Source organism: Kocuria himachalensis (assembly GCF_054784195.1).
The window spans coordinates 220,799-267,246 of record NZ_BAAGPL010000019.1 but is presented as its reverse complement, the minus strand read 5'-3'; the positions used below and the strand labels follow the sequence as shown (position 1 = coordinate 267,246).

The following is a 46,448-nucleotide window of genomic DNA, read 5'->3' as shown; positions in this document are numbered from 1 at the left end:
CCGTCGCCCGCCACCTCGCGGTTGTCGGGGAGCAGTGATCCACCGGGATCGGTGATCCGGGGGCAGTGACCCGGGGGCAGTGATCCGGGGGAGCGGTCATTCGGGGGAGCGGTAGCGGGCGGCGAGCTCGCTGCGCGAGCGGATCCCCAGCTTCCCGTAGATGCGCGTCAGGTGGTACTGGACGGTCTTCTCCGCGAGGAACAGGGCCCGCGCGGTCTCCTTGTTGGTGGCCCCGCCCGACACGAGCTCGGCCACGGCCTGCTCCTGGGCGGTGAGCTGCACGGCGGTGCGGCCCACGGCGGCGAGCACCGGGTCGGAGGGGTCGGGCAGGTTCCCGACGTCGAGCCCGGTCGCCTTGAGCTCGCGGTCGCAGCGCTCCACGTAGGTGGCGGCGCCCAGCGAGTCGTAGAGGTCCCGCGCGGTCCGCAGCACGGTGGACGCCAGGCGCCGCTTGCCCGCACGGCGCATGCTCTGCCCGAAGGCGAAGCTGATCCGGGCGCGCAGGTACGGGCGGTTGAGCCCGCCCAGGTGGCCCAGGGCCGCCTCGAAGTGCTCCCGCGCCGTGTCCGGATCCCCCTGCGCGGCGAGGATCCGCCCCCGGGCCCAGGACGTGCGGGCCTCGTCGGAGGGGATCCGCCGCTCGCGGCGCACGCGCTCGAACGCGGTGAGGAAGGCGTCCGCGTCCTCGAGCCGGTCGGTCATGACGAGGGCGTTGACGTAGGTGTCCTGCCACGGCCAGAAGGAGACCCGCTCGTCGGTCCACGGATCGATGTCCGTGAGCGGCTGCAGCACCCCCAGCGCGCTCTCGTAGTCGGCGCGGGCCTCGTGGAAGCGGGCCCGCGCGAGGCTGGCCGGGACCTGCATGGCCCGGTAGGTGCCCGGCTGCACGGCGGCCTGGGAGACGTAGTGGCGGGCCCGGTCCCAGTCCCCGCGCATCGACCACAGCTCCGCGGCGGTCCAGTACAGGAGCGGGCGGATGAGCGGCATCTGCGCGGTCTCGAGGCGCACCGAGGCGCGGGAGACCGTGGCCGCCGCGGCGTCCCAGTCGCCCAGCACCAGCTGGGTGCGGGCCAGCCAGGCCTCCGCCCACAGGGAGATCCGCAGGGACCCGCCCCGGTGCTCGGTGGGGACGGCCGCCTGGAAGCTGACGAGCGCCGTCTCGACGTCGTCGGCGCGCAGGGCGAGCCACCCGGCGCCCATCTGGACGCGCTGCTTCTGGGCGTTCTCCGCCGCGTGCTCGAAGGCCCGCTCGTAGGACGCCTCGGCCTCCCGCACCCGGCCCTGGGCGAAGAGGCCCAGGCCGTAGATCGCCTCGGACTCGATGTGGGCGGGGGCGCCGGGAGCGGTGAGGGACATCGCGGTCTCCGCCCACCGGGTGATGACGGGCCCGTCCCAAGAGGCCACGCCGTGCAGCACGAAGCGCTGGGCGATCTGCGCGGCGGCCGCGGGGTCCCGCTGCCGGTTGCTCGTGCGCCACGCCATCTCGAGCTGGGTCTGCGCGCTGCGGTTCTGCCCCGACACCGTGGAGAGGTAGCCGAGCACCGAGGAGCGCAGGGGGGAGGACGGCATGGCGTCCACGGCGTCCGCCCACATGCCGGCCTGGGCGATGTTGCCCGAGCCGACGAGGGCGTCCACGGCCCGGAGGAGGCGCTCGTTGCGGGCTCGCGTGTCCGCGGAGAGCCGGGACGCCGAGAGCAGGGCCGTGGCGACGTCCTGCCAGGCTCCCACCATCGCCTGCCGCCCGGCGAAGGCCTCGAGCTCCACGGCCAGCGCCTCGTCGGGCCCCGGGGTGGCGGACACGCGGTGGCCGAGCCGCTCGCCCTCCTCGTGCACGGCGGTCGCGGAGCGCCGGTGGAGCTCGATCCGCCGGCTCGGCACGATCAGCCCGTAGACGGCCTCCGCGGCGCCCGGCTCGAAGAACTGCACGACCGAGCGGGCCTGGTCCACGGACAGGTCCAGCAGCCCGGCGCGGTGGCCCTCGTCGAGCGCCTCCATCAGGGCGTCCACCCCGCTGACGTGGGCCACCTCGGACAGGCCCGCGCTGCGCCCCAGCACGGAGACGGCCTCGGCCGTGCGGACCAGGTCGGGGGAGGCCTCGGCGAGGACGCTGCGCACGCGGGCGCGCACCCGGGAGCTCGCCGGCAGGTCCGCGAACCAGGAGTGCCAGGTGTCCTCGGGCTGCTCGCGCAGCAGCTCGAGCACCTGCTGGGGGAGCCCGCCGGTGTGCCGGACGAGCCGGTGCGCGGCGGTCGCGCCGAGGTCGAGGCCGAAGTACTGCCGGGCCGCGGCGCGGACCTCCTCCACCCCGAGCGGCTCGAGGGGGATGCGCTGCACCTGGTGGCCGGTGAGGAAGTCGAGCACCCCGGCCGGGACGTGCCAGGCCTGCGCGGGGTCGAGGGTCAGGACGAACATGACCCGCTTGCCGTGCAGCCGGCGCATCACGAACACCAGGATCCGCAGGGTCTGCTCGTCCAGCCGGTGGGCGTCGTCCACGGTGACCACCACGCTGCCGCGGGTCTGCAGGCTCTCGAGGTGGGTGCTCAGGGTGGCGGCGTAGTTCACGGCCTGCGCGGGGCTCAGGTCGGCGACCGGGGCCGAGGGCGGCGCGGGCTCGCCGTCGAAGCCCCTGGACGAGCGCAGCGGCGTGGCGAGCATGAGCTGGCTGTAGCCGGCCAGGGCGAGCTGGGACTCCCACTCGTCGCCGGTGGCACTGAGCACGCGGACGCCTCGCGCCGCGGAGCGGCAGTGGTCGAGGAACAGCTCGAGCAGGGCCGTCTTGCCCGAGCCCAGGGGGCCGTCGAGCACCACCGTGCGGACGTGGCCCCTGCGCACGGTCCGCAGGACCTCGAGGAGCTCCTCCAGCGCGGCGGCCCGCCCGACCAGCGGGAACTCCTCCCCGGGTTCTCCGTGGTGCAGGCCCGCCGTCATGGCCGCGAGTCTACCCGGGGGCAGGGCGCGGCCACGCCGGCGGGCGTCCGCCCGGGGGCGGCTCAGCCGAGGTCCCCGCCGGCGACCGGCAGGACGCTGCCGGTGACGTAGGAGGCCTCGTCGGAGGCGAGGAACACGATGGGCGCGGCCTGCTCGTCGAGCGTGCCGTAGCGCTTCATGAGCGACGACTCCACGGTCTGGTCCACGATCACCTGGTACCACGCCTTCTCGGTGGCGGACTCGGCCTCGGGCCCGCGCTTGACGCGGCGGGGCGGGGCCTCGGTGCCGCCGGGGGCGGTGGCGACCACGCGGATCCCGCGACCGGCGACCTCCATGGCCAGGGACTGGGTCAGGGCGTTGACCCCGCCCTTCGCCGCGGCGTAGGGCACCCGGTGCATTCCACGGGTGGCCACCGAAGAGACGTTGACGATCGTGCCCGAGCCCTGCTCCAGCATGGCCGGGAGCACCGCGCGGCAGGACCACAGGGTCGGGAAGAGCGAGCGGCGGATCTCCTTCTCGATCTTCTCCTCGTCGTACTCCTCGTAGGGGCGGGCCCAGATGGTGCCGCCCACGTTGTTGACGAGCACGTCGACCCGGCCGTGGGCCGTGAGGGCGGCCTCCACGGCCCGGTGGGCCCCGGCCCAGGTCTCGAGGTCGGCGGTCACGGAGGTGGCGGAACCGCCCGAGCCCGAGGCCTCGGCGGCGCGGGTGATGCCCTGCGCCACGTCGTGCACCAGTTCGGAGCGGTCCACGAGGACGACGGCGCCGCCCTCGGCGCCGATCCGCTCGGCCACCTTCTGCCCGATGCCCTGCGCGGAGCCGGTCACGACCGCCACCTTGCCGGCGAAGCGGCCCGGGGTGAGGAACTGCCCCGCGTACGGTGTGCCCATCAGCGACCGGCCTCCTTGGCGTCGATCGCCGTGGACATGGTCTGCTTGGCGTCGCGGGCGTGGGCCATGATCACCTCGCGGGCGCGCTCCTTGTCGCGGCGCTCGAAGGCCTCGACGACGTCGACGTGGTCCTGGGCGACCCGGGCGAAGATCGCCGTGCCCCGTTCGAAGGTCGCGGCCATCTGCTCGCGCACGTCGAGCCGGCGGTAGGACTCCAGCAGCGTCGGGTTGTCGCAGACCATGAAGAGGTACTCGTGGAACTCCTCGTTGGTCCGCACGTACTCCTCGGGATCCTGGACGGTGCCCGCGCCCACGGAGCGCGTGGTGGCCTCGGCGAGGCGCCGGAACTGCTCCAGCTGCTCCTGCGTCAGCCGGCCCATCATGAGCTCGGTGACGGCGAGCTCGAGGCCCATGCGGGCGTCGAGGTGGGCGAAGCTGTCCTCCTTGCGGAACTCCAGCCGGCCGGTCTCCAGCGAGGACACGGCCTCGGAACGGGTGATCGTGTCGCCCTCGGCGGCGATCGTCTCGGGGGAGGCAGGCGCGCCGGTCTCGGCGTCGCCGCCGGTGGTCTCCTTCGGCGCGAAGCGCTCGAAGTAGAAGTTCGCGGGCTCGATCCCCTCGGAGTCCAGCCACTTGGAGACGGCGTTGACCATGGGCGGCGGGCCGCACAGGTAGACGTCCACGTCGCCGTCGTTGAGATGGGCAGGCTCGATGATCTGGGTGACGTAGCCGGTGTGCGGGGCGGAGGTGCCCGGCTCCGAGGCGATGTGGTCCCAGGTGAAGCCCGGGAGCTTCGCCTCGTACGCCCGGAGCCGGTCGATGCCCACGATGTCCGCCTCGCGGGTCACGCCGTAGATCAGGTGCACCGGGGTGCTGGGCGGGTTCTCGGAGAGCTTCTCCAGGATCGACAGCAGCGGGGCCAGGCCGGTGCCACCCGCGAGCAGCAGCAGCGGGCGCTTGGGCTCGCGCAGGAAGAACGAGCCGTAGGGGCCGCTGAACTCGACGGTGTCGCCCACCTGGGCGCGGTCGCGCAGGTACTCGGACATCGCGCCCTGCGGGGTGATGCGCACCATGAAGGCCGCGCCCTCCGCCTCGGGGCCGTTGCTGAAGGAGTAGGAGCGCTCGGCCTCGGTGCCGGGCACCTTGATGTTGACGTACTGGCCGGGCAGGAACGCGAGGTCCTCCCGCTTCTCGACGTCGAGGGTGAAGGAGATCGTGGTCTCGGAGTGCTTGTCCAGCTCCTGGAGCGTGGAGGTGTACGTGGCGGCGGAGGTCTTCGCGGACTCGGCGGTCGCCGGGATCTGGATGGCCATGTCGGACTCGGGGACCGCCTGGCAGGTGAGCAGGTAGCCCTTCTCGAGCTCGTCCTCGGTCATGGCGTCGTCGATGAAGTCCCCGGGGTCGAAGGAGCCGGAGTCGCAGAAGGCCTTGCAGGTGCCGCAGGCGCCGTCCCGGCAGTCCGCGGGAATGTTGATGCGCGCCTTGTAGGCGGCGTCGAGGACGGTCTCGTAGTCGCCGACCTTGACGACCTTCGTGACGCCGTCCTCGAAGCTGAGGGCTACCTGGTGGCCCATGATTTCCTCCTGGGTGGGGGCCGCGTCCTCGCGGCCCGGGAAAGGTCTGTGGGGTGCTCGGTGAGCACGGGATGGCTCGGTGGGCACGGGGTGCCGACGGTCCGTCGTGGTCGGCCCCGGCACGGAGCCGACCACGGCAGGCGTCAGATCATGTAGACGTCCACGACGTGGTGGATGTAGTCGTTCTTCAGGACGACCTTCTTCTTGAGGATCACGGGCTCGTCGCCCGAGAGGTCGATCGTGTAGAAGCTGGTGCCGAAGTACGTGTCCGTCGTGTTGTAGCGGAAGTACAGCGTGAACCAGTTGAAGCGGACCTGCACCCGGTCGCCGTCGTGCTCGAGGACCTCCACGTCGGTGATGTTGTGCCCGGTGCGGGGGTCCGGCAGGGACGTGGCGGAGGAGCGGTCCGTCTTGATGCGGAACACGCGGTCCTCGATGCCGCCGCGGTTGTCGTAGTAGATCAGGGAGATCTCGTTCTGGGGGTCCTCGGTCAGCTGGTCGTCGTCGCCCCAGGACGGCATCCAGAACTCGGAGTCCGGGTGGTAGCACTCGAGCCACTCGTCGAACCGGCGGTCGTCCAGCAGGCGCGCCTCCTTGTAGAGGAAGGAGCGCACGGTCTCGAGGGTCGCGATCTCCTCGGCGGTCTTCAGCGCCGTCACGGGGTTCAGCAGGTTGGCCATGGTGTTCTGCACTCTTTCTGTGGTTCGGGGGAGTCCGGGTCAGGCGGTCGCAGGAGCGGGCTGCGCGGCGGCGCGCTCCTCCGCGGCCAGGCCCTTGTCCATGACGTCCTTCCAGAAGCCGTGCTGGACGGGGTACAGGCCCTCGTCCTCGGTGCGCACGCCGGACGCGATGACGTTGGTCATGCCGAGGGCCTGGGCCTGCTCGTCCGGCCCCTGGATCTCGTGGGCGGCGCCGCGGGACATGTCGTTCCACGGGGCGGAGGTGGCCCAGTAGGTCTTGTTGCAGGAGCGGAACTCCTCGAGGTCGTCCGGGGTGGCCATGCCCGTCGCGTTGAAGAAGTCCTCGTACTGGCGGATCCGCTTGGAGCGGTTCTCCTGGGACTCGCCCTTGGGGGCGATGCAGTAGATGGTGACCTCGGTCTGGTCCGCGGAGATCGGCCGGAAGTGACGGATCTGCGAGGAGAACTGGTCCATGATGTAGACGTTCGGGTAGAGGCACAGGTTGCGCGAGATGTTGATCATGAAGTTCGCCATCTCCTCGCCGTACTTGTCGACGAGCTCCTCGCGGCGGTCCCACAGCGGGCGGTCCTGCGGGTTGGTCCACTCCTGCCACAGCAGCAGGTGGCCGTGCTCGTAGGAGTAGAACCCGCCCTTAACCTTGCCCCACTTGCCGGCGTCCATGGCCTTGGTCTTGTTGGCGGAGTCGCCGGCGGTGCGGCGGGCGGTGGTCGCGGCGTAGTTCCAGTGCACCGAGGTCACGTGGTAGCCGTCGGCGCCGTTCTCCGCCTGGACCTTCCAGTTGCCGTCGTAGGTGTAGGTCGAGGCACCGCGCAGCACCTCGAGGCCCTCGGGGGACTGGTCCACGATCGAGTCGATCACCGTGGTGGCGTCGCCCAGGTGCTCCTCCAGGGGGAGCACGTCCGGGTTGAGGGAGCCGAACAGGAAGCCGCGGTAGGACTCGAAGCGGGCGACCCTGGTCAGGTCGTGCGAGCCCTCCTTGTTGAAGTTCTCCGGGTAGCCGCCGTTGCGGCCGTCCTTGACCTTGAGCAGCTCGCCGGAGTTCTTGAACGTCCAGCCGTGGAAGGGGCAGGTGAAGGTGGTGCGGTTGTCCGTCTTGCGCCGGCACAGCATCGCGCCGCGGTGGGAGCACGCGTTGACGATGCAGTTCAGCTTCTCCTCCTTGTCGCGGGTGATGACCACCGGGGTGCGACCGATGTAGGTGGTGAAGTAGTCGCCCACGTTGGCGATCTGGGACTCGTGCGCCAGGTACACCCAGTTGCCCTCGAAGATGTACTTCATCTCCAGCTCGAAGATCTCCTCGTCGGTGAAGATCTCGCGCTTGGCCCGGATGAGGCCGTTCTCGCGGTCGTCCACCACGGCGTCGGAGAGGACCTCGCGGACGTGGGTCAGGTTCTCGGTCATGACGTGCTCCTTCTGGTCAGGATGTCTGGGGCGGGACGTCTGCTCGGGACGTGCGGGCCGGGGCCGCGACCGGCTCCTGCCGGACGGTACAGAGCCAGTCTGGTGCGCCGTGACTCCGCTCACATCAGGCAAACCCCTAGGAGTAACCCAGGGTGGGTTTATGCCGTATTGGGTGCACAAAAGCAGCCCAATCAATATTTGTCGCGTCCTGATCCCGCCCCTAGGCTGTGGAAGACGTCGACGTGTCCGGTGTCACAGCCGGAGGCCCCGAGCTGGGGGCCGCGAGCTGCATCGGGAGCGATGGGCACGACGGGCGTCCCTGATCACCGTTCAACGAGGAATGTGGAGAACACCATGACGGAGACCCACGCGGCAACGCGCAAGGAGAACGAGGGCACCGCGGTCGAGGCCGGGTCCAAGGCGACCGAGCGGTTCACCGCCTCGGGCAAGCTGGCGAAGCTGGACGTGCCGAAGGAGCGGGTGTCCCTGCTGGCCGGCGCGGCGATCAAGGCGATCAACGACATCGCGGTCGCCCACCAGGTCACCTACGAGGAGTACAACGCGCTGAAGGCGTGGCTGATCAAGGTCGGCACCGACGGGGAGTGGCCGCTGTTCCTGGACGTGTGGCTGGAGCACACCATCGAGGACGTCAACTCGCAGGAGCGCCCGGGTGCGGTGGGCACCATCGAGGGCCCCTACTACGTGCCGGACTCCCCGGTGTTGCCCACCCCGGCGACCCTGCAGATGCGCGCCGACGAGCCGGGCACCCCGCTGCTGTTCAAGGGCCGGTTCACCGACACCGACGGCAACCCCCTGCAGGGTGCCCAGGTGGAGATCTGGCACGCCGACGCCAACGGCTTCTACTCCCAGTACGCCCCCGAGCTGCCCGAGTGGCTGTTCCGCGGCGCCGTGCAGGCCGACGAGAACGGGTGCTTCGAGATCAACACCAAGCGCCCGGCCCCGTACCAGATCCCCACCGACGGGGCCTGCGGGCAGCTCATCAGTGCGGCCGGCTGGCACGCGTGGCGCCCGGCGCACATCCACATCAAGGTCTCCGCGCCCGGGTACCAGCTGGTCACCCAGCAGCTGTACTTCCCCGGCGACCCGCACAACGAGGACGACATCGCCTCGGCGGTCAAGCCCGAGCTGATGCTCGACCCGGCCCCGCGCACCGACGGCGGCGAGGGGGAAGAGGTCGTCTACGACTACGTCCTCGCCAAGGAGGGCCAGACCAAGTAGGGACCCCACGCGCGGGCGCGACACCCGCGGTGGACCGGGGAGCGCCCCCGCCGGCCGGGGCCGGCGGGGGCTTTCCCGCGCTCGGAGCGGGCGGGTCGAGCGCGGTGCCGAGCACTCCCGCGGCCGTCTCCGGGACCCCCGGGACCGTCGAGGACACAAAACGCACAGTCGGCTTGCTCATGCAGATCACTGGGTCTAAGGTAAATCTGTCGTCGGCGTTGGCCCGGAGGTGATCCCCCCATCTGCCTCCGGATGATTCCTGCCGACGTGTGGTGTCCCATTCCCCCGATCGGGATGCCGGACAGGCCCTGCCGATCCCCCCATGCGGCAGGGCCTGTCCCCTGTCCGGGGGCAGTCCCGGCTCAGGGCGGGTCCCGGCCGGCGGGCGGCTCAGCGGGCCGGCGTCAGCACAGCCCCAGTTCCTCGAGGCGGGGAAGCACCTTGCCGGACACGGACAGCAGTGCGTCCATCTCCTCCCGGGTCAGGTGGTCGATGAGCGCCGCCCGCACCAGCTCGAGGTGACCGGGGGCGGAGGCCTCGATGGCACGCCGCCCCTCCGGGGTGATCCGCACGTCGAGTCCGCGCGCGTCGCTGTCGCACGGCAGCCGCTCGAGCAGCCCGCGCCGGGCCATGCGGGAGAGCAGGTGGGACAGGCGGCTGCGCTCCCAGCCGAGCTCGTGGAGCAGGTCGCGGGAGCGGACCACGCCGGCGCTGCTCTCCGACAGCTGGACGAGGACCTCGTACTCCGAGCCGGACAGCGCGCTGTCCCGGGACAGCTGCCGGTCCACCGCGGTCTGCATGCCGCGGCTCAGGGCCAGGAAGCCGCGCCAGACGCGCTGCTCCTCGTCCGACAGCCAGTTGACCTCGTCGGTCTCCGGGTGGCTCATGCGGCGGTCCTCTCGTGGCGCGGGAAAACCCCCACTATAAATTGACATGTCAACAAATGTCAATTCCCGGGCACGTCCTCCGGCGGGGTGTCGGGCAGGTCGGGGCGGTCGCCGGTGCCAGGGCCGTACCGCGCCGGACGGCGATGGATCCACTCCGAGTCGTAGTGGTCCCCGGGTCCGCGCACGGGCCGCCGGAGCCGTTCGGCGTACCCGGTGGGGCGCAGGGGGGAGCCGTCGTCGTCGACCGGCGTGAAGGAGGCCATGGCCACGAGGCCGAAGCCCAGGCCCGCGGCCACGACCAAGGTCATCCCCGAGACGACCAGGACGCTGACGTACTCGTCGGCCAGGTCCGCGCCGGTGGTGCCGGCCAGCAGCGGCTGGACCGCGAACACCCCGGCGAGGGGCAGGAGGCCGAGCAGCAGGAGGGCGGAGGGGATGAGCCACAGCTTCGAGCGGCTCCGCAGCGGGGGCACCGAGGTGTCCCGGAGGGCCGGGTGCAACTGGGCCTGGACGACGGCGAACCCTGCGAGCCCGGGCAGGACGAGCAGTGCTCCGACGGCCCAGCCCCACGCGTGGCCGACGGCGGTGAGTCCGCCGCCCAGCAGGAGGCCCAGCATCACGAGCGTGAAGGAGAGCCCCCGCGCCATCCGGCGCGCGGCCCGCGGGGAGGCCGCGCCCCTGCGGTCCGCCCGGGGCGGGACGTGCTGCGGGGGGAGTCGCCGGCCGTACTCGGGCTCGTTGCCGTGGGTGCTCATGAGCGGGCTGTTCCGTGGTGGGAGGGTGCTGGACGCCTCTACTGTAGACCTCGCCTCCGACGGGACCTCCCCTGGCGCCCCTCCTGTGATTGACATATCATCAAAAACGGGGGACGGGAGGTGCGGCCGTCCCGCCGCCGACCACCGTCCGGCCGGTGGCGTCCCGTCCCGCCGCACCTCGAGGAGCCACCATGTCACAGCGCAGCACCCAGCGGTCCGAGCACAGCACCGCCGGCGCCTACGTGCATCCCGGCGAGGAGTTCACCCGGGACACCGCCTACATCGAGGACCGGATCGTCCGCGACCCGGCGCACGCCGACGTGCCCGAGGGGGCGCGGGCCTGGCCCGTCGAGGCCGGCCGGTACCGGCTCGTCGCCGCGCGGGCCTGCCCCTGGGCCAACCGGACCCTCATCGTGCGACGGCTCCTGGGGCTCGAGGACGCCCTGTCGGTCGGACTGCCCGGTCCCGTCCACGACGTCCGTTCGTGGACGTTCGACCTCGACGCCGACGGCAGGGACCCGGTGCTGGGCATCGAGCGGCTCCAGGAGGCCTACTTCGCCCGCTACCCCGACTACCCGCGGGGGATCACCGTGCCGGCGGTCGTGGAGATCGCGAGCGGCCAGGTGGTGACCAACGACTTCCCCCGGATCACGGAGGACCTCGCCAAGGAGTGGGGCGCCTTCCACCGCGAGGGCGCGCCCGACCTCTGGCCGGCCGACCTCGAGGACGAGATGCGCGAGGTCATGCAGCGCGTCTACACCGAGGTCAACAACGGGGTCTACCGGTGCGGCTTCGCCGGCTCCCAGCGGGCCTACGAGAAGGCCTACGAGCGGCTGTGGGCCGCCATGGACTGGCTCGAGGACCGCCTCGCCACCCGCCGCTACCTCATGGGCGAGCACATCACCGAGGCGGACGTGCGGCTGTTCACCACCCTGGTGCGCTTCGACCCGGTCTACCACTCGCACTTCAAGTGCTCGCGCAACAAGCTCACCGAGATGCCCCACCTGTGGGGCTACGCCCGGGACCTCTTCCAGACCCCCGGTTTCGGCGACACCGTGGACTTCGAGCAGATCAAGCAGCACTACTTCGTGGTCCACGAGGACATCAACCCCTCGCAGATCGTGCCCGTGGGCCCCGACCTGGACAACTGGGTGTCCGCGCACGGCCGGGAGGCCCTCGGCGGCTCGCCCTTCGGCGCGGGGACCGCGCCGGGTCCCGTGCGGCCGGGGGAACGGGTTGACGGACGTCACACGCCCCTGACCGTCTGAGCGTTCCGCCGGATCGGCGCGCCGCCTAGACTGGACAGCTCCTACGGCCCGGGCCCGCCCGCGGGATCGGGCGCCCAGGGGCCTCCCGTCCCCGCCGCCCTCCTCTCGGAAAGGACCCTCCCATGGCCCCCTACCGCAACCAGCGCGCCGCCGCGCTGCCCGCCCGCCTGTCCCGCTCCTGGCTGCTGACCTCGGCCGCCGACCCCTCCGTCTTCCCGGCGGCGCTCGCGTCCGAGGCGGACTCCGTCGTGTTCGACATCGAGGACGCCATCCCCGCCGACGGCAAGGACCAGGCCCGGCGGAACGTCGTGGAGGCCTTCGAGGCCGGGGCCAGCGCGTGGGTGCGGATCAACGACATCACGACCCCGTACTGGGAGCAGGACCTGGCCGCGCTCAGCCGGGTCGGCCACCTGCGTGGCATCATGCTGGCGAAGACGGAGCACCCCGACCACATCACCAAGACGGCCATGATGGCTCCCGCCGGCACCCCCGTCGTGGCGCTCATCGAGTCGGCCGTGGGGATCATGAACGCCAACGACATCGCCCGTGCCCCCGGGGTGTTCCGGCTCGCCTTCGGGGTCGGCGACTTCCGCCGGGACACCGGTGTCAGCGCGGACCCCATGGCGCTGGCGTTCGCGCGCTCGAGCCTCGTCGTGGCCTCCCGGGTGGGGGAGCTGCCCGGTCCCATCGACGGACCGACCCTGGGCGCCTCGGAGGAGGGGCTCGCCGAGGCGTGCGCCGTGACGCAGTCCATGGGCATGACGGGCAAGCTGTGCCTGGACCCGCAGCAGACGGACGGGATCAACCGCAACCTCGCCCCGAGCGAGCAGGAGATCACCTGGGCGCGCGAGCTCATCACGCAGCACGACTCCGGGCACGTCGTGGGCGACGGCAGCTACCTGCCGCGCCTGGCCCGGGCCCGCAAGGTCTCCGAGCTGGCGCAGACCTACGGGATCTGGAACCGCTGATCGGTCCCGGCGCTCAGCCCAGCCAGCGGGTCATGAGCTCCCGGAAGGCGGGGTCCGTCAGCGCCGCCGCTCGGTGGTGCGCGGGCACGGGGTCCCCGCCCGGGACCGACGGCACGGCCACGACCACCAGCCCTGCCGCCACGGCCGAGGTCGCGCCCACCACGGAGTCCTCCACGGCCAGGGCCTCTCCGGGGGCGAAGCCCAGCCGCCGCACGGCCTCGGCGTAGATGTCCGGGGCCGGCTTGCCGTGCGGCACGTCCTCGGAGGACACCCACGTGCTGAGGTGGGGGACGAAGCCGGCCTGCTCGAGCTTCACGCCGAGGATCGTGCTCGTGGAGTTGCTGGCCACGGCCACGGGCAGTCGCTCCGCGAACGCGCGCACCGTCTCGAGCGCGCCCGGGAGGGGCACGATCTGCCCCCTCAGCGTCTCCTCCTCGGTGCGGAGCACGTCGGCGTAGACCGTGGCACGGTCGGCCTGCGCGGCCTCCGCGATCGCCGTGGCGACGTCCGCCGCGGACCAGCCCATCATCCGGCGCTCCAGGGCCTCGGTGTACTCCAGCCCGTAGCTCTCGGACACGAGTCGCTGGACCTGCGCCCAGTTCGCCTCCGTGTCCATAAGGATGCCGTCGCAGTCGAAGACCACGCACGCCGGGGTCCACCCCGGTCCGGGCGCGGGCAGCTCGTGGGCGGGCGTGGGCGGGGAGGGGACGGGGGCCGGGGAAGTCGTCATGCTCCCATGGTGCCCCACCCGGGTCCGGTCGTGGCGGGCGTGTGAGCAGGGCAACTCCCGGGAGCACGCCCGGAATAAGGAGCCCGGCCCGGGGTGTTGCCGCCACCGAACCCCAACGTGTCCTCCCGACGAAAGAAGCCCAGCCCTTGCCCGCCACGCCCCGCGTCCCGCTGTCCGCCCTCGACCTCGTGCCCCTGTCGGAGGGCCGCTCCGCCGCGGACGCCCTCCGCGAGGCGGTGGACCTCGCCCGCCGGCTCGACGCGTCCGGCTACACGCGCCTGTGGTACGCCGAGCACCACAACACGGAGGCGTTCGCGTCCTCCGCCACGGCGGTGCTCATCGGGCAGGCGCTCGCCGCCACGGAGCGCCTGCGGGTGGGCTCCGGTGGGATCATGCTCCCCAACCACGTCCCCCTGACCGTGGCCGAGGCCTTCGGCACGCTCGCCAACCTCTACCCCGGCCGCGTGGAGCTGGGTCTGGGCCGCGCCCCGGGCACCGACATGCGCACCGCCCTCGAGCTGCGGCGGGGGCACGCCGGCCACGACACCTTCGAGGCCGACGTGCGCCGTCTGGTGCGGCTGTTCGGCGGCCAGGAGCAGGAGGTCGTCCGGGCGTCCGTGGCCCGGGGGACGGACGTTCCCCTGTGGATCCTCGGCTCCTCGACGGGCGGCGCGGAGGTCGCCGCCCGGCTCGGCCTGCCCTACGCCTTCGCCTCCCACTTCGCCCCGGCCATGATCATGGACGCCATCGCCCTGTACCGGCAGCGCTTCGACCCCGACGCCCCCACGGCCACGGTCGAGCGCCCGCACGTGATGGTCGCGGCGAACGTCCTCGCCGCCGGCACCGACGAGGAGGCGCGGCGCCAGTTCAGCACCCACCAGCTGCTGGTCCGCGGGATCGCCCGCAACGACCGCCGGCCGCTCCAGCCGCCGGTCGAGCGCGTCGAGCTCACCGCGGCGGAGGCGGGCATGGTGCAGGAGCACCTCGCCGTCTCGGCGGTCGGCACGCCCGAACAGGTGGTCGCCGACCTCGAGCAGATCGTGGAGATCACCCGCGCCGACGAGCTGATGCTCAACAGCTACGCCCACGACCCCGAGGTGCGCGCCCGGTCCTACGAGCTCGTCGCCCGGGCCTGGTGAGCGCACCGGCCCGGCGCCGGCCGTCCTGACCGCACGACCTCCGCCCCGTGATCTCCGCCGGGCGGCAACCGCACCACGACAGGAGCACCCCATGACCACCGTCCCCGCCCTCGAGGCGGTTTCCGCCGACTCCGGCTTCCGCCGTACCACGATCGAGCGCCGCCCGGTGGGCCCGGGCGACGTCGAGATCGAGATCCACTTCGCCGGCATCTGCCACTCCGACATCCACGTCGCGCGCGACGAGTGGGGCCGCACGCACTACCCCGTGACCCCGGGGCACGAGATCGTCGGCCGCGTCAGCGCCGTCGGGGAGGCCGTGACCGGCTTCGCGCCCGGCGACACGGTCGGCGTCGGCTGCTTCGTCGACTCCTGCGGCCGGTGCGAGCACTGCGCCGACGGCCAGGAGCAGTTCTGCACGGAGGGCGTGACGGCCACCTACAACACGCCCCAGGCCGACGGCGCCGCCACCAGGGGCGGCTACAGCGGCGCGATCGTGGTCGACGAGCGCTTCGTCCTGCGCGTCCCCGAGGCCCTCGACCCCGCCCGGGCCGCCCCGCTGCTGTGCGCCGGGATCACCACGTACGCCCCGTTCAAGCGCTGGGGCGTCGGGCCGGGCCGGCGGGTCGCCGTCCTGGGCATGGGCGGGCTCGGCCACGTGGCCGTGAAGATCGCCGCGGCCATGGGCGCCGAGGTCACCGTCCTGAGCCAGAGCCTGTCCAAGGAGGAGGACGGTCTGGCGTTCGGTGCGACCGACTACTGGGCGACGAAGGACCCCGAGACCTTCGAGCGCAACAAGGGCCGCTTCGACCTGATCCTCAACACCGTCTCCGCGGACCTGCCCATCGAGCAGTACCTGTCCCTGCTGCGGGTCAACGGCGTGCTGTGCTCCGTGGGACTGCCCTCCGAGCCGTACAGCGTCCGCCCCGGCGCCCTGATCAGCCGGCAGCGCGTGCTCACCGGGTCGATGGTCGGCGGGCTGCCCGAGCACCAGGAGATGCTCGACTTCTGCGCGGAGCACGGCGTGGAGTCCGAGATCGAGCTGATCGGCGCCGACGACGTCGACGCCGCCTACGACCGGGTGGTCGCCTCGGACGTGCGGTACCGCTTCGTCATCGACGTCGCCCGCACCCTGGCGTAGCCGCGCGGATCATCAGCAGCCTGCGGCTCCGGCCGCGCTGATGGCTAGAGTGGGGGCCATGGCCGACACCACCACCACCGACGGCGCGCTGCGCCGGCTCGCCGAGGACTACCGCGTCTCCACGACCTACTCCGGGTTCGACGGACAGGAGCGGGAGGTCCCGGAGCCGACGCTGCGCGCCGTGCTCGACGCGCTGGGCGCGGATGCCGGCGACGACGCCGCGATCGAGGCGTGCCTCGCCCAGCGGGAGCTGGCGCCCTGGCGGCGCGTCCTGCCGCCCGTGGTCGTCGCCGTCGCCGGGGAGCGCACCCGCTTCGCGGTGCACGTCCCGCACGGCTCCACGGTGCGCGTGACCCTCGTGGCGGAGGACGGCGCACGGGCCACCGCACCCCAGGTCGACAACTGGCGCTCCCCGCGCGACGTGGACGGCGTCCTCACCGGCCAGGCCACCTTCGAGGTGCCCGAGAGCCTCGCCGTGGGCTGGTACGAGGTCCGCGCCGAGTGCCCCGACGTCGAGGGCGGACGCGCGGTCACGACCCCGCTGGCCGTGACCCCGCGGCGCCTGTCCAGCACCGACCGGCTGCACGGCCGGCACCGCTGGGGCTACATGGCGCAGATCTACTCGGTGACCTCCGGGCGGTCGTGGGGCGTGGGCGACGCCTCGGACCTCGCGAGCCTCGCCGCGATCTCGGGGGAGCAGGGGGCGGACTACCTGCTGGTCAACCCGCTGCACGCCGCCGAGCCCGCCCCGCCGGTGGAGCCCTCGCCGTACCTGCCGACCAGCCGCCGCTTCTTCAACCCCCTCTACCTGCGCATCGCCGAGGTCCCCGAGTACGCCTACCTGCGCCCGGCCGACCTCGAGGTGGTCAACACGCTGGCCGCGATCCAGCGCAAGGACAACCTCGACACCAGCACCATCGACCGGGACAAGGCCTACGCGGCGAAGCTGAAGAGCCTCGAGCTGCTGTTCACCGTCCGCCGCTCCCCGCACCGCCAGCAGCAGCTGCGCCGGTTCGTGGCCGAGGGCGGGCAGGGCCTGCAGGACTTCGGCCTCTGGTGCGCGCTGCGGGAGGAGCTCGGCGAGGACGCCCCCGAGTGGGACGACGTCGCCGCGGGCCCGGACGCCCCGTACGCGGTGGAGGCGCGGACCCGGCTGTCCGGCAGGATCGACTTCCACGTGTGGATGCAGTGGCTGCTGGACGAGCAGCTAGAGGCCGCCCAGCGTGCGGCGCACCTGGCCGGGATGGACATCGGCGTGATCCACGACCTCGCCGTGGGCGTGCACAAGCAGGGCGCCGACGCGTGGACGCTCCAGGACGTGCTGGCCCTGGGTGTCAGCGTGGGCGCGCCCGCGGACATGTACAACCAGAAGGGCCAGAACTGGTCCCAGCCCCCGTGGCACCCCGAGCGCCTGGCCGAGGCGGGCTATCTGCCCTGGCGGGACATGCTGCGCACGATCTTCCGGCACGCCGGCGGCATCCGGGTGGACCACGTCCTGGGCCTGTTCCGGCTGTGGTGGATCCCGGACGGCCAGGAGGCCTCGGAGGGCGCCTACGTCTACTACGACCACGAGGCGATGGTCGGCATCCTCGCGCTCGAGGCGGAGCTCGCCGGGGCGGTGGTGGTCGGGGAGGACCTGGGCACCCTCGAGCCGTGGGTGCGGGAGTACCTCGCGGAGCGCGGCGTGCTGGGGACGTCGATCCTCTGGTTCGAGGTGGACGGCGACGAGCCCCTCCCACCGGCGCAGTACCGGGAGCTGAGCATGGCCTCGGTCAGCACCCACGACTTCCCGCCCACGGCGGGCTTCCTGGAGGGCGTGCAGGTGGACGTGCGCGAGGAGCTCGGCCTGCTGGCCCGGCCCGTGGAGGAGGAGCGGGCCGAGGCCCGCCGGCAGCTCGACACGTTCTTCGCGGCCGTCGCCGCGGACGGGCTGCTCCCCGACGGGGACGCCACGGACGAGCAGGGCCTGGTCGAGGCGCTGCACCGCTACCTCGCGCAGTCCCCGGCGCTGCTGTTCAACGTCTCCCTCGTGGACGCCGTCGGCGAGCGCCGGATGCAGAACCAGCCGGGCACGGGGGACGAGTACCCCAACTGGCGCGTCCCCCTGGCCGACCAGTCGGGCAATCCGGTGCTGATCGAGCAGCTGCCGGACAACCCCCGGGCGAACTCCCTGGTGCGCGCGGTCAACGAGGCGCTCGGCAACCGGTCCCGCTTCCGGCCGGTGGGGGAGCCCGAGCAGCCCCGGCACACCGACCGCACGGCGCCCTGACCGGACCCCGCGACCGCGCCCGCGGCATCCCCCTGCCCTGAACCGAGAGGACACCGCATGACGGAGCCGACGACGTCCCACCCGCCCGCCGTGCCGCCCGCACCGCCCATCCGCTACGTGGCCCTCGGCGACTCCATGACCGAGGGCGTGGGCGACCCCGACCCGGCCCGCCCCAACGGGGTGCGCGGCTGGGCCGACCTCGTGGCCGAGCAGTTGACCGCGGTCCACCCGGACACCCGCTACGCGAACCTGGCGGTCCGGGGGCGGCTGCTCCGCGGGATCGTCGAGGAGCAGCTGGAGGCGTGCCTGGCCCTGGAGCCGACCCTGGTGAGCCTCTACGCCGGCGGCAACGACATGCTGCGCCCCCGGGCGGACGTGGACGCCCTCATGGAGGTCTACGAGCAGGCGGTCGCCCGGCTGCGGGGCTCCGGCGCCCAGGTGGTGGTGTTCACGGCCTTCGACCCCGGCCGGGACGCCCCCACGTCCTGGACCCGCCCCCGGCAGGCGCTCTACAACGAGCACGTCCGGGAGATCGCCGACCGGCACGGGTGCCTGGTCCTCGACTACTGGCGGATGCGCACCCTGCAGGACTGGCGCTACTGGGCGGTGGACCGGTTGCACATGTCGACCGCCGGGCACACGCACGTGGCCGCCGGAGTGCTCGAGCTGCTGAGCGTGGACCACGCCCTGGAGCTGCCGCCCGCCGACCGGCTGCCGGTCACGGCGAGCCCGGGCGTGCTGAAGGAGGACCTCCACTGGGCCCGCGAGTACCTGCTGCCCTGGATCGGGCGGCGGTTGCGCGGGACCTCCTCGGGGGACACGGTCGCCGCCCGCCACCCGGGGTACACGACGCTGCTCCCGCGCCCGGTGCTCCCCGCCGGTCCCGAGACCCGCCACGAGGCGGCGGCACCCGCGCCGGGGGCGCGCGCGTGAGCCCGCTGCGCGCGGTGGACCCCGCCGGCGGCGCGGACCCCGCGCCCCGTACCCCGCCCGCCGCCCCGACCGCCCGCCACCACGGGTGCACGGCGATCGACGGCCGGCACCCGGAGGGCCGCGACCCCGGCGCCGGGCCGCTCCGGCGGGGCTGACCGGGGGATCCCCCGGTTTGCGGGGGTGCGGGGAGCCGGTAGACTGACCCGAAGCTGGTCACACCTGACGTCAGGTTGCGGGGAAGTCCGTCCGGGCCTAGACTTCAAGGCTGTCGTGTGGTGGAGTCCACCTTCCGGCACCTTGATCTTCACCGTCTTCATCGTGGCGAGGCCTTCGCCGGTTCCGGCCGCGGGCCTTACGAGAGGGCCCGGTTGGCGAACGGTGGCAATTCTGAAGGTGGCGGGACGCCCGTTGCCGCAGCTGAGTGATCATCTGCGGCACCCACTGCGTGCCGTCATTTCGTCAACATTGGAGGAGAACACTATGGCAGCGCACTGCCAGGTGACTGGAGCTCAGCCGGGCTTTGGGCACAGCATTTCGCACTCGCACCGCCGTACCAAGCGCCGGTTCGACCCGAACATCCAGAAGAAGCGGTACTGGGTTCCGTCGCTGCGCCGCAGCGTGACGCTCAACGTCAGTGCCAAGGGCATCAAGGTCATCGACGCCCGTGGCATCGACTCCGTCGTGACCGACATTCTCGCACGTGGGGAGAAGATCTAGCATGGCCAAGGACAAGGACGTTCGTCCCATCATCAAGCTGAAGTCCACCGCCGGCACCGGTTTCACCTACGTGACCCGCAAGAACCGTCGCAACGACCCGGACCGCATGGTGCTCAAGAAGTACGACCCGGTCGTCCGCAAGCACGTCGATTTCCGCGAGGAGCGCTGAATCCATGGCCAAGAAGTCCAAGATCGCCAAGAACGAGCAGCGCAAGGTCGTCGTCGCGCGCTACGCCGCGAAGCGTGCCGAGCTCAAGAAGACCCTCGTCGACGAGAACGCCACCGACGAGGCCCGCGAGGAGGCCCGCCTGGGCCTGCAGAAGCTGCCCCGCGACGCCTCCCCGGTCCGGCTGCGCAACCGGGACCAGATCGACGGCCGCCCCCGCGGCACCCTCCAGAAGTTCGGCATCTCCCGCGTCCGGTTCCGCGACATGGCTCACCGCGGCGAACTGCCCGGCATCACCAAGTCCAGCTGGTAATTTCTGACGCAGGAGCGCGATCGGTCCCCCGTGCCGCGCTTCCCCACGACCCCAAGTCCAGGAGGACATGAACATGGCTAAGAACCGCAGTGAACTCGTCGCAGAGGTCGCCGAGAAGGCCGGCACCACCAACGCCGCCGTCAACGGCGTCCTGGACGCGATGTTCCAGGTCTTCGAGGAGTCCGTCTCCGCCGGTGAGAAGATCACCATCCCGGGCTGGCTGGCCGTCGAGCGCACCGATCGTGCCGCCCGCACGGGCCGCAACCCGCAGACCGGCGAGACCATCGAGATCCCGGCCGGCCACGGCGTCAAGCTGACCGCTGGTTCCAAGCTCAAGGCGGCTGTGTCCAAGAAGTAAGGACACCCGCGGGTCCGTTCCGGACCTGTCCCATGGCTTCGTCCGAAGGGGCGGCCCCCGCACAGGGGCCGCCCCTTCGGCGTCCCCGGGTCCTGCGGGAGGCGCCGAGCCCCCGGGCGTGACCGGCAGCGTGCCCGCGGGGGCGCAATTGGTCCGGCCCCGGGGGCCGTGCGCATAATGGGAGCGCCGAGCCGAGCGGCCGGCGACGAGACGGGAGGTGCGGCGTGAGCCCACGTGCACGGCGCCTCGCCCGCGGCTGGGCCGGAGCGTCCATCGCCACCTCGGCCGCCGTGCTCTCCCATTCGGCCGCCGGCGGGCAGGCCCCGCCCGCGGTGCTCGTGCTCCTCTCCCTGGCCCTGTCCGGGCCGCTGTGCATGGCCCTCGCCGGCCGGGTGCTCTTCCGGTCGTCCCTGCTGCTGGGCGTGCTGCTCAGCCAGTCCGTGCTGCATGCCCTGTTCGCGGGCTCCGGAGGTGTCGGCACGGTGGCCGGCACGACCCACCCCTCCCTGGAACACGCCGCTCAGCACGGGACCGGTCCCGCCCTCGTGCTGGAGGTCCAGTTCCACGCCGGGCACGGCGGGACCGCGATGCTCGTCTCCCACGTGCTGGCCGGGCTGGCCGCCTACGTGCTCATGCGCCACGGCGAGGTCGCGGCCGTGGTCCTGCTGGAGGCGCTCCGGCTGCGCGTGCGCCGCCGGCGGCAGCTTCCGCCGGCCCCCGTGGTCGTCGGCCGTCCGCGCGCCGTGCGGGCCGGGCGCCCGCACGTGCTGACCGATCAGACGCTGCTGCGTCCCGTGCGCTCCCACCGCGGCCCGCCGCGCGCCCGCCGTCGACCCCTGCTGCCGGTCCTCCTCCCGGTACCCGCCACGCTGCCCACCGGCTGAGCCGGCCGGTCGCGGGGCGCCGCCCGGGCCGCGGACCCCGGCAGGAGGTTTGACGGCCCGAGCACGCCGCCCGGCCGTCCCGGCCCGGCGGCCCGGCCTATCACCGCCCGGCCCATCACCGCCCGGCCCCCGAGGAGACCTCATGCCCACGCCCACCATCCGACGCACCGCCGCCCTGCTGGCTGCCGGTGCTCTCACGGTCCTGCCCCTGCTGCCCGCCTCCGCGCATGACGAGCTCACCGCCGTCTCGCCCGAGCCCGACTCCGTCCTGACCACCGCGCCGGAGGAGCTCGAGCTCACCTTCTCCGGCGAGGTCATGGACATCGGCCACCAGGTCCTGGTCACCGACTCCGAGGGGCGCTCCGTGACGGAGGGCCCGCTCGAGCCGGAGGGGAACCGGATCGTCCAGCCCCTGAGCGGCGCCGGGACGGAGGACGAGACCTACCGCGTCGTTTGGCGGGTCGTCTCCAGCGACGGGCACCCCATCGAGGGGACGTTCAGCTACGACGTCGGCTCCGGCGGCGAGCCCACGGCGCAGCCGAGCGCCGCGGTGGAGGACTCCGCCCAGCGCGCCCAGGACGCCGCGGACCGTGCCTCGTCCGGGGACGTCCCGCTCTGGTTCGTCGCCGTCGCCGGCGGGGTCGTGGCCCTCGCCGTGCTCGGCCTGGTGAGCCTCGTCTCCAGCCGGCGCCGCAAGGGCTGAACCGGCCGGGACCGTCCCGGTCCTGCACCGTCCGACCCGCCACCCGCCGGGCGCTCGCTGCGCCCCGGGTCCGCCGCGCACCCCTCTCCGCGCGCCTCGCGCCGCGCACCCCTCTCCGCGCACCCGTCTCCGCGCACCCCTCTCCGCGCGCCTCGCGCCGCGCACCCCTCTCCGCGCGTCCTTTTCCCACGATCCAGGAGCACCCGTGCCCACCTCCTTGTCCGTCTCCCTGCCCACCGCGCTGCTGCGCACCACCGTCCTCGCCGTCGGCGCCATCGCGCTCACGGGGTGCACGTCCTCCGCCCAGGAGGTGGCACCGGCCGCCGCGTCCACGTCCGCCTCCGGCAGCCCGTCCCCGCACGACGCCGGGGGCACCGCCGCGCCGGAGCCGCTCACCGTGGAGCAGCCCTGGGCGAAGGCGGGCTCCGCCGGGGGCATGACCGGGGTCTTCGGCACCCTGGTCAACCAGGGCGACGCCCCGGTCGTGCTCACCGGCGCGTCCGCCGAGGGCGTCGCCGGTGCGGTCGAGCTGCACGAGACCGTGCTCGACCCCGAGACCGGCAGCAGGGTCATGCAGCGGATGCAGGACCCGGTCGGCATCGCGCCGGGGGAGTCCTACGCCCTCGAGCCCGGGGCGGACCACATCATGCTCCTGGACCTGCGGTGCGAGCTCCGTGCCGGGGACGAGCTCGGGCTCGTCCTGCGCTTCGAGGACGGGGCCGAGCAGACGCTGACGGCGGCCGTCCGCGACTACGCGGGCGCCCAGGAGGAGTACGACCCGGGCCACGGCGAGGGGCACAGCCAGGGCGACAACCCGGGTGACAGCGGGGGGCACACCGGGGACCACACGACCCGGAGCGGCACGGGGCCGCCCGCCGGTTCCGTGCCGGCGGCGGACCTGCCGGGCTGCCGTGGGTGAGGCCCGTGGCCTGAACCGGCGGCGCCTGCTCGTGGCGGGCGGCCCCGCCGGCGTCGGCGCCGCGTCGGCCCTCGGCCTGGAGCCGGCCCGCCGCGCCGGGGCCCTCGCCCCGGCACCGCAGGCGGACCGGGCGGCGGCGCAGGGGCACGGGCAGGCCACGGAGCCCTTCCACGGGCCCCGGCAGGCCGGGGTGGCGACCGCGCCCCAGGCCTTCGCCGCCTTCGTGGCGCTTGACCTCCACCGGGACACCACCCGGGACGCGGTGCGGCGCCTGCTGCGGGTGCTCTCCGAGGACGCCGCCACCCTGACCCAGGGCCGGGCTCCGGTCGCCGACCAGGAGCCGGGGCTCACCGTGAACCCCGCGCGGCTCACGGTCACCCTCGGCCTCGGGCCGCGGCTGCTCGGACTGGTCGCCCCGGACCGAGCGCCGGCCTGGCTTCGCCCCCTGCCGTCGTTCTCGATCGACCGGCTCGAGGAGCGCTGGAGCGACGGCGACCTGCTGCTGCAGTTCTGCGCCGACGACCGGCTGACCGTCGCGCACGCCCAGCGGGTGCTGCTCAAGGACTCCCGCTCCTTCGCCGTGCGCTGGGTGCAGGACGGCTTCCGGCACACCGTCGGCTCCGGCCCCGACGGGCAGAGCATGCGCAACCTCTTCGGCCAGGTGGACGGCACCGTCATCCCCCGGGCCGGCAGCGCGGAGTTCGAGCGGGTGGTCCACGGCCGGGACGGCTTTCCGCCGTGGATCCAGGACGGCACGTCTCTGGTCGTCCGCCGGATCGCCATGAACCTGGACACCTGGGACGAGGCGGACACACCGGCGCGCGAGGACGCCGTCGGGCGGCGCCTGCGCGACGGCGCCCCGCTGACGGGCGGCGCCGAGCACGACGAGCCGGATCTCGCGTTGCGGGGCCCGCTGGGCTTCCCCGTCATCGCCGACTACGCCCACGTGCGCCGCTCCCGCTCGGAGGACCCCCGGGAGCGGATCCACCGGAGGGCCTACAACTACGACCTGCCCGTCGCGGACGCCTCGGGCACGCGGGGACGCGGCGCGACCACCGGAGGGGTCAGCGACGCGGGGATGGTCTTCGCGGCGTACTGCTCGGACGTCGACCGCCAGTTCGTCCCGATCCAGCGCCGGCTCGACGAGCTGGACATGCTCAACGCCTGGACCACGCCAGTGGGGTCCGCGGTCTTCGCCGTGCCCCCGGGCTGCGCCGAGGGAGGGTTCGTGGGCGACGTGCTCTTCGGGGACTGAGGCCCGCCCCTGTGGGGTCCGGCACACGCGCACGGGCAAGCGCGCGCGGAGAGGGACAATGGAGACGGGCCGCCCCGTCGTCGTGGGGCGGATGAAGGAGACTGATCATGAGTTCGAGGACGGCCGAGCGCGCCGACCACGGCACCGCCGCCCGGCCGGGCGCCCGGGGGGTCGACCCCTGGTGGCTCGCGGCCGTGCCCGTCGTGGCCCTCACATCGCTCGTCGTGGCGATGCTGTGGACCGGGTCCGGCGCGGCCCGGCTCGCCGCCGACCCCGGGGCACTGGTCCGCTGGGGGCTGCCCGCCGCCGAGCTCGTGCACAACGGCGCGCTGGTGGTGGTCATGGGCGCCCTGCTGTTCGCGGTGGGCGTCGTGCCGACCACCCTCGACGGGCGCCGCCGGGGCGCCCGGGACCGGGCGGCCGCCCCCGAGCACCCCCTGTTCAGCAGCACGATGCGCCTCGCCGAGGCCGCGGCCGTGGTCTGGACCGTGGCCGCCGTGGCCGTGCTCGTCCTGTCCTACTCAGACGTCGCGGGCGTGCCCGTGGGCGGGGACGAGACCTACACCCAGCAGCTGCTGCACTACACCACGGACATCCCCACGGGGCAGGCCCAGGCGGCGATCGTCGTGGTGGCCGCCGTCGTCACCACGCTGGTCTTCGGGATCCGGGCGCTGCTCGGGCTGCTGCTGACCCTGGCCCTGTCCTGCGCGACCCTCGTCGCCATGGCCCTCAACGGGCACTCCGCCGGTGGCAACGACCACATGGGCGCCGTCAACTCCCTGGGCCTGCACCTGCTCGGCGCGGGGCTGTGGACAGGAGGGCTCGTGGTGCTCGCCTGGCTCTCCCCGCAGCTGAGCGCCCCGGACGCCGGCACCGGCACCCTGCCCGAGGGCGCCACCCGGGGCCGTCCGTCGGCCGGTTCGCGGCGGCGCGTGCCGATCGCGGCGGTGGTCCTGCGCCGTTTCTCCGCGGTCGCCCTCGGCGCCTTCCTCCTCGTCCTGTTCTCCGGGACGGTCAACGCGGCCGTGCGCATCGGCTCCTGGGAGCAGCTCTTCAGCGGCTACGGGTGGCTCGTGATGGTCAAGTTCGTCCTGACGCTGGGCCTGGGCCTCGCGGGCCTCGCCCACCGCCGGTGGCTGGTGCCCGCGCTCGAGGCCGGCCGGCTCACGGCCCGCCGCGCCGTGTGGCAGCTCGTGCTGGGGGAGCTGCTGGTGATGGGCGCCGTCATGGGCGTCGCGGTGGCCCTGTCCCGGACGGCCCCGCCGGTGCCCGAGGAGATCGCCCCGGACGCGTCCCCGGCGCTGATCCTGACCTGGTACGAGCTGCCGCCCGAGCCCACCGCGGCCTCGTGGTTCACCACGTGGCGCGTCGACTGGCTGTGGCTCGCGGTGTGCGTGTTCCTCGCGGTCGTCTACCTGTGGGCGTTCGCGCGCGTGCGCGGGCGCCGGGACTCCTGGTCCGTGCTGCGCACCCTCTCGTGGCTCACCGGGGTCGGGGTGCTGTTCTTCATCACCTCGGGCGGCTTCGCCGTCTACGGCCGGGTCCTGTTCTCGGCGCACATGGTCGAGCACATGGCGCTGACCATGGTCGTGCCGATCTTCCTGGTCCTGGGCGCGCCGGTCACCCTGCTGCTCAAGGCCCTGGAGTCCCGCCCGGACGGCACCCGCGGGCCCCGCGAGTGGATCCTGCGGCTCGTGCACTCCGGGTTCGGGAAGGTAGTGACCCACCCGATCTTCGCCGCCGTGAACTTCGCCGGGTCCATCGTGGTCTTCTACTTCACCCCGCTGTTCCACTTCACGCTGCACTACCACGTGGGCCACGTGCTCATGGTCGTGCACTTCCTGATCACCGGGTACCTGTTCATGCTCGTGCTGATCGGCGTGGACCCCATCCCGTACCGCCCTGGCCACATGATGCGGCTCGTGCTGCTGCTGGCCACGATGGTCTACCACGCCTTCGTGGGGGTGGCGCTCATGGGCTCCGACACCCTGCTGCAGGCCTCCTGGTTCGGCAACACCGGCCGGGACTGGGGTCGCACCGCGATCGAGGACCAGCAGCTCGGCGGAGCCCTCATGTGGGGGATCGGCGAGTTCCCCACCGTCGTCGTCGCCGTCGTCGTCGCGATCATGTGGGCGATGGAGGGCACGAAGGAGAACCGCCGTGCGGACCGCAAGGCCGACCGCACGGACGACGCCGAGCTCAAGGCCTACAACGAGATGATGGCCGGGCTCGCGGAGCGCGACGACCGCGCCGCCCGGCGCTGAGGCCCGGCCGCCCGTCCCACCTCCCGGCCCGATCCGGCCCGATCCGGCCCGCCCCGTCCCGCTCCACACCCTGCCGCTCCGCACCGTTCCGCTCCACACCGCTCCGCCCCGTCCCGCTCCACACCGCTCCGCCCCGTCCCGCTCCGCCCCGAAAGGATCCCCACCCATGCGCCTCACCTCCCGCGTCCGCGCCTCCGAGCTGCAGGGCCGCACCTGGCTCAACACCGGCGGCAAGGACCTCGACCTCGCCGCGCTGCGCGGCAAGGTCGTGGTCCTGGACTTCTGGTCCTTCTGCTGCATCAACTGCCTGCACGTGCTCGACGAGCTGCGCCCCCTCGAGGAGCGCTTCTCCGACGTCCTCGTCACGGTGGGCGTGCACTCCCCGAAGTTCGAGCACGAGGCCGACCCGGACGCGCTCGCGGCCGCCGTGGACCGCTACGAGGTCCACCACCCCGTGCTCGACGACCCCGAGCTGACCACCTGGGACGCCTACACGGCCCGTGCGTGGCCCACCCTCGTGGTCGTGGACCCGGAGGGCTACATCGTGGCCCACCTCTCGGGGGAGGGCCACGTCCAGGGCCTCGTCCCCCTCGTGGAGGAGCTCGTGGCCGAGCACGAGGCCCGGGGCACCCTGCACCGCGGCGACGGGCCGTACGTGCCCCGGCCCGCGCCCGAGGGCGACCTCCGGTTCCCGGGCAAGGTGCTGCCCCTGCCGGACGGCTCGTTCCTCGTCTCCGACACGGGCCACCACCGCCTCGTCCAGCTCGACAACGACCTCGAGACCGTCCGGCGGGTGATCGGCGCGGGGAAGGGCCACGCGGACGGCGACCCGGGGACCGCACGCTTCACCGAGCCCCAGGGGCTCACCCTGCTGCCCGAGGAGGTGCGCGCCGCGGCCGGCTATGACGTGGTCGTGGCCGACTCCGTCAACCACCGGCTCCGCGGTGTGGACCTCGCCACGGGGCAGGTGCGCACGGTGGCCGGCAACGGGGTGCAGCGGCTGCTGGACGAGGAGCGCGCCCGCGGGGCGGACCCGAACCACATCGACCCCGACGCCGACCCGCTGGACGTGGCGCTGTCCTCCCCGTGGGACGTCGTGTGGTCCGCGCGGGCCGACCGGCTCGTGGTGGCCATGGCGGGCACCCACCAGCTGTTCTCCTTCGACCCGCGGACCGGCCGGCTCGCCGTGCTCGCGGGCACGGGTGACGAGGGCCTCAAGGACGGGTCGGCCGCCGAGGCGTGGTTCGCGCAGTCCTCGGGGCTCGCGGAGGACCACGAGGGCAACGTGTGGATCGCCGACTCGGAGACCTCCGCCCTGCGGGTGCTCCGGTTCGACGACGACGGGGCCGTCGCGGTCGAGACCGCCGTGGGCGAGGGGCTGTTCGACTTCGGCTTCCGCGACGGCGACGCGGGCGGGGCCCGCCTGCAGCACTGCCTCGGCGTGGCCCAGCTGCCCGACGGGTCCGTGGCCGTGGCGGACACCTACAACGGCGCCGTGCGCCACTACGACCCCCGGACCCGGCAGGTGGCCACCCTTGCCCGCGGCCTGGCCGAGCCCTCCGACGTGCTGCTGGACGTCTCGGGGGAGGAGCCGCTGCTCGTCGTCGTCGAGGCCAACGCCCACCGTCTGGTGCGCGTGCCGATCCCCGCCGCCGCCCAGCGCGTCGACGAGGGGGCCGCACGGACCCAGCGCGCGCGCACGAGGCTCGCCCCGGGCGCGCTCGCGGTCGAGGTGCGCTTCGCGGCGCCGACCGGACAGAAGCTCGACGACCGGTGGGGCGACCCGACGCAGCTGAAGATCTCGTCCTCGCCCGAGGAGGCGCTCGTCGAGGGCGCCGGCACGGCCCAGGGCCTGCGCCGGCAGCTCGTGCTGGCGGACGGCGTCACCGAGGGCGTCCTGCACATCACCGCGCGCGCCGCGGCGTGCGACGGCGAGCCGGGCGGGGAGATCCCCGACCACGCGGCGTGCCACCTCTACCAGCAGGACTGGGGCATCCCCTTCGTGCTGGACGCCGAGGGGGAGGCCGAACTGGTCCTGGACCTGCGCGGCGTCAACTGAGCGGGGTCGACCCGACCGAGCCCGGCCGGCGGAGCGGTGCCGACAGGGTGGAACGGCGGAGCAGGGCCGGCCGGGCGGCGCCGGCCGACGGAGGGCGACCGGGCGGTGCCCCGTGCGGCGGGCTCAGCCGCGCGGGGCGACCCGCACCGTCGAGCCGTCGATGGTGAGGTCGGCGGCGACCTCGAACGGCACGGTGCGCTCGAGCCGTTCCACGTCCCCGGTGAACAGGTCGAGGGAGTCGAAGGCGATCCGCGCGGTGCCCCGCGCGGGCTCCAGGGCCCAGCCCCCGCCGCCCTCGGAGCCCACGACGATCTCCGGGTCCGGGTAGGACTCGATCGTCCACTCCACGTCCCCGGCGACCCGCCCGTCGAACTCGAAGGAGAACGGGCAGCCGGACGGGAAGAGGCTGCTCTGCCCGGCGCAGCCGTCGAGGTGCTCCTTCAGCTGCCGGTCCACCTCCTGCTCGAGGGCCTCGGTCGGCCGGGCCTCCAGGACGATCTCCGCCTGCTGGCCCGGATCGGTCAGCACCGTGCGCACCGGTTCGGCGGCCACGAGCTCGGACGTGTAGGAGGCCGTGTAGACGCCCGGGAAGAACGCGGAGAACTCCCCGGAGGACTCCGGCAGGGCCACGGACATGCCGTTCACGTCCACCGAGGTCGCCCCCGGCAGGCTGACCGTCACCGTGGGCAGCGGGGTCTCGTCGAACGCCCACACGGTGAAGAAGCCCCACTGGGTGTCCACGGGGTGCAGGGCGAACTCGGAGCTGTGCTGCTCGCCGTCGAGGGTGTAGTCCGCGCGCACCACGGCCCGCTCGCCGTCGTCCGAGACGGTGGAGACCTCGAGGTCCTCGAGGCCCTCGGCCGAGGCCTCCAGCGGCTCGCCGTCGAGCATCGCCGCGTTCGCGTCGGGGACGCGGGCGTTGAGCAGCCCCAGGGCCTCGCCCCCGTCCCCGTCCCGCAGGTCCTCGAAGTAGGCCCGCACGTCCGTCTCGGGACCGTACATGTACTTGTTGACCAGGGCGATGGTGACGGCGGCGGCGGCCACCCCGAGCAGCACGAGGAACAGCCAGGCCCCGAGGGCCTTCAGCACGCGGACGTTGGACTCCATCCGATCACGCTAACCGATCGGCTCCCGGCCTGCGCGTGCACCGGGCCGGAGAAGCCCGCCCGGAAGGCACGGGTCGTCCCGGACGGGTACGCTACGTGCCGCACCCCTTCCCGCGTCCGACCCCGACCCTGTTCCCGTCCCCGTTGCCGTTCCCGTCTGGAGCTGACTCCCCATGGCCGACTCCGTCCGCCAGGTCCCCGAGAAGTACGGGCCCGTCCGCGCCGTGCTGCGTCCCCGGCTGGGCTCCTACGGCCGGCGCCTGCTCTCCTGCGTGGGCCCGCTGCTGGTGGGCGCGGTGCTCGTGCTGTTCCTGTGGGCGCGGCGGCCGGCCCCCGGCGTCGCGGTGGTGGTGCTCGCGCTCGTGCTCCTCGCCGCCGCCGCGTGCTGGGTCCGGCTGCGTCCCGTGCTGGTCGTCCGCACGGACAGCCACGTCCTGCGCTCCCGGACCGTGGGCTTCGCCGCGACGCCGCTCGCGGAGGTGGAGCACGTCGTCACGATCGGAGCCCTGCACCGGTCGGCCGGCGCCCCGCGAGCGGGGGACCGGCCCCACCTGTGGGTCGCGGGCCGCTCGGGCCGTCGGGTCCTGGGCCTCGACGGCGCGGTGTGGGACGCCCGCGCCCTCGAGGACGTCGCCGTGGCACTGGGCGCGCCCCGCACCCACCTCGAGCGCGTGACGGCGCGGGAGGCCGCGGACCGCTGGCCCCGGCTCGTGCCCTGGGGCCTCCGGCACCCTAGGTTGCGCTCCGCCGTGTCCTCCGCGGGCCTGATCGCCGTCCTCGCCCTCGTGGCGTGGTTCTCGCTCGGTCTGCCGGGCGTCGGCTGAACCCCGGACACCTGCCCGTCCCCCCGGTGCCGGTCGGCCCACCCCCGGGCGCCGGCTGAGGTCCCGGCCCGGCGCCCGGACCCGCCACCGGCACAGTGGTCGCGGCTCCGGCGCCGGAGCCACCGCTCCGGTCCGTTCTCCGCCGCCGGCGCCCCCGGACGCGCGGGAGCCCGCCACCCCGGGAACGGGCGGCGGGCTCCTCGAGCACCGGGTGGAGCGCCGGGTGCTCAGCCGGCGGCGGCCAGCTCCTGCCGGGCCCGCTCGATCTCGGCCTTGCGCTCCTCGACGGCCTCGCGGGTCAGCTCGGCACCGGCCTCCTCGTCCCGGGTCAGGTTCGCCCCGGTCTCGGGATCGAAGACGTGCATCCGGCGGGTGTCGACCCAGATCCGGCCCTTCGTCCCCCCGCGGATCCGGGAGGTGGCGTCCAGGGAGACGACGATCTGCGGGTGCATCTCGTCCCCGTCCAGCTCCTGCGCCAGCTCGTCGAGCTTCGCCTTAACCGAGTCGTCCTGCCGGTAGTTGATGTAGCCGTACTGCTCGTTGCCCATCCACTCCGTGTGGGTGAACTCCGTGTCGAAGACGGTGCCGCGGGACGCGATCGCCTCGTCCACGAACTTGGCGTCGTTGAAGTGCTCGGGACGCAGGCCGAGCAGCACGATCGATCCGTCCGCGGGCAGCTTCCCGGCGGCCTTCTGGGGGACCGGGATCTCGCCCAGCGGGGTGTCGAACACGTTGCCCTTCACGTGCGCCGGGAGGAAGTTCATCGACGGGGAGCCGATGAACCCCGCCACGAACAGGTTGGCCGGCTGCTCGTAGAGCTCCCGGGGTGAGGCGATCTGCTGCAGGATGCCCTTCTTGAGCACCGCCACGCGGTCGCCGAGGGTCATCGCCTCGGTCTGGTCGTGGGTCACGTAGACCGAGGTGATGCCCATCCGGCGCTGGAGCTGGGCGATCTCCGTGCGCATCTGGCCGCGCAGCTTCGCGTCCAGGTTGGACAGGGGCTCGTCGAACAGGAAGGCGTCGGCGTCCCGCACGATCGCCCGGCCCATGGCCACGCGCTGCCGCTGACCGCCGGAGAGGTTGGCCGGCTTGCGCTCGAGGTGGTCGTCGAGGTCCAGGGTCGACGAGGCCGTGCGCACCTTGCGGTCGATCTCCTCGGCGGAGAACTTGCCCTTGGACAGCCGCAGCGGGAACGCGATGTTCTCGTACACGGTCAGGTGCGGGTAGAGCGCGTAGTTCTGGAACACCATGGACAGGTTGCGCTCCCGGGGCTCCTTCTCGTTGACCCGCTGCCCGTTGATCAGGAGGTCCCCGGAGGTGATGTCCTCGAGGCCCACGATCATGCGCAGCAGGGTGGACTTGCCGCAGCCGGAGGGGCCCACCAGGATGAGGAACTCGCCGTCGGCGATGTCGATCGACACGTCGTTGACGGCAGGGAAGCCGTCACCGTACTTCTTGACGAGGTGATTGAGGGTGATGGATGCCATCTGGAACTCAGTCCTTCGGTCGGTTCGGGAAGATGCGGGAGGCGGGACGGGCTCAGCCCTTGACCGCGCCCTGGGTCAGGCCGGAGACGATCTGGCGCTGGAAGAGCAGCACCAGCAGCACCACCGGGATGGTGACGACGATGGCCGCCGCGGAGATCGCGCCCGCGGGGTTTTCGAACTGCGAGGCACCGGTGAAGAACGCGAGCGCCGCCGGGACGGGCCGGGCCGCCTCGGTGGAGGTAAGGCCGATGCCGTAGACGAAGTCGTTCCACGCGATGAAGAACGCGATGATCGCGGTGGTGAACACCCCCGGCAGGGCCAGGGGCACGATCACCTTGGTGAACGCCTGCCACGTGGTGGCCCCGTCCACCTGGGCCGCCCGCTCGAGGTCCCACGGGATCTGCTGGAAGAACGCCGTCAGCGTCCAGATCGAGATCGGCAGGGTGAGCGAGAGATAGGGGATGATCAGGCCGGGCCAGGTGTCGTACAGCCCGATCTGGCGCCACAGGTTGAACAGCGGGGTCACGATCGAGACGACGGGGAACATGGACACGGCCAGCGCGGTCGTCAGGATGATCTTCTTGCCCGGGAAGTCCAGGCGGGCGATCGCGTAGGCGCAGAGCGTGGCGAGGACCACGGCGATGGCCGTGGCGATCAGGCAGATGCCGATCGAGTTGATCAGCGAGGGCACGAACAGTTCGCGGGCCTGCCCCACGAAGATCGAGGAGTAGTTCTCCCCGACCCACTGCGTGGGCAGGAACTTCCCGGAGGTCAGGTCCGCCGGCGTCTTGAAGGACGTCATGAGGATCGAGGCGACGGGGAACAGGGCGTAGACGAGGACCAGGACCGAGACGACGGCCCAGCCGACCTTCTGCTTGGTGGACATGGGCGGTTACCTTCCCTTCCCGGCGCCGGCGAGGTCGACCTTGAACACCTTGATGGCGAGGAAGGCGATCAGCAGCACGCAGACGAACAGGATCACGGAGATTGCCGAGCCGAGCCCGATCTCCAGTCGGCCGATGGAGGTGCGGTAGGCGAGCAGGGACAGCGTCTCCGTGCCGTACTGCCCTTGGGTCATGATGAAGATGTTGTCGAAGATGCGGAAGGCGTCCAGGGCACGGAACACGACGGCCACCATGATCGCGGCCTTCATGTTGGGCAGGACCACCCGGGACATCCGCTGCCACCACGTGGCGCCGTCCACCCGGGCGGCCTCGGTGTACTCGCTCGGCACCTGGGCCAGGCCGGAGAGCAGCAGCAGCGAGATGAAGGGCGTGGTCTTCCAGATCTCCGAGGCCATGATCACGAACAGGGCCGGCCCCTGGGAGGCGAACCAGTTGAAGTCCGGGCCGATGCCCGGCAGCCAGGAGAACCAGTTGTTGATGTAGCCGGTCGTGATGTCGAACGCGTAGAACCAGGCGAAGGCCGAGACCACGGTGATGATGCCGTAGGGCACCAGGATCGCGGTGCGCAGCAGACCCCGCGTGTTGCGGATCGCGTTGTTCATCACGAGCGCCAGGGCGAAGCCCAGGACCAGCTCCACCACCACGGTGACGATCGTGATGAGCACCGTGATCCACAGGTCGTTCCAGAACACCCGGTCGGAGAGGACCGTGGCGTAGTTGCCGAGGAAGATGAACTCCTTCTCTCCGGGGGCGGTGAGCCGGAAGGAGAAGAGAGAGTCCCACAGCGCCTGCAGGATCGGGTACATGGTGACCAGCAGCATCACGATGAACGCCGGCCCGGCGAGCATCCAGCCGAGCTTGCGCTCGGACCGGGCCCGGTCCGAGATCGGCGCCTTGGCGCTGCGGCGCCCCGTCACTGGTGCCGGGGAGATCTCCCGGGGACCGGTGCCGGGAGCGTTGGGGTTGACGACGGTGCTCATAGCAGCCGCTCTCCTCTCAGGACGGACTCGATGAACTCGGCGGTGGCCCGGGGCGTGTCCTCGGTGACGGACGTCGGCGGGGTCCACTCCTGCTGGATGGCCGTGGAGACCTCGTTGTAGAACGGCGTCTGCGGGCGCGGGGCCGCGTTGTCCAGGGACTCACGGATCGTGGCGTACATCGGATAGGCCTTGCGGACCTCCGGGTCCTCGTATGCGGCCTCGGACGCCGCCGGGTTGCCGTTGCTCACGAAGTAGTACGCCTGGTTCTCGGGCTGGACGATGCACTCCACGGCCTCCCACGCCAGCTCCTGGTGCTCGGAGGTGGCGCCCACGCCCAGGTTGATCCCGCCCAGGGGAGGAGCGGAGGGCTCGTCCGGGTCCACCCGGGGCCACAGGGCCCAGCCGATGTCCTCGTACACGGACTGGTCGACCGTCCCGCCCTCCACGGCGGCGGCCGTCGCCGCGTAGATGAAGGGCCAGTTGACCATGAAGGAGCCGTCGTCGGACTGGAACTGGATCATCGACGCGCTCTCGTCCGCGGTCGGCAGGCCAGGTCCGCCGAGCCCGTCCTGGCCGATGGTGCCTACGATCTCGGCCGCCTTCCGGCCCGCATCGGACTCCAGACCGATGGAGATCTCGTCGGAGGGGGCCTCCGGGTTCTCCACGATCGAGCCTCCTGCGGACTCCACGAGTCCGTTCACCCACACGGTCATCGACTCGGCCGACTTGCCCTGCACCCCCAGGTACTTCTCCTGCTCGCGGGCGGCGTCCATGATCTGGTCCCAGGTGACCGGCTCGTCCATGTTGAGGCCGGCAGCCTCCGCCACGGACTCCCGGTACCAGAGCAGCTGCGTGTTGGCCCAGAACGGCACCGAGACCAGCTCGTCCTTCCACATCGCGCCCTCGAGGGGGCCGGCCAGGACGTCCTGGGTGGTGGCCTCCTCGACGTCCCCCGGAACGGGCGACAGGAAGCCCGGCTCGGCCAGTTCGGGGATGAAGGGCGGGTCCAGGCTCATGATGTCCATCGACTTGTCCCCGGCGGCGAGCCGCCGGGCGAGCTGCTCGCGCTGCGACGCGGCGTCGCGCGGGAGCAGGGCGGTCTCGATGTTGTACCGGCCGCCGGACTCCTCGGAGCACTGCTTGGCGAGCTCCGCCTGACCGCCGGCGTCGGGGTTGATGTACCAGGTCAGGGTCGGGGTGCCGCCGGCATCGGCGTCACCGCATCCCGTCATGAGCAGGGCGCCCACGGCGCCGAGGGCTGCGGCGGCGCTGAGCCGCCGCCTGCCCGGTGCTCTGTGGGGGTGTGAGGTGGTGGTCAACGGTCGTTCCTCCCCTTCGGCGATGTGGCGGTCCGCGAGGGGCGTCGAGGGATCCTGTGGGACCCGGTCGGCGGGACGGTCGGCGACGGGTGCTGCCGGTCGACCACCCCTGCACGGAGCCTTCAGTCTATGAGTGGTCTACCTCACAGACCAGTAACCTGACGGTTTGCCCCGGCGCGCCCCGGCGTGTCCCGGCGCGTCCGTCCGCTCCCGCCCGTCCGGCGCGGCCGGGACCGACCCGGCGCCGGGACCGACCCGGCGCCGGGGAGGATCAGGAGAGCAGCAGGGCCACTCCGGCCATGGTCAGCATGGCGATCACCGTGGTGACGAGCACCGTGTCCCGGCACAGCTGCTCCGCCCGGCCGTAGCGCACGGCCGCCACGTAGATGTTCTGGGCGGTGGGCAGCGCCGCCATCACCACCACGGCGTAGAGGAGGTGCCCGTCCAGGCCCAGCACGAACCGGGCGAACAGGAACGCCAGCGCCGGGTGGAGCAGCAGCTTCAGCGTGCTGGCCAGCGCCACGTCCCGGCGCGGCCCGGCAGCCCGCTGCAGCGGGGAGGCGCCGACCAGGGAGATCCCGAAGGCCATCAGCATCGCCGGGATGGAGGCCCCGGCCACCAGCTCCACGGGTTCGTGCACCACCTCCGGCAGCCGCCAGCCGGTGACGGCGAACAGGATCCCCAGTCCGGAGCCCACGATCATCGGGTTGGTCACCACGTTGCCCAGGACGCTGCCCATGCTCGGGCGGCGGCCGTCCGTGAGGGTGTCCATGATCGTCAGGTAGACGGGGGTGTTGAGCGCCAGCTGGAACAGGAGGACGGGCACCACCTGGGACGCGTCCCCGAGCACGAACACGGCGATCGGGATGCCCAGGTTGGCCGAGTTCACCTGGGAGGCGGCCTGGGCGCCCATCAGGGTGGTGGCCGCGTCCCGGCGCAGCACCCACCGGGCGATCGCGGCGTAGACGAGGGTGGTGGCCACGGCGGACACGGCGGCCACCAGCAGCGGCGCCGAGAGGATCTGGGCGATGTCGGCCTCGGAGATGGTGAGGAACAGCAGCGGCGGGCTCGCCACGTAGAAGGCGAACTTGCTCAGCACGAGCTGTCCCTGGGGTCCCAGGACGCCCCGCCGGCCGACGGCGTAGCCGGTGAGGATGATGGCCCAGACGATGAAGAACCCCGAGAACACTCCTGTCACGGGACCTCCCTCGCGCTGCTGCGGGTCCGCGTCCGCGAGCCCCTACAGTTCTATCCCATCGCCGGCCCGTCCGCGGTCGGACCGGCGACGGGTCACGCGGCGGGCAGGTCGGCGCGGGCGGCGGCCAGGGTCCGGGAGTGGGGAGGGCGGGCGACGCCGTCGAGCAGGGCCTCGGCGGGGTCCGTCCCGAGGTCGACGATCCGGTTGTCCGCGTCCACATGGACCACGGACGGCACGTGGGCGCGGGCCTCGGCGTCGTCCATCTGCGCGTAGCTGATGAGGATGACGAGGTCCCCGGGGTGCACGAGGTGGGCGGCGGCCCCGTTGATCCCGACGACGCCGGAGCCGCGCTCGCCGGCGATCGTGTAGGTCTCCAGCCGGGCGCCGTTGGTGACGTCCACGATGGAGACGAGCTCGCCGGGGAGGATGTCGGCGGCGTCGAGCAGGTCCTGGTCGACGGTGACCGAGCCGACGTAGTGGAGGTCGGCCTGGGTCACGACGGCACGGTGGATCTTGGCCTTGAACATGGTGCGCAGCATGACGGGAGGTGTGCTCCTCGTGAGCGGGATGCGGGTGACGGGCGCAGGGCCCGGGGGCTTCTCCGGGCGGGCGCCGCCCCGATGCAGGAGCGGGGCGCGGGAACATCCTACCGCGCGGTCCCCGGCGACGACGAACGCCCCGGCCGGGTGGGCTCGGGGCATTCGGTGCGAGAGCGGCTGACGGGAATCGAACCCGCGTATCAGGCTTGGGAAGCGTGCGCTCTACCATTGAGCTACAGCCGCGCATCCACAGTTCGTCCGGCGCGTGCGCCGGACGAGGACAGCACCTACTCTACACCACCCGCCGGGGCGGGGCCGGGCACGGGGCGGTCGCGCGGCACGGTCCGGGGGCCGGCCGTGCGATACCTTGGGGACCGTGCTGATCTCTGACCGCGACATCCGCCGGGAGCTCGACGGCGGCCGGGTCGTCCTCGAACCCTACGATCCCGCCCTGATCCAGCCCGCCAGCATCGACGTGCGGCTGGACCGCTGGTTCCGGCTCTTCGACAACCACAAGTACGCGCACATCGACCCGTCCGTGGAGCAGCCCGAGCTCACGCGGCTCGTGGAGGTCGACCCGGACGAGGCCTTCGTGCTCCACCCGGGGGAGTTCGTGCTCGGCTCCACCTACGAGAAGGTGACCCTCCCGGACGACATCGCCGCCCGCCTCGAGGGGAAGTCCTCGCTGGGGCGCCTGGGTCTGCTGACCCACTCCACGGCGGGGTTCATCGACCCGGGCTTCTCGGGGCACGTCACGCTCGAGCTGTCCAACATGGCCACGCTGCCCATCAAGCTGTGGCCGGGCTCCAAGGTGGGGCAGCTGTGCTTCTTCCAGCTCTCCTCGCCCGCGGAGCACCCGTACGGGTCCGGCGCCTACGCCAACCGGTACCAGGGGCAGCGCGGTCCCACCGCGTCTCGCAGCCACCTCGGGTTCTCCCGCACCCGCATCTGACGGTGCACCGCCCGGCCGCCCGATGCCGGCGTGCCCGCGCCCGACGGCCCACCGTGCGACAGCTCACGGCCCGGAGGGTTCCGCGGGCGGCGGTGCCGCGGTCGGCACCGCGGCGGTCTTGGGGTCGCGTGCGCGCAGCAGCAGGAGCAGGCCGGCGCCGATCACCAGGAGGATCCCGAGGATGCCCCAGCGCTGCGCGCCGAGCACGGAGACGAACACCGCGAAAAGGGTCGGCGCCAGGAAGCTCACGGCTCGGCCCGTCGTGGCGTAGAGACCGAACAGGGCACCCTCCTCCCCGGCCCGCGTGAGCCGGCCGAGGAACGTGCGGGAGGCCGACTGCGCGGGTCCCACGAACAGGCACAGCAGCAGCCCGCAGACCCAGAACGCGGCCGTGCCCTCGAGGACGAGCAGCGGGGCCCCGGCCAGCAGGATGCCGACCAGGGACACCACGATGACGCGCTTGGGTCCCACCCGGTCGTCGAGCCGGCCGCCCACGAGGGCGCCCACCCCCGCGGCCACGTTGCCGACGATCGCGAAGACGATGACCTCGGTCAGGGTGAAGCCGAACGTGCCGGCCGCGATGACGCCGCCGAAGGTGAACACCGCGTTGAGCCCGTCCCGGAACACGGCGGAGGAGAGCAGGAACCACAGCGTCTGCGGGGCGTCCCGGTACAGCTCCCGGAGCGTCTGCCACAGCTGGCGGTAGGACCGGGCCACGGACGGGCGCGGCCCCCGGCGGGTCGGGCGGATCTCGGGCACCACCAGCAGGACGGGGATCGAGAACAGTGCGATCCACAGCCCCGAGAACAGGGCCACGGCCCGCACGTTGAGGGCGTCCTCCTCCGGGATGCCGAGCAGGCCCGGGGTGATGAACCCGAACAGCACGATCGTCAGGGCCACGATCCCGCCGAAGTAGCCCATCGCCCAGCCCTGGCCGCTCACCCTCCCGATGTGCTCGCGGCCCGCGATCCCCGGCAGCATCGCGTTGTAGTTGACCACCGCGAACTCGTCGAAGACGTTGGCCAGCGCCAGCAGGCCCACGCCGAGGTAGAGGAACGGCTGGTCGGGATAGACCAGGAAGCACAGGGCCGTGAGCAGCGCCGTGAGCATCGTGTTGATGCCGAGCCACAGCTTGCGCCGGCCCGCGCCGTCGCTGCGCTGCCCCACCACCGGGGCCAGCAGTGCCACGACGACGCCGGCGGCGCCGATCCCGTAGCCCAGCACCTCCGAGGCGTGGTCCTCCCCGCCGAACGGGTCGCTCGTGAGGTAGACAGTGAACACGAACGTGGTCATCACGGCGTTGAAGGCGGCGGATCCGGCGTCCCACAGGCTCCACGCCCACACGTGCGAGCGGCGCGGCACGAACGGCGTCGCGGAAAGGGTCGGCGAGGGGGCCGGGGGGCCGGAGGGCGTGGCGTCCATGGCAGTCATGCTAGGCCCGGGGGCCCGGTGCGGGGCGTCGGCCTCGCCGACACCTCGCACCGGAATCCCGGCTCCGCCCAGGCAGTCGTCCCGGAACGTGCAGGACTTGCACAGGTGGGGCGGGGATGCCGGGGCACGGGGCGGCAGCACCGCTTTGATAGGCTGGTTTCTCCGGGCGCGCCCCGGCCCTCCCGTGCTCGCACCGGTTCTCCGTGCCCGCGTCCGGGTTCCACGACGCCCGCCCGCCGATCCCTTCCCCGACCTCCGGAGGCGCCTGATGACCGCTGTGCTCCTGCTCCACGCAGTGGTGGCCGCGGTCGCGCCCCTGCTGTTCGCGCGGATGGGACGCAGTGCCTTCTACCTCCTGGCGGCGGTCCCGCTCGCGGGGTTCCTGTGGCTGCTGGGCACCGCCCCGCGGGTGTACGGCCCCGAGGGCGGCTGGACCGAGGGCGGCGAGTGGATCCCGTCCCTGCACCTGGACCTGGTCCTGCGGATGGACGCCCTCTCGTGGACGATGTCCCTGCTCGTGCTCGGCGTGGGCTCGCTGGTGCTGTTCTACTGCGCCCGCTACTTCAAGTCCGACGCGAGCGGCATCGGCGGCTTCGGCGCCCAGCTGCTCGCCTTCGCGGGCGCCATGTTCGGTCTGGTGACCGCCGACGACATGCTGGTGCTGTTCGTCTTCTGGGAGATCACCACCGTCCTGTCGTTCCTGCTCATCAGCTACAGCCGGACCCGCCTGTCCGCCCGGCGGGCGGCCCTGCAGGCCCTGGTGCTCACCACCGCCGGTGGCCTCGCCATGCTGGTCGGCATCGTGATGCTGGGCCAGGCCGCGGGCACCTACCGGATCTCCGAGGTGCTCGCGGCGGCCCCCGAGCTGGCGCAGCGCGGGACCGTGGTGGACGTGGCGGTCCTCCTGCTCCTCGTGGGGGCCGTGACGAAGTCCGCGCTGATCCCACTGCACTTCTGGCTGCCGGCCGCGATGGCCGCGCCCACCCCGGTGTCCGCGTACCTGCACGCGGCCGCGATGGTCAAGGCCGGCGTCTACCTGGTGGCCCGCTTCGCCCCCGGCTTCGCGGAGACGGCGCTGTGGCAGCCGACCGTCACGGTGCTGGGACTGGGCACCATGCTCTTCGGCGGCTGGGCCGCCCTGAAGCAGTACGACCTGAAGCTGATCCTCGCCTACGGCACCGTCAGCCAGCTCGGCTTCCTCGTGGTGATCGTGGGCCGCGGCTCGGCGGACACGGCGCAGGCGGGCCTGGCCATGCTCCTCGCGCACGGGCTGTTCAAGGCGACCCTGTTCCTCGTGGTGGGGATCATCGACCACCGGGCCGGCACCCGGGACATCCGCCGCCTGTCCGGGCTCGCCGGCCGCGTGCCCGTGCTGTTCGCCGTCTCGCTCGTCGCCGCCGCGTCCATGGCGGGCCTGCCGCCGCTGGCCGGGTTCGTGGCCAAGGAGTCGGTGCTGACCGCGTTCGCCCACGACGTGGACAGCGCGGCCGGGATCGCGGTGCTCGCCGGACTCGTGCTCGGCTCCGTCCTGACCTTCGCCTACAGCGCCCGCTTCGTGTGGGGCGGGTTCGCCCAGAAGTCCGCCGAGTTCTCGGAGCTCGACGCCGGGGTCGGCGGCAAGGCCGTGATCAGCGACATGCAGCGGGTCGAGCCCGCGTTCCTCGCCGCGCCGCTCGTGCTCTCCGTGCTCACCGTGGTCTTCGGCCTGTGGCCCCAGCCCGTCAACGCCATGCTCCAGCCCTACGTCGACCAGTTCCCGGCCACGGAGGAGTACGAGTTCTACCTGGCCCTGTGGCACGGGTTCACCCCCGCCCTCGGCCTCTCCGCCGCGATCATCGCGGCCGGGCTCCTGCTCTACCTCTTCCGCCGCCAGGTCGCCGACCTGCAGCGGGGCCTGCCGTCCCTGCCCGCGGGCGAGCTCGTCTACCGGCGGGCCGTCAACGTGCTGGACCTGGTCGCCGTGTGGATCACCGGCCGCACCCAGCGCGGTTCGCTGATGTTCTACCTCTCGGTCATCCTGATCACGGCGATCGTCGTGCCGCTCGTGGCCCTGATCGCGGAGGAGACCCCGCCGCTGGGGGCGCTGCGGGTCTCCGACGGCCCGGGCCAGCTCATCGCCGGTGCGGCCATGGTCGTGGCGGCCCTGCTGGTACCACTGGCCACCAAGCGCTTCCTCGCGGTGCTGCTCGTGTCGGTGACCGGCTACGGGCTGGCCCTCATCTTCGCCCTGCAGGGCGCACCCGACCTCGCCCTGACGCAGACGCTCGTCGAGACCGTGCTGCTGGTGGCGTTCGTGCTCGCCCTGCGCTCGCTGCCCGCACCGCTGTGGCACCGCAACCCGGCCGGGCGCCGCCTGCTGCGCGGCACCATCGCGGTGACCTTCGGGCTGTTCATGATGGCGCTCGCGGCGTTCAGCATCTCCTCCCGCACGGCCGACCCGATCTCCCTGGAGATGCCCCGGATGGCCTACGAGCTCGGCGACGGCCAGAACGTGGTCAACGTGATCCTCGTGGACATCCGCGCGTGGGACACGTTCGGGGAGGTCTCGGTGCTCGTGCTCGCCGCCACCGGCGTGGCCTCCCTGATCTTCGTCACGGGCCGCGGCGACCGCATCGTCCGCTCCGGGCACGATCCCACGACCGACCAGCTGCGGGTGATCCGGCGGCGCAACGCCGCGGCCGTCTCGCCCGGCAGCGAGCCCCTGGACGTGGGTCTCGCGCGCCGCGACGACGACCTCGAGGACCCCTATCTGCTCGCCGGGAGGACCCTGGCCCCCGAGCGGCGCTCGATCGTCTTCGAGGTGGTCACCCGGCTGCTGTTCCACACGTTCATGATGGTCTCGCTCTACCTGCTGATCGCCGGGCACAACGACCCTGGCGGAGGGTTCGCGGGCGGCCTCATGGCCGGTCTCGCCCTGACCGTGCGCTACCTCGCGGGCGGGCGCTACGAGCTCGAGCTGGCCACCCCGATCAACGCGGGCACGATGCTCGGGACCGGCCTGGCGCTCGCCGCGCTCTACGCCGTCACCCCGGTGTTCTTCGGCGGATCGGTGATGCAGAGCTACACCTTCGAGGCCGAGCTGCCGGTCTTCGGGGCCGAGAAGTTCGTGACCGCCCTGATCTTCGACGTCGCGGTCTACCTCATCGTGGTGGGGCTCATCCTCGACATCCTGCGCTCCCTCGGCGGGCGGATCGACCAGCGGATCGAGGAGGACGCCGTCCGGCGGCGCCGGCGCACCCCGGGGCGAGGGACGCGCATCCGCGTCACGCGGCAGCGGAAGGTGGCCGCGGGCGCCCCCGGGGGCGCGAGCGCGGTCTCGTCGCCGACCCAGACCGCCCGGACCGGCCCCGATGGAGGGAGGGAGGACCGATGACCGTGAACCTGACCCTGCTGGTCGTGATGGGCGTGCTCTACGCCGTGGGCGTGTACCTGCTGCTCGAGCGCTCGCTCACCCGGGTGCTCCTGGGGCTGATGCTGCTGACCAACGGCACGAACCTGCTGATCCTGCACGCCGGGGGGGCCGCCGGGTCCGCGCCCCTGTACGACGGGTCGATCGCCGCGGAGGACTACAGCGACCCGCTGCCCCAGGCCCTGATCCTCACCGCCATCGTGATCTCCCTCGCGGTCACCGCGTTCCTCCTGGGCATGATCTACCGGTCCTGGGTCCTCGGGCGCCGGGACGAGATCCAGGACGACGTCGAGGACCGGCGCGTGGCGCGGCAGTCCTCCTACGACGTGGAGGACGACGCCGACGTCCCCGCCGACACCACCGAGTTCGACGAAGCCCCCCGGCGCCAGGACCCCGGTGAGTCCCTCGAGACGCCGGGGGTCCGCGGCATCGAGAAGTGGGGAGGGAACCGGTGACCGTCAACTTCGCCCAGCTGGCCCCGCTGGCCGTCATCATCCCGTTCCTGGGCGCGGCCCTGAGCCTGCTGCTGCTGCGGCGCAACGCCCTCCAGCGGACCGTGGCCATCGGCTCGCTCGTGCTCACCCTCGCGATCGAGGCCCTGGTCCTCGGGTCCACGTGGAACCTCGGCCCGCAGGCCGTGCACCTCGGCGGCTGGGAGGCGCCCTGGGGCATCGTCATGGTCGTGGACCAGCTCTCGTCCCTGATGCTCGTGGTCTCCACGGTCGTCTCGCTCGCCGTGCTCGTCTACGCGAGCGGGCAGGGCGTGGCCGACGGCGACGAGGAAGGGCCGATCTCGATCTTCCACCCCTCCTTCCTGATCCTCGTGGCAGGGGTGTCGAACGCCTTCCTCGCCGGGGACCTGTTCAACCTCTACGTGGGCTTCGAGATCCTGCTGACCGCGTCCTACGTGCTGATGACCATGGGCGGGACCGTCCAGCGGATCCGCACCGGCGTGACCTACGTGGTGGTCTCGGTGATCTCCTCCGTGCTGTTCCTGATCACCATCGCGATGATCTACGCGGCCACGGGGACCATCAACATGGCCGACCTCTCGGTCAAGCTCGAGGGCCTGCCCGTGGGCACCCAGTTGCAGCTGCACCTGATGCTGCTCATCGCGTTCGGCATCAAGGCCGCCGTCTTCCCGCTGTCCTTCTGGCTCCCGGACTCCTATCCGACCGCCTCCGCGCCCGTCACCGCCGTGTTCGCCGGCCTGCTGACCAAGGTGGGCGTGTACTCGATCATCCGCACCGAGACGGTGCTCTTCCCCGGGGAGCGGCTCGACGACCTCCTGATGTGGGTCGCGCTGCTCACCATGGTGGTCGGCATCCTGGGCGCGCTCGCGCAGATCGACATCAAGCGCATGCTCTCCTTCACGCTGATCAGCCACATCGGGTACATGATCTTCGGCGTGGCCGTGGGCACCCAGGAGGCGCTCTCCGCCACGGTCTACTACGTGGCCCACCACATCGTGATCCAGACGAGCCTGTTCCTCGTGGCCGGGCTGATCGAGCGCCGGGGCGGTTCCACCAACGTGGACCGGCTCGCGGGGATGGCCAAGATCTCCCCGCTGCTCGCGCTGCTCTACCTCGTTCCCGCGCTCAACCTCGGGGGGATCCCGCCGTTCTCCGGCTTCCTGGGCAAGACCGGCCTGCTCCAGGCCGGCGTCGACCAGGGCGACGGGCTGGCCTACGCCCTCGTCGCGGGCTCCGTGGCGGTGTCCCTCCTGACCCTGCTCGCCATGATCCGGGTGTGGAACCGCGTGTTCCTGCGCGCGCCGGAGGACGCGGAGTACCCGGACCCGATCCTGCTGGCCCCGGTGCCCGCCGGGTCCCGGTTCCTGCTCACCTCGGGCGCCGTCGACGACCAGGCGGGCCGGTTCGCGGGCAAGGGCGACGTGCGCCTCATGTCTCCCTCGATGCTCGGCGGGGCCTCGGCCCTCGTCGCCGTGGGGGTGGCCCTGACCGTCTTCGCCGGGCCGCTGTTCCAGCTCGCGGACAACGCCGCGGAGAACCTCGTCCGCCCCGAGCGCTACGTCGAGGCCGTGCTGGACCCCGCGTCCGAGCCGCGGCCCGTCGTGGGGGAGGCACCGTGACCCGCCCCAAGAACTCCCTGCTCGTCGAGCTGCCGCTGCTGGTGTGGCTCGTGGTCGTGTGGGGCGCCCTCTGGGGCGACTTCGGCCCCGGCAACCTGCTGGTCGGGCTGGTCCTGGCCCTGCTGGTGACGTGGGTCCTCTACCTGCCGCCCGTGCAGCTGTCCGGCCGGTTCAACCCGTTCCAGTTCGTGCTCTTCGCCGCCACCTTCGTGTGGCAGGTCGCCAAGGCGAGCTTCGAGGTGATGCTCATCGCGATCCTCGTGGGGCCGCGCGCACGCAACGCCGTGGTCGGCGTGCAGCTGCGCACGCGCTCCGACCTGCTCCTGACGGCCACCGGCCACACCATGACCCTGATCCCCGGTTCGCTCGTGGTGGAGGTGGACCGCGCGGCCGGCACGCTGTACTTCCACGCGCTCAACGTCCGCAGCGCCCAGGAGGCCGAGGAATTCCGCCGGTCCGCGCTGCAGGTGGAGGCCGCATGGATCCGGATCATGGGCACGCCGGAGGAGCTCGCCGCCCTGCGGGCCGAGGGCCGCCGCGGAGGAGCCTCCGACGCGGACCGGCGGGACACCGCCGCGATCAGCTCACCGGTCACCGCGAGCCGGCAGATCGTGGGCCGCCGCCGGGACGAGGCGCCCGCCGACGCCCCGGAAGACACCCCGACGACACCCCCGACCGACGCCTCCGAGGAGGACCGCCCGTGATGCAGATCGCCGTGGCCGTCGCGGCCGTGCTGCTCAGCGCGGCCGCCGCGGGCACCCTCTACCGCCTCGCCAAGGGCCCGTCCCTGCTGGACCGGGTGGTGGCCACGGACGTGCTCCTGGCCATCGTCGCGGCCGCCCTCGCCGTGGAGATGGCCTACCACGGTCACCTCAACAACCTGATCCTCATGGTGATCGTCTCGCTGGTCGGGTTCATCGGATCCGTGACGGTGGCGCGCTTCGCCACCCAGACCGCCGAGCACGGGCGGTGAGCGCCGTGCTGGACACCGTCCTGGACGCCGCCGCGGCCGTGTGCCTCGTGGTCGGCGCGCTCATGTCCCTCGCCGCCGGGATCGGCCTGGTCCGCTTCCCGGACCTGCTGACGCGCATGCACGCCGGCACCAAGCCGCAGGTCTTCGGGCTGCTGCTCATGCTCACGGCCGTCGCCCTCGAGAACCGGGAGCCCGTGATGATCCCGCTCATCGCGCTCGGCTGGATCTTCCAGCTGCTCACCGTGCCCGTCTCGGCGCACATGGTGGGCCGCTCGACCTACCGGACCAAGCACCTGAACCGGACCACGCTGACCCAGGACGACCTGCAGACGGTCCTCAACCGCGCTGCGGAGGGCAGCGGAGAGAGCACCGGGGAGGGCATCACCGCAGGACCCCCGGTGCCGAGCCCGGACGGACAGCAGACCGACGGATCGGCGACGACGCGTTAGGCTGGGCAGGATCGACAGGGCGCACCCGCGTCCCCCCTGACGACAAGGAGCAGCACTCCATGAACACCAAGGTCCTCGAACTCGTGGGCACCGGCCTCTCGCTCGGCGGCGTGGCGCTCTCGCACAAGGTGCTCGGCGCCGCGTGGACGCGCATCACCGGCGACCCGCCCCCCGCCCGCAACCCGGACCCGGACGAGGCCTGGGCGGGCATCATCATCTGGTCGCTCGTGACCGGTCTCGTGGGCACCGTCATCAAGGTCGCCATCTCCCGCCAGATCGCGAAGATGGAGAACAAGCCGCAGGACAACCCGAAGGCCTCGAGCCAG

General features: G+C 72.5%; 43 protein-coding genes and 1 tRNA gene. 27 read left to right on the top strand and 17 right to left on the bottom strand.

The genetic code is table 11. The features are described from left to right. Positions 1-96: 96 nt before the first annotated feature. The 5 genes from ACYVM4_RS13605 to benA all read right to left on the bottom strand — a co-directional run bounded on the left by ACYVM4_RS13605 (position 97) and on the right by benA (position 7,494). Complete coding sequence (locus ACYVM4_RS13605) at positions 97-2,928, bottom strand: helix-turn-helix transcriptional regulator (protein ID WP_460668881.1); 2,832 nt, start codon at positions 2,926-2,928, stop codon at positions 97-99. 62 nt (positions 2,929-2,990) lie between these two features. Beyond that, entirely contained in the window at positions 2,991-3,818 is an 828-nt protein-coding gene (locus ACYVM4_RS13600) for a 1,6-dihydroxycyclohexa-2,4-diene-1-carboxylate dehydrogenase (RefSeq protein ID WP_460668880.1), read from the bottom strand. After that, complete coding sequence (benC, locus tag ACYVM4_RS13595) at positions 3,818-5,392, bottom strand: benzoate 1,2-dioxygenase electron transfer component BenC (RefSeq protein WP_460668879.1); 1,575 nt, start codon at positions 5,390-5,392, stop codon at positions 3,818-3,820. Before benC ends, ACYVM4_RS13600 begins: the two co-directional genes overlap by 1 nt. A gap of 143 nt (positions 5,393-5,535) precedes the next feature. Next, positions 5,536-6,072 carry a benzoate 1,2-dioxygenase small subunit gene (gene benB, locus ACYVM4_RS13590; RefSeq protein WP_387605391.1) on the bottom strand — a complete coding sequence of 179 codons (537 nt, stop codon included), beginning with the start codon at positions 6,070-6,072 and terminating at the stop codon, positions 5,536-5,538. Positions 6,073-6,111: 39 nt separating this feature from the next. Then, positions 6,112-7,494, bottom strand: coding sequence for a benzoate 1,2-dioxygenase large subunit (gene benA, locus ACYVM4_RS13585; protein WP_368821279.1), 1,383 nt, complete (start codon positions 7,492-7,494; stop codon positions 6,112-6,114). Between the two features lie 354 nt (positions 7,495-7,848). Between benA and catA the strand changes: the two genes are divergently transcribed. Further along, complete coding sequence (gene catA / locus ACYVM4_RS13580; RefSeq protein WP_460668878.1) at positions 7,849-8,733, top strand: catechol 1,2-dioxygenase; 885 nt, start codon at positions 7,849-7,851, stop codon at positions 8,731-8,733. Positions 8,734-9,137: 404 nt separating this feature from the next. On the opposite strand, the gene ACYVM4_RS13575 is transcribed toward catA, so the two are convergent. After that, positions 9,138-9,620 carry a MarR family winged helix-turn-helix transcriptional regulator gene (locus tag ACYVM4_RS13575; RefSeq protein WP_368821281.1) on the bottom strand — a complete coding sequence of 161 codons (483 nt, stop codon included), beginning with the start codon at positions 9,618-9,620 and terminating at the stop codon, positions 9,138-9,140. Positions 9,621-9,679: 59 nt separating this feature from the next. Then, positions 9,680-10,375: a hypothetical protein gene (locus tag ACYVM4_RS13570; protein ID WP_460668877.1), complete on the bottom strand. Its 696-nt coding sequence runs from the start codon at positions 10,373-10,375 to the stop codon at positions 9,680-9,682. A gap of 191 nt (positions 10,376-10,566) precedes the next feature. On the opposite strand from ACYVM4_RS13570, the gene ACYVM4_RS13565 reads away from it, so the two are divergent. Next, complete coding sequence (locus ACYVM4_RS13565; RefSeq protein ID WP_460668876.1) at positions 10,567-11,643, top strand: glutathione S-transferase family protein; 1,077 nt, start codon at positions 10,567-10,569, stop codon at positions 11,641-11,643. A gap of 122 nt (positions 11,644-11,765) precedes the next feature. Further along, complete coding sequence (locus ACYVM4_RS13560; RefSeq protein WP_368821284.1) at positions 11,766-12,611, top strand: HpcH/HpaI aldolase/citrate lyase family protein; 846 nt, start codon at positions 11,766-11,768, stop codon at positions 12,609-12,611. 13 nt (positions 12,612-12,624) lie between these two features. Here ACYVM4_RS13560 and ACYVM4_RS13555 read toward each other — a convergent pair whose 3' ends face one another. Further along, positions 12,625-13,341 carry an HAD family hydrolase gene (locus tag ACYVM4_RS13555; RefSeq protein WP_368821285.1) on the bottom strand — a complete coding sequence of 239 codons (717 nt, stop codon included), beginning with the start codon at positions 13,339-13,341 and terminating at the stop codon, positions 12,625-12,627. Positions 13,342-13,487: 146 nt separating this feature from the next. Between ACYVM4_RS13555 and ACYVM4_RS13550 the strand changes: the two genes are divergently transcribed. The 15 genes from ACYVM4_RS13550 (at position 13,488) to ACYVM4_RS13480 (ending at position 28,458) form a co-directional block, all read left to right on the top strand. Continuing rightward, complete coding sequence (locus tag ACYVM4_RS13550; protein WP_368821286.1) at positions 13,488-14,480, top strand: LLM class flavin-dependent oxidoreductase; 993 nt, start codon at positions 13,488-13,490, stop codon at positions 14,478-14,480. A 91-nt stretch (positions 14,481-14,571) separates the two neighbouring features. Continuing rightward, a complete protein-coding gene (locus ACYVM4_RS13545) occupies positions 14,572-15,618 on the top strand; it encodes an NAD(P)-dependent alcohol dehydrogenase (RefSeq protein ID WP_460668875.1) in 1,047 nt (348 codons plus the stop codon). A gap of 58 nt (positions 15,619-15,676) precedes the next feature. Beyond that, entirely contained in the window at positions 15,677-17,887 is a 2,211-nt protein-coding gene (gene malQ / locus ACYVM4_RS13540; protein WP_368821288.1) for a 4-alpha-glucanotransferase, read from the top strand. A 57-nt stretch (positions 17,888-17,944) separates the two neighbouring features. Continuing rightward, positions 17,945-18,820, top strand: coding sequence for an SGNH/GDSL hydrolase family protein (locus tag ACYVM4_RS13535; protein ID WP_460668874.1), 876 nt, complete (start codon positions 17,945-17,947; stop codon positions 18,818-18,820). Next, a complete protein-coding gene (locus tag ACYVM4_RS13530; protein ID WP_460668873.1) occupies positions 18,817-18,975 on the top strand; it encodes a hypothetical protein in 159 nt (52 codons plus the stop codon). Before ACYVM4_RS13535 ends, ACYVM4_RS13530 begins: the two co-directional genes overlap by 4 nt. A gap of 325 nt (positions 18,976-19,300) precedes the next feature. Beyond that, entirely contained in the window at positions 19,301-19,537 is a 237-nt protein-coding gene (gene rpmB / locus ACYVM4_RS13525; RefSeq protein WP_017832643.1) for a 50S ribosomal protein L28, read from the top strand. Between the two features lies 1 nt (position 19,538). After that, positions 19,539-19,706 (top strand): 50S ribosomal protein L33, encoded by a 168-nt coding sequence (gene rpmG / locus ACYVM4_RS13520; RefSeq protein WP_017832642.1) that lies wholly within the window; start codon positions 19,539-19,541, stop codon positions 19,704-19,706. 4 nt (positions 19,707-19,710) lie between these two features. Next, the gene (gene rpsN / locus ACYVM4_RS13515; RefSeq protein ID WP_368821291.1) at positions 19,711-20,016 is read left to right on the top strand and encodes a 30S ribosomal protein S14; all 306 of its coding nucleotides are present in this window, start codon (positions 19,711-19,713) and stop codon (positions 20,014-20,016) included. A gap of 73 nt (positions 20,017-20,089) precedes the next feature. Further along, complete coding sequence (locus ACYVM4_RS13510) at positions 20,090-20,374, top strand: HU family DNA-binding protein (RefSeq protein ID WP_031282576.1); 285 nt, start codon at positions 20,090-20,092, stop codon at positions 20,372-20,374. 224 nt (positions 20,375-20,598) lie between these two features. Continuing rightward, positions 20,599-21,258, top strand: coding sequence for a hypothetical protein (locus ACYVM4_RS13505; protein WP_460668872.1), 660 nt, complete (start codon positions 20,599-20,601; stop codon positions 21,256-21,258). A gap of 142 nt (positions 21,259-21,400) precedes the next feature. Beyond that, positions 21,401-21,961, top strand: coding sequence for a copper resistance CopC family protein (locus ACYVM4_RS13500; RefSeq protein WP_460668871.1), 561 nt, complete (start codon positions 21,401-21,403; stop codon positions 21,959-21,961). Positions 21,962-22,166: 205 nt separating this feature from the next. Next, entirely contained in the window at positions 22,167-22,880 is a 714-nt protein-coding gene (locus ACYVM4_RS13495) for a copper chaperone PCu(A)C (protein WP_460668870.1), read from the top strand. Further along, a complete protein-coding gene (locus ACYVM4_RS13490; protein WP_460668869.1) occupies positions 22,873-24,135 on the top strand; it encodes a Dyp-type peroxidase in 1,263 nt (420 codons plus the stop codon). Before ACYVM4_RS13495 ends, ACYVM4_RS13490 begins: the two co-directional genes overlap by 8 nt. A 107-nt stretch (positions 24,136-24,242) precedes the next feature. Next, positions 24,243-26,399, top strand: coding sequence for a cytochrome c oxidase assembly protein (locus ACYVM4_RS13485; protein WP_460668868.1), 2,157 nt, complete (start codon positions 24,243-24,245; stop codon positions 26,397-26,399). Positions 26,400-26,565: 166 nt separating this feature from the next. Next, positions 26,566-28,458 (top strand): NHL domain-containing thioredoxin family protein, encoded by a 1,893-nt coding sequence (locus ACYVM4_RS13480; protein ID WP_460668867.1) that lies wholly within the window; start codon positions 26,566-26,568, stop codon positions 28,456-28,458. Between the two features lie 123 nt (positions 28,459-28,581). Here ACYVM4_RS13480 and ACYVM4_RS13475 read toward each other — a convergent pair whose 3' ends face one another. Then, positions 28,582-29,565 carry a zinc ribbon domain-containing protein gene (locus ACYVM4_RS13475; protein WP_460668866.1) on the bottom strand — a complete coding sequence of 328 codons (984 nt, stop codon included), beginning with the start codon at positions 29,563-29,565 and terminating at the stop codon, positions 28,582-28,584. 172 nt (positions 29,566-29,737) lie between these two features. Between ACYVM4_RS13475 and ACYVM4_RS13470 the strand changes: the two genes are divergently transcribed. Next, on the top strand, positions 29,738-30,388 hold the full coding sequence (locus ACYVM4_RS13470) for a hypothetical protein (RefSeq protein WP_368821298.1): 651 nt from the start codon (positions 29,738-29,740) through the stop codon (positions 30,386-30,388). Between the two features lie 227 nt (positions 30,389-30,615). On the opposite strand, the gene ACYVM4_RS13465 is transcribed toward ACYVM4_RS13470, so the two are convergent. The 7 genes from ACYVM4_RS13465 to ACYVM4_RS13435 all read right to left on the bottom strand — a co-directional run bounded on the left by ACYVM4_RS13465 (position 30,616) and on the right by ACYVM4_RS13435 (position 37,059). Further along, the gene (locus ACYVM4_RS13465) at positions 30,616-31,875 is read right to left on the bottom strand and encodes an ABC transporter ATP-binding protein (protein ID WP_368821299.1); all 1,260 of its coding nucleotides are present in this window, start codon (positions 31,873-31,875) and stop codon (positions 30,616-30,618) included. Between the two features lie 52 nt (positions 31,876-31,927). Beyond that, positions 31,928-32,761, bottom strand: coding sequence for a carbohydrate ABC transporter permease (locus ACYVM4_RS13460; RefSeq protein ID WP_368821300.1), 834 nt, complete (start codon positions 32,759-32,761; stop codon positions 31,928-31,930). A gap of 6 nt (positions 32,762-32,767) precedes the next feature. Next, complete coding sequence (locus ACYVM4_RS13455; RefSeq protein WP_368821301.1) at positions 32,768-33,760, bottom strand: carbohydrate ABC transporter permease; 993 nt, start codon at positions 33,758-33,760, stop codon at positions 32,768-32,770. Continuing rightward, entirely contained in the window at positions 33,757-35,079 is a 1,323-nt protein-coding gene (locus ACYVM4_RS13450) for an extracellular solute-binding protein (protein ID WP_368821302.1), read from the bottom strand. The genes ACYVM4_RS13455 and ACYVM4_RS13450 overlap by 4 nt, the downstream gene beginning before the upstream one ends. 271 nt (positions 35,080-35,350) lie before the next feature. Further along, positions 35,351-36,277, bottom strand: a complete 927-nt coding sequence (locus ACYVM4_RS13445) for an AEC family transporter (protein ID WP_368821303.1) — start codon at positions 36,275-36,277, stop codon at positions 35,351-35,353. 92 nt (positions 36,278-36,369) lie between these two features. Continuing rightward, on the bottom strand, positions 36,370-36,816 hold the full coding sequence (gene panD / locus ACYVM4_RS13440) for an aspartate 1-decarboxylase (RefSeq protein ID WP_368821304.1): 447 nt from the start codon (positions 36,814-36,816) through the stop codon (positions 36,370-36,372). A 172-nt stretch (positions 36,817-36,988) separates the two neighbouring features. Next, positions 36,989-37,059, bottom strand: a tRNA-Gly gene (locus ACYVM4_RS13435). 133 nt (positions 37,060-37,192) lie between these two features. Between ACYVM4_RS13435 and dcd the strand changes: the two genes are divergently transcribed. Beyond that, the gene (gene dcd, locus ACYVM4_RS13430; RefSeq protein WP_368821305.1) at positions 37,193-37,768 is read left to right on the top strand and encodes a dCTP deaminase; all 576 of its coding nucleotides are present in this window, start codon (positions 37,193-37,195) and stop codon (positions 37,766-37,768) included. A 63-nt stretch (positions 37,769-37,831) separates the two neighbouring features. Here dcd and ACYVM4_RS13425 read toward each other — a convergent pair whose 3' ends face one another. Further along, entirely contained in the window at positions 37,832-39,190 is a 1,359-nt protein-coding gene (locus tag ACYVM4_RS13425; RefSeq protein ID WP_368821306.1) for an MFS transporter, read from the bottom strand. Between the two features lie 277 nt (positions 39,191-39,467). Between ACYVM4_RS13425 and ACYVM4_RS13420 the strand changes: the two genes are divergently transcribed. The 7 genes from ACYVM4_RS13420 to ACYVM4_RS13390 form a co-directional block, all read left to right on the top strand. Further along, on the top strand, positions 39,468-42,572 hold the full coding sequence (locus tag ACYVM4_RS13420) for a Na+/H+ antiporter subunit A (protein WP_460668865.1): 3,105 nt from the start codon (positions 39,468-39,470) through the stop codon (positions 42,570-42,572). After that, positions 42,569-43,063: a Na(+)/H(+) antiporter subunit C gene (locus tag ACYVM4_RS13415; RefSeq protein ID WP_368821308.1), complete on the top strand. Its 495-nt coding sequence runs from the start codon at positions 42,569-42,571 to the stop codon at positions 43,061-43,063. The genes ACYVM4_RS13420 and ACYVM4_RS13415 overlap by 4 nt, the downstream gene beginning before the upstream one ends. Then, positions 43,060-44,700 carry a Na+/H+ antiporter subunit D gene (locus tag ACYVM4_RS13410; protein WP_368821309.1) on the top strand — a complete coding sequence of 547 codons (1,641 nt, stop codon included), beginning with the start codon at positions 43,060-43,062 and terminating at the stop codon, positions 44,698-44,700. Before ACYVM4_RS13415 ends, ACYVM4_RS13410 begins: the two co-directional genes overlap by 4 nt. After that, positions 44,697-45,404, top strand: coding sequence for a Na+/H+ antiporter subunit E (locus tag ACYVM4_RS13405; protein ID WP_368821310.1), 708 nt, complete (start codon positions 44,697-44,699; stop codon positions 45,402-45,404). The genes ACYVM4_RS13410 and ACYVM4_RS13405 overlap by 4 nt, the downstream gene beginning before the upstream one ends. After that, entirely contained in the window at positions 45,401-45,673 is a 273-nt protein-coding gene (locus ACYVM4_RS13400) for a monovalent cation/H+ antiporter complex subunit F (RefSeq protein WP_368821311.1), read from the top strand. Before ACYVM4_RS13405 ends, ACYVM4_RS13400 begins: the two co-directional genes overlap by 4 nt. Continuing rightward, positions 45,670-46,122, top strand: coding sequence for a monovalent cation/H(+) antiporter subunit G (mnhG, locus tag ACYVM4_RS13395; protein WP_368821312.1), 453 nt, complete (start codon positions 45,670-45,672; stop codon positions 46,120-46,122). The genes ACYVM4_RS13400 and mnhG overlap by 4 nt, the downstream gene beginning before the upstream one ends. A 59-nt stretch (positions 46,123-46,181) precedes the next feature. Continuing rightward, a partial coding sequence (locus ACYVM4_RS13390) for a DUF4235 domain-containing protein (RefSeq protein WP_460668864.1) occupies positions 46,182-46,448 on the top strand: 267 nt, incomplete at its 3' end.

What these genes read in the sequence shown, in the direction of transcription:
- ACYVM4_RS13555 (WP_368821285.1), bottom strand. Translation starts at nt 13,341, where the DNA reads ATGACGACTTCCCCGGCCCCCGTCCCCTCCCCGCCCACGCCCGCCCAC.
- ACYVM4_RS13545 (WP_460668875.1), top strand. Translation starts at nt 14,572, where the DNA reads ATGACCACCGTCCCCGCCCTCGAGGCGGTTTCCGCCGACTCCGGCTTC.
- ACYVM4_RS13570 (WP_460668877.1), bottom strand. Translation starts at nt 10,375, where the DNA reads ATGAGCACCCACGGCAACGAGCCCGAGTACGGCCGGCGACTCCCCCCG.
- ACYVM4_RS13605 (WP_460668881.1), bottom strand. Translation starts at nt 2,928, where the DNA reads ATGACGGCGGGCCTGCACCACGGAGAACCCGGGGAGGAGTTCCCGCTG.
- ACYVM4_RS13510 (WP_031282576.1), top strand. Translation starts at nt 20,090, where the DNA reads ATGGCTAAGAACCGCAGTGAACTCGTCGCAGAGGTCGCCGAGAAGGCC.
- ACYVM4_RS13575 (WP_368821281.1), bottom strand. Translation starts at nt 9,620, where the DNA reads ATGAGCCACCCGGAGACCGACGAGGTCAACTGGCTGTCGGACGAGGAG.
- ACYVM4_RS13475 (WP_460668866.1), bottom strand. Translation starts at nt 29,565, where the DNA reads ATGGAGTCCAACGTCCGCGTGCTGAAGGCCCTCGGGGCCTGGCTGTTC.
- malQ (WP_368821288.1), top strand. Translation starts at nt 15,677, where the DNA reads ATGGCCGACACCACCACCACCGACGGCGCGCTGCGCCGGCTCGCCGAG.
- rpsN (WP_368821291.1), top strand. Translation starts at nt 19,711, where the DNA reads ATGGCCAAGAAGTCCAAGATCGCCAAGAACGAGCAGCGCAAGGTCGTC.
- ACYVM4_RS13500 (WP_460668871.1), top strand. Translation starts at nt 21,401, where the DNA reads ATGCCCACGCCCACCATCCGACGCACCGCCGCCCTGCTGGCTGCCGGT.
- ACYVM4_RS13465 (WP_368821299.1), bottom strand. Translation starts at nt 31,875, where the DNA reads ATGGCATCCATCACCCTCAATCACCTCGTCAAGAAGTACGGTGACGGC.
- ACYVM4_RS13420 (WP_460668865.1), top strand. Translation starts at nt 39,468, where the DNA reads ATGACCGCTGTGCTCCTGCTCCACGCAGTGGTGGCCGCGGTCGCGCCC.
- catA (WP_460668878.1), top strand. Translation starts at nt 7,849, where the DNA reads ATGACGGAGACCCACGCGGCAACGCGCAAGGAGAACGAGGGCACCGCG.
- benA (WP_368821279.1), bottom strand. Translation starts at nt 7,494, where the DNA reads ATGACCGAGAACCTGACCCACGTCCGCGAGGTCCTCTCCGACGCCGTG.
- ACYVM4_RS13425 (WP_368821306.1), bottom strand. Translation starts at nt 39,190, where the DNA reads ATGGACGCCACGCCCTCCGGCCCCCCGGCCCCCTCGCCGACCCTTTCC.
- ACYVM4_RS13460 (WP_368821300.1), bottom strand. Translation starts at nt 32,761, where the DNA reads ATGTCCACCAAGCAGAAGGTCGGCTGGGCCGTCGTCTCGGTCCTGGTC.
- ACYVM4_RS13470 (WP_368821298.1), top strand. Translation starts at nt 29,738, where the DNA reads ATGGCCGACTCCGTCCGCCAGGTCCCCGAGAAGTACGGGCCCGTCCGC.
- benC (WP_460668879.1), bottom strand. Translation starts at nt 5,392, where the DNA reads ATGGGCCACCAGGTAGCCCTCAGCTTCGAGGACGGCGTCACGAAGGTC.
- ACYVM4_RS13485 (WP_460668868.1), top strand. Translation starts at nt 24,243, where the DNA reads ATGAGTTCGAGGACGGCCGAGCGCGCCGACCACGGCACCGCCGCCCGG.
- ACYVM4_RS13560 (WP_368821284.1), top strand. Translation starts at nt 11,766, where the DNA reads ATGGCCCCCTACCGCAACCAGCGCGCCGCCGCGCTGCCCGCCCGCCTG.
- ACYVM4_RS13415 (WP_368821308.1), top strand. Translation starts at nt 42,569, where the DNA reads ATGACCGTGAACCTGACCCTGCTGGTCGTGATGGGCGTGCTCTACGCC.
- ACYVM4_RS13600 (WP_460668880.1), bottom strand. Translation starts at nt 3,818, where the DNA reads ATGGGCACACCGTACGCGGGGCAGTTCCTCACCCCGGGCCGCTTCGCC.
- benB (WP_387605391.1), bottom strand. Translation starts at nt 6,072, where the DNA reads ATGGCCAACCTGCTGAACCCCGTGACGGCGCTGAAGACCGCCGAGGAG.
- ACYVM4_RS13455 (WP_368821301.1), bottom strand. Translation starts at nt 33,760, where the DNA reads ATGAGCACCGTCGTCAACCCCAACGCTCCCGGCACCGGTCCCCGGGAG.
- ACYVM4_RS13480 (WP_460668867.1), top strand. Translation starts at nt 26,566, where the DNA reads ATGCGCCTCACCTCCCGCGTCCGCGCCTCCGAGCTGCAGGGCCGCACC.
- rpmG (WP_017832642.1), top strand. Translation starts at nt 19,539, where the DNA reads ATGGCCAAGGACAAGGACGTTCGTCCCATCATCAAGCTGAAGTCCACC.
- rpmB (WP_017832643.1), top strand. Translation starts at nt 19,301, where the DNA reads ATGGCAGCGCACTGCCAGGTGACTGGAGCTCAGCCGGGCTTTGGGCAC.
- ACYVM4_RS13535 (WP_460668874.1), top strand. Translation starts at nt 17,945, where the DNA reads ATGACGGAGCCGACGACGTCCCACCCGCCCGCCGTGCCGCCCGCACCG.
- ACYVM4_RS13565 (WP_460668876.1), top strand. Translation starts at nt 10,567, where the DNA reads ATGTCACAGCGCAGCACCCAGCGGTCCGAGCACAGCACCGCCGGCGCC.
- panD (WP_368821304.1), bottom strand. Translation starts at nt 36,816, where the DNA reads ATGCTGCGCACCATGTTCAAGGCCAAGATCCACCGTGCCGTCGTGACC.